The 57,671-nt window shown below is 38.6% G+C and carries 55 protein-coding genes and 1 riboswitch (1 of these 56 running past the window's edge); of the genes, 5 read left to right on the top strand and 50 right to left on the bottom strand.

What is annotated here, in order from left to right; genetic code table 11:
• The 8 genes from topA to CBG10_RS00240 form a co-directional block, all read right to left on the bottom strand.
• A protein-coding gene (gene topA, locus CBG10_RS00275; protein ID WP_094511285.1) for a type I DNA topoisomerase crosses the window boundary here: on the bottom strand, positions 1-850 show its 5' portion. The gene continues 1,271 nt to the left of window position 1, outside the view; the window shows 850 of its 2,121 coding nt (coding positions 1-850); the start codon lies at positions 848-850; its stop codon lies off the left edge, out of view.
• Positions 851-971: 121 nt separating this feature from the next.
• Entirely contained in the window at positions 972-1,847 is an 876-nt protein-coding gene (gene dprA, locus CBG10_RS00270) for a DNA-processing protein DprA (protein WP_094511284.1), read from the bottom strand.
• A 50-nt stretch (positions 1,848-1,897) separates the two neighbouring features.
• Positions 1,898-2,668, bottom strand: a complete 771-nt coding sequence (locus CBG10_RS00265) for a ribonuclease HII (protein ID WP_094511283.1) — start codon at positions 2,666-2,668, stop codon at positions 1,898-1,900.
• Positions 2,661-3,533 carry a ribosome biogenesis GTPase YlqF gene (gene ylqF, locus CBG10_RS00260; protein WP_066035314.1) on the bottom strand — a complete coding sequence of 291 codons (873 nt, stop codon included), beginning with the start codon at positions 3,531-3,533 and terminating at the stop codon, positions 2,661-2,663. Before ylqF ends, CBG10_RS00265 begins: the two co-directional genes overlap by 8 nt.
• 20 nt (positions 3,534-3,553) lie before the next feature.
• Positions 3,554-3,775, bottom strand: coding sequence for a YozE family protein (locus tag CBG10_RS00255; protein ID WP_094511282.1), 222 nt, complete (start codon positions 3,773-3,775; stop codon positions 3,554-3,556).
• A 17-nt stretch (positions 3,776-3,792) separates the two neighbouring features.
• Entirely contained in the window at positions 3,793-4,395 is a 603-nt protein-coding gene (locus CBG10_RS00250; protein ID WP_094511280.1) for a YpmS family protein, read from the bottom strand.
• 2 nt (positions 4,396-4,397) lie between these two features.
• Positions 4,398-5,324: an SGNH/GDSL hydrolase family protein gene (locus CBG10_RS00245; protein WP_094511279.1), complete on the bottom strand. Its 927-nt coding sequence runs from the start codon at positions 5,322-5,324 to the stop codon at positions 4,398-4,400.
• Between the two features lie 173 nt (positions 5,325-5,497).
• A complete protein-coding gene (locus tag CBG10_RS00240) occupies positions 5,498-6,340 on the bottom strand; it encodes a DegV family protein (protein ID WP_094509690.1) in 843 nt (280 codons plus the stop codon).
• 178 nt (positions 6,341-6,518) lie between these two features.
• On the opposite strand from CBG10_RS00240, the gene trhA reads away from it, so the two are divergent.
• A complete protein-coding gene (gene trhA, locus CBG10_RS00235; protein ID WP_094504655.1) occupies positions 6,519-7,163 on the top strand; it encodes a PAQR family membrane homeostasis protein TrhA in 645 nt (214 codons plus the stop codon).
• On the opposite strand, the gene CBG10_RS00230 is transcribed toward trhA, so the two are convergent.
• The 21 genes from CBG10_RS00230 to dnaE form a co-directional block, all read right to left on the bottom strand.
• On the bottom strand, positions 7,152-7,640 hold the full coding sequence (locus tag CBG10_RS00230; RefSeq protein ID WP_094511278.1) for a dihydrofolate reductase: 489 nt from the start codon (positions 7,638-7,640) through the stop codon (positions 7,152-7,154). The genes trhA and CBG10_RS00230 overlap by 12 nt on opposite strands.
• 15 nt (positions 7,641-7,655) lie before the next feature.
• Positions 7,656-8,618, bottom strand: coding sequence for a thymidylate synthase (locus tag CBG10_RS00225; RefSeq protein WP_094511276.1), 963 nt, complete (start codon positions 8,616-8,618; stop codon positions 7,656-7,658).
• Positions 8,619-8,636: 18 nt separating this feature from the next.
• Positions 8,637-10,547 (bottom strand): ABC-F family ATP-binding cassette domain-containing protein, encoded by a 1,911-nt coding sequence (locus CBG10_RS00220; protein WP_094511275.1) that lies wholly within the window; start codon positions 10,545-10,547, stop codon positions 8,637-8,639.
• Between the two features lies 1 nt (position 10,548).
• Positions 10,549-11,760 (bottom strand): CCA tRNA nucleotidyltransferase, encoded by a 1,212-nt coding sequence (locus tag CBG10_RS00215; RefSeq protein WP_086878957.1) that lies wholly within the window; start codon positions 11,758-11,760, stop codon positions 10,549-10,551.
• Between the two features lie 125 nt (positions 11,761-11,885).
• Positions 11,886-13,151 (bottom strand): tetratricopeptide repeat protein, encoded by a 1,266-nt coding sequence (locus tag CBG10_RS00210; RefSeq protein ID WP_094511274.1) that lies wholly within the window; start codon positions 13,149-13,151, stop codon positions 11,886-11,888.
• A gap of 135 nt (positions 13,152-13,286) precedes the next feature.
• Positions 13,287-13,562, bottom strand: a complete 276-nt coding sequence (locus tag CBG10_RS00205; protein WP_003666054.1) for an HU family DNA-binding protein — start codon at positions 13,560-13,562, stop codon at positions 13,287-13,289.
• A gap of 209 nt (positions 13,563-13,771) precedes the next feature.
• Positions 13,772-15,085 carry a ribosome biogenesis GTPase Der gene (der, locus tag CBG10_RS00200; RefSeq protein ID WP_003666051.1) on the bottom strand — a complete coding sequence of 438 codons (1,314 nt, stop codon included), beginning with the start codon at positions 15,083-15,085 and terminating at the stop codon, positions 13,772-13,774.
• A gap of 228 nt (positions 15,086-15,313) precedes the next feature.
• A complete protein-coding gene (rpsA, locus tag CBG10_RS00195; protein ID WP_003666049.1) occupies positions 15,314-16,564 on the bottom strand; it encodes a 30S ribosomal protein S1 in 1,251 nt (416 codons plus the stop codon).
• 72 nt (positions 16,565-16,636) lie between these two features.
• The gene (gene cmk, locus CBG10_RS00190; protein ID WP_094502264.1) at positions 16,637-17,323 is read right to left on the bottom strand and encodes a (d)CMP kinase; all 687 of its coding nucleotides are present in this window, start codon (positions 17,321-17,323) and stop codon (positions 16,637-16,639) included.
• Between the two features lie 73 nt (positions 17,324-17,396).
• Positions 17,397-17,969 (bottom strand): peptidoglycan-binding protein LysM, encoded by a 573-nt coding sequence (locus tag CBG10_RS00185; protein WP_094502349.1) that lies wholly within the window; start codon positions 17,967-17,969, stop codon positions 17,397-17,399.
• An 84-nt stretch (positions 17,970-18,053) separates the two neighbouring features.
• Entirely contained in the window at positions 18,054-19,493 is a 1,440-nt protein-coding gene (locus CBG10_RS00180) for a RecQ family ATP-dependent DNA helicase (protein WP_094502265.1), read from the bottom strand.
• Positions 19,483-20,508 carry a helix-turn-helix domain-containing protein gene (locus tag CBG10_RS00175; protein ID WP_094511273.1) on the bottom strand — a complete coding sequence of 342 codons (1,026 nt, stop codon included), beginning with the start codon at positions 20,506-20,508 and terminating at the stop codon, positions 19,483-19,485. Before CBG10_RS00175 ends, CBG10_RS00180 begins: the two co-directional genes overlap by 11 nt.
• A 100-nt stretch (positions 20,509-20,608) precedes the next feature.
• Positions 20,609-21,187 carry an ECF transporter S component gene (locus CBG10_RS00170; RefSeq protein ID WP_094502267.1) on the bottom strand — a complete coding sequence of 193 codons (579 nt, stop codon included), beginning with the start codon at positions 21,185-21,187 and terminating at the stop codon, positions 20,609-20,611.
• A gap of 117 nt (positions 21,188-21,304) precedes the next feature.
• Positions 21,305-21,424, bottom strand: a riboswitch (FMN riboswitch).
• A gap of 154 nt (positions 21,425-21,578) precedes the next feature.
• Positions 21,579-22,295, bottom strand: coding sequence for a pseudouridine synthase (locus tag CBG10_RS00165; RefSeq protein ID WP_003665881.1), 717 nt, complete (start codon positions 22,293-22,295; stop codon positions 21,579-21,581).
• Positions 22,295-22,900 carry an SMC-Scp complex subunit ScpB gene (gene scpB, locus CBG10_RS00160; RefSeq protein ID WP_019251623.1) on the bottom strand — a complete coding sequence of 202 codons (606 nt, stop codon included), beginning with the start codon at positions 22,898-22,900 and terminating at the stop codon, positions 22,295-22,297. The genes CBG10_RS00165 and scpB overlap by 1 nt, the downstream gene beginning before the upstream one ends.
• The gene (locus tag CBG10_RS00155) at positions 22,863-23,654 is read right to left on the bottom strand and encodes a segregation and condensation protein A (protein ID WP_094511271.1); all 792 of its coding nucleotides are present in this window, start codon (positions 23,652-23,654) and stop codon (positions 22,863-22,865) included. Before CBG10_RS00155 ends, scpB begins: the two co-directional genes overlap by 38 nt.
• Positions 23,647-24,003, bottom strand: a complete 357-nt coding sequence (locus CBG10_RS00150) for a hypothetical protein (RefSeq protein WP_019251625.1) — start codon at positions 24,001-24,003, stop codon at positions 23,647-23,649. The genes CBG10_RS00155 and CBG10_RS00150 overlap by 8 nt, the downstream gene beginning before the upstream one ends.
• 13 nt (positions 24,004-24,016) lie before the next feature.
• Complete coding sequence (locus CBG10_RS00145) at positions 24,017-24,910, bottom strand: tyrosine-type recombinase/integrase (RefSeq protein WP_094511270.1); 894 nt, start codon at positions 24,908-24,910, stop codon at positions 24,017-24,019.
• Positions 24,910-25,791, bottom strand: coding sequence for a CvfB family protein (locus CBG10_RS00140; protein WP_094511269.1), 882 nt, complete (start codon positions 25,789-25,791; stop codon positions 24,910-24,912). Before CBG10_RS00140 ends, CBG10_RS00145 begins: the two co-directional genes overlap by 1 nt.
• A 141-nt stretch (positions 25,792-25,932) precedes the next feature.
• Positions 25,933-27,354, bottom strand: a complete 1,422-nt coding sequence (pyk, locus tag CBG10_RS00135) for a pyruvate kinase (protein ID WP_003665875.1) — start codon at positions 27,352-27,354, stop codon at positions 25,933-25,935.
• A gap of 185 nt (positions 27,355-27,539) precedes the next feature.
• Positions 27,540-30,887, bottom strand: a complete 3,348-nt coding sequence (gene dnaE, locus CBG10_RS00130) for a DNA polymerase III subunit alpha (RefSeq protein WP_094511268.1) — start codon at positions 30,885-30,887, stop codon at positions 27,540-27,542.
• A gap of 82 nt (positions 30,888-30,969) precedes the next feature.
• On the opposite strand from dnaE, the gene CBG10_RS00125 reads away from it, so the two are divergent.
• Entirely contained in the window at positions 30,970-31,212 is a 243-nt protein-coding gene (locus tag CBG10_RS00125; RefSeq protein ID WP_003674260.1) for a YjzD family protein, read from the top strand.
• Between the two features lie 41 nt (positions 31,213-31,253).
• Here the strand turns inward: CBG10_RS00125 and pepT are convergent, their stop codons facing one another.
• The 20 genes from pepT to rpsU all read right to left on the bottom strand — a co-directional run bounded on the left by pepT (position 31,254) and on the right by rpsU (position 51,910).
• A complete protein-coding gene (gene pepT, locus CBG10_RS00120) occupies positions 31,254-32,504 on the bottom strand; it encodes a peptidase T (protein ID WP_094511266.1) in 1,251 nt (416 codons plus the stop codon).
• A gap of 24 nt (positions 32,505-32,528) precedes the next feature.
• Entirely contained in the window at positions 32,529-33,353 is an 825-nt protein-coding gene (locus tag CBG10_RS00115; protein ID WP_094511265.1) for a Nif3-like dinuclear metal center hexameric protein, read from the bottom strand.
• Positions 33,340-34,047: a tRNA (adenine(22)-N(1))-methyltransferase gene (locus tag CBG10_RS00110; protein ID WP_318529680.1), complete on the bottom strand. Its 708-nt coding sequence runs from the start codon at positions 34,045-34,047 to the stop codon at positions 33,340-33,342. Before CBG10_RS00110 ends, CBG10_RS00115 begins: the two co-directional genes overlap by 14 nt.
• Positions 34,048-34,144: 97 nt before the next feature.
• Complete coding sequence (locus tag CBG10_RS00105; protein WP_094511263.1) at positions 34,145-35,329, bottom strand: aminotransferase class I/II-fold pyridoxal phosphate-dependent enzyme; 1,185 nt, start codon at positions 35,327-35,329, stop codon at positions 34,145-34,147.
• A gap of 191 nt (positions 35,330-35,520) precedes the next feature.
• Complete coding sequence (rpoD, locus tag CBG10_RS00100; RefSeq protein ID WP_003665864.1) at positions 35,521-36,663, bottom strand: RNA polymerase sigma factor RpoD; 1,143 nt, start codon at positions 36,661-36,663, stop codon at positions 35,521-35,523.
• 1 nt (position 36,664) lies between these two features.
• Positions 36,665-38,530: a DNA primase gene (dnaG, locus tag CBG10_RS00095; RefSeq protein ID WP_094508903.1), complete on the bottom strand. Its 1,866-nt coding sequence runs from the start codon at positions 38,528-38,530 to the stop codon at positions 36,665-36,667.
• Between the two features lie 134 nt (positions 38,531-38,664).
• On the bottom strand, positions 38,665-40,740 hold the full coding sequence (gene glyS / locus CBG10_RS00090; protein ID WP_094511261.1) for a glycine--tRNA ligase subunit beta: 2,076 nt from the start codon (positions 40,738-40,740) through the stop codon (positions 38,665-38,667).
• A gap of 1 nt (position 40,741) precedes the next feature.
• Positions 40,742-41,728 carry a glycine--tRNA ligase subunit alpha gene (gene glyQ / locus CBG10_RS00085; protein WP_003665860.1) on the bottom strand — a complete coding sequence of 329 codons (987 nt, stop codon included), beginning with the start codon at positions 41,726-41,728 and terminating at the stop codon, positions 40,742-40,744.
• Between the two features lie 260 nt (positions 41,729-41,988).
• Positions 41,989-42,774: a DNA repair protein RecO gene (gene recO, locus CBG10_RS00080; RefSeq protein ID WP_094511260.1), complete on the bottom strand. Its 786-nt coding sequence runs from the start codon at positions 42,772-42,774 to the stop codon at positions 41,989-41,991.
• 15 nt (positions 42,775-42,789) lie between these two features.
• Positions 42,790-43,695, bottom strand: a complete 906-nt coding sequence (gene era, locus CBG10_RS00075; protein WP_094511259.1) for a GTPase Era — start codon at positions 43,693-43,695, stop codon at positions 42,790-42,792.
• A gap of 11 nt (positions 43,696-43,706) precedes the next feature.
• Entirely contained in the window at positions 43,707-44,102 is a 396-nt protein-coding gene (locus CBG10_RS00070) for a diacylglycerol kinase family protein (RefSeq protein ID WP_019251639.1), read from the bottom strand.
• Positions 44,086-44,565, bottom strand: a complete 480-nt coding sequence (gene ybeY / locus CBG10_RS00065) for an rRNA maturation RNase YbeY (RefSeq protein ID WP_094508897.1) — start codon at positions 44,563-44,565, stop codon at positions 44,086-44,088. The genes CBG10_RS00070 and ybeY overlap by 17 nt, the downstream gene beginning before the upstream one ends.
• Positions 44,565-45,572: a PhoH family protein gene (locus tag CBG10_RS00060; RefSeq protein ID WP_094502331.1), complete on the bottom strand. Its 1,008-nt coding sequence runs from the start codon at positions 45,570-45,572 to the stop codon at positions 44,565-44,567. The genes ybeY and CBG10_RS00060 overlap by 1 nt, the downstream gene beginning before the upstream one ends.
• Before the next feature lie 99 nt (positions 45,573-45,671).
• Positions 45,672-46,643: a biotin--[acetyl-CoA-carboxylase] ligase gene (locus tag CBG10_RS00055; protein ID WP_094511258.1), complete on the bottom strand. Its 972-nt coding sequence runs from the start codon at positions 46,641-46,643 to the stop codon at positions 45,672-45,674.
• 6 nt (positions 46,644-46,649) lie between these two features.
• A complete protein-coding gene (locus tag CBG10_RS00050) occupies positions 46,650-47,222 on the bottom strand; it encodes a biotin transporter BioY (protein WP_094511256.1) in 573 nt (190 codons plus the stop codon).
• Positions 47,223-47,348: 126 nt separating this feature from the next.
• Positions 47,349-48,734, bottom strand: coding sequence for an argininosuccinate lyase (argH, locus tag CBG10_RS00045; protein WP_094511255.1), 1,386 nt, complete (start codon positions 48,732-48,734; stop codon positions 47,349-47,351).
• Positions 48,724-49,956, bottom strand: coding sequence for an argininosuccinate synthase (locus CBG10_RS00040; protein ID WP_035152705.1), 1,233 nt, complete (start codon positions 49,954-49,956; stop codon positions 48,724-48,726). Before CBG10_RS00040 ends, argH begins: the two co-directional genes overlap by 11 nt.
• A gap of 159 nt (positions 49,957-50,115) precedes the next feature.
• Positions 50,116-51,093 (bottom strand): choloylglycine hydrolase, encoded by a 978-nt coding sequence (bsh, locus tag CBG10_RS00035; RefSeq protein WP_094502334.1) that lies wholly within the window; start codon positions 51,091-51,093, stop codon positions 50,116-50,118.
• A gap of 119 nt (positions 51,094-51,212) precedes the next feature.
• Positions 51,213-51,659: a GatB/YqeY domain-containing protein gene (locus CBG10_RS00030; protein ID WP_003665848.1), complete on the bottom strand. Its 447-nt coding sequence runs from the start codon at positions 51,657-51,659 to the stop codon at positions 51,213-51,215.
• Positions 51,660-51,718: 59 nt separating this feature from the next.
• Entirely contained in the window at positions 51,719-51,910 is a 192-nt protein-coding gene (gene rpsU, locus CBG10_RS00025) for a 30S ribosomal protein S21 (protein ID WP_003665847.1), read from the bottom strand.
• Between the two features lie 300 nt (positions 51,911-52,210).
• Here rpsU and CBG10_RS00020 point away from each other — a divergent pair, with 300 nt between their 5' ends.
• Both CBG10_RS00020 and CBG10_RS00015 read left to right on the top strand, forming a co-directional pair.
• Positions 52,211-53,722: an ABC transporter substrate-binding protein/permease gene (locus tag CBG10_RS00020; protein ID WP_094511254.1), complete on the top strand. Its 1,512-nt coding sequence runs from the start codon at positions 52,211-52,213 to the stop codon at positions 53,720-53,722.
• On the top strand, positions 53,712-54,452 hold the full coding sequence (locus CBG10_RS00015; RefSeq protein ID WP_094511253.1) for an amino acid ABC transporter ATP-binding protein: 741 nt from the start codon (positions 53,712-53,714) through the stop codon (positions 54,450-54,452). Before CBG10_RS00020 ends, CBG10_RS00015 begins: the two co-directional genes overlap by 11 nt.
• Before the next feature lie 60 nt (positions 54,453-54,512).
• Here CBG10_RS00015 and aspS read toward each other — a convergent pair whose 3' ends face one another.
• Positions 54,513-56,315 carry an aspartate--tRNA ligase gene (gene aspS, locus CBG10_RS00010; RefSeq protein WP_094511251.1) on the bottom strand — a complete coding sequence of 601 codons (1,803 nt, stop codon included), beginning with the start codon at positions 56,313-56,315 and terminating at the stop codon, positions 54,513-54,515.
• Positions 56,316-56,696: 381 nt separating this feature from the next.
• On the opposite strand from aspS, the gene CBG10_RS00005 reads away from it, so the two are divergent.
• Complete coding sequence (locus CBG10_RS00005) at positions 56,697-57,545, top strand: fructosamine kinase family protein (RefSeq protein ID WP_094508884.1); 849 nt, start codon at positions 56,697-56,699, stop codon at positions 57,543-57,545.
• Positions 57,546-57,671 lie beyond the last annotated feature (126 nt).

The following is a 57,671-nucleotide window of genomic DNA, read 5'->3' as shown; positions in this document are numbered from 1 at the left end:
TAGCATCCTGTTGCATGGTCGAGGTCGTATATGGTGGCTGTGGTTGCCGCCGACGTTCTTTTTTAGTCACCTTAGTAACATCGAAATCTTTCTTTTTATCGATTTTAGAAAGGATTGCCTGAACGTCATCATTATTCTTCAAGGAAACCTTCTTACCATTTTCGCCGTAAAAACTAGCCTTGAATTCTTCTTTACCCTTCTTGAAATCAGCATCAATTGTCCAGTATTCCTCTGGTTTAAAGTTTTTAATTTCATTTTCACGTTGAATAATCAGATAAAGGGCAACTGATTGAACACGACCAGCACTTAAGCCTTTTTTAACTTTCTTCCATAAAATTGGGCTAATTGAATATCCAACTAATCGATCCAATACCCGTCGTGCCTGTTGGGCATCTACGAGATCCATATTAATCTCTCGGGGTTCCTTAAAAGCTTCTTTAACAGCATCCTTAGTAATTTCGTTAAAGGTAACCCGGTTCTTTTGATCATCGTCAAGCTTTAAAATATTTGAAACGTGCCAGGCAATTGCTTCCCCTTCACGGTCCGGGTCAGATGCAAGATATACGGCTTTCGCATTTTTAGCGTCCTTCCGTAGTTCCTTAATTACATCACCCTTCCCCCGAATTGAAATGTAATCAGGGGTGTAGTCATTTTCAATATCTACCCCCATCCGGCTTTTTGGTAAGTCCCGAATATGGCCTAAACTAGCCACAACCTTATAGGACCGGCCCAAAAATTTACCGATTGTTTTTGCCTTTGATGGTGACTCCACGATCACCAGATTTTTTTTAGTTTTTGAACGGCGACGAGTTGTCTTTTTCGCCGTTGATTTGGTTGTTTTGGTTGCCATTCTGGTAGGCTCCTAACATTTTTAATATTTCATTCAATAATATTATTAATCCATTTGACTACCATCTGTCAAATATAATCTCTAACTGAACAAAATATTTTAATTAACTTCTCACCAGAAATCAAGCCCTTGAATCATATAGCCGAAACTCATCTAGTAGATCTTGGGCGCTGAGAATTAGTTTCGCGCCAGCTGCGATTAAACTGTTACATCCTACTGATAAGGGAGCATCAATCCTTCCAGGAATAGCACATACAGACCGATTTTCATCTAAGCCGATATTAGCTGTGATAAGACTGCCACTCCTTTTCTTTGCCTCGACAACCAAAACCACTTCGCTTAAACCTGCAATAATTCGGTTTCTTTCTGGGAAGTGATAAGCCACAGGTGGTTCACCCCGCCCATATTCAGAAATTACTAATCCTTGTCTGGCCACCTCATCTTGAAGGGTTTGGTGATTTCGGGGGTAAGCTTGATCTAAACCCGTCCCAATCACTCCGATAGTAAGGCCACCATGTTTTAGTGCCAGTTCATGGCTAAAACCATCTACTCCTTGAGCTAATCCGCTGATTACTACTATCTGCCGCTTAATTACTGGTGGCAGCAATCCTCGTAAAGCGCTCTGTCCATAATTAGTTATCTGCCTAGTGCCAACAACACCAATTGAAGGCTGATGGAGCAAGCTCAGATTACCACGATAAAACAATACCAAGGGCGGACAGTACGTTTCTTTTAGGGTCATCGGGTATAACGGATCCGCAATCGTAATAAATCGTTCCTGACTGTTTAAGGCCACTGCTTGATCAAGCTCTGGACTGGCCCAATTATTTTTTAATGACGATGCACTTCGTAAGCTAACATTTGCATGGACAATCAAATAGTCAATATTATTAAAGCAGCGTGCCTGTTGAGCACACTCCCATAGACGATACTTTGAAACTAAGCCAATTCCGCGACACAAACTTAACCGTAATAGAAAATCGTTTACTTGTAACATAAAAAAGCCTCCTTATATTTATATACGAAAGCTTTTTGAAAATGCATTTTTTAATTTAAATATTTTGGAACAGGATTAAAAGAACGCCGATGAATAGGAGTTGCCCCCATTTTTTCTAAGCCGGCTAAATGTTCTTTAGTTCCATAACCCATATTTTGTGCAAAACCATACCCTGGATAAACATAATCATAGTCCCGCATTAGGTGATCACGGTATTCTTTTGCGACAATACTAGCTGCAGCAACGCTAATACTCTTTTGATCCCCCTTGATCAAAGTTGTCTGGGGAATATCAATTGCTAACGGGACAGCATCAACAATCAAATGATCTGGCCGATGATGAAGGTGATTAACTGCCCGAATCATTGCATCCTGGGTGGCAGCATAAATATTCATTTGATCAATCACTGGCGCATCATTCACTGCGATGCTAACTTCAACCGCCTCTTCAACAATCCGTAAATATAAATTTTCCCGTTCATGCCTAGTTAATTGTTTAGAATCAGTTACCCCTATCAGGTCAAAATCTGCATTTAAAATTACTGCACAAGTAACCACTGGCCCAGCCAATGGTCCTCTTCCTACTTCATCCATCCCTGCAACATACTGACATCCATTTTCCCAATAGTACTTTTCATATTTGAACCGGTTATTGAACGCCTCTTCAGCTTCCTTCTGCCGTGCAAGCCGGCGCTCAAATTGCTGAATTGCCATTTGAACACCCTTGCGCGAATCATCACAAATAGTTTGCAAGTAAGGATCAGTCGCATCTGTAATAGTTTGTAAACGGGCCTTAATTTGACTAATGGTTTCCTTATTCATTTAGTCCATCCTCATTTAGGTCAGCAGGTACTTCTAAAGTGATTGGTCCTAATTTTCCTTTTCGCAAGTCAAAAATCAACCGTTCACTAGCCCGGTCATAATCATCACGAAAGCCCATTTTAGCAGTAATCGTTAATAGTAAATCCGGATTGGTAACCGATTCGTCCAGATCTGCATCAGTTAAGTGGTAACGTTGCTTTAACACTTCTGGCTGGTGTTGCCGCAAGTAATCAAGGGCAAACAATGCTACATCATCCTTTGCGTATAAGCTATCTTTAATTGCTCCTGTTAAAGCCAGCATTATCCCTTGCTTAGGAGTAGCAAATTTATGCCAAAGGACACCAGGAGTATCGAGTAATTCCAATTCTGCTGATGACCGTAACCATTGCTGTCCAGTAGTGACCCCTGGACGGTTTCCAGTAGCCGCGACGTTCTTTTTTACCAGGTGATTTAAAAGGGTTGATTTTCCTACATTAGGAACACCAACACACATTGCCCGAATTGGTCTCTTTTTCATTCCCTTGGCTTTTTCTTCTGCCAATTTATCTTTTAATATCTCTTTACTTTTAGCCGTTACAACTTTTGCCACGTTATTTTGGCGTGAATCGAGGGCAAGAACTGGTTGATTATGTTGCTCAAAGTATTTAATCCATTCATTTAATCGTTTCTGGTCTGCTAGGTCCGTTTTTGTCATAATTAAAAGTTTGGGTTTTTCTCCTGCAGCTAGTGCCACTTCTGGATTTTGTGACGAATAGGGGACACGAGCATCTACTAGCTCAAATAAAACATCTACTAGTGGCATTTGTTCACGAATTTGGCGTAATGCTTTTGCCATGTGTCCTGGGAACCATTGAATTGTTGCCATTTGACTTTCTCCCTTCTTTTCTAATTCATTGCATCAATATACCGTTGCCAAGCCTCATCAAAAATTGTCATTGATGGCAAATAGTCAGCATTTTCTTCTAAATAATGCGAAACTTCATCAAAATCCTCTGAATGCTTAGGAAAAGTAGTATCCAAAAATGCGTTGTTTGCAAACTGTTGAACTTCATCTGCACTATTCGGATTTCGTTGAGTCATTAAAAACTGATAAAAACTCATTCTCATTTTGATTTCCTCCAATATTAGTCATTACTTGTTGGGACTGTGATTAAAAACTTAAACCGTCCTTCTTGCATGTTAATTTCCTGAGCCGAGTACTTAAGAGAAGGGTGCTTGCTATAACGGTTAAGATCTAATAAAACTGTCTTCTTTTGTGGGTTAATTCTTACCCATTTAGGAATATTATAATTCTTTGCAATGTAACCCATCACAAATTTGATCGGGATATTTAACCGTCCAACTGAAAGTCCCTTAGCGCGTAATAAGACATTTCCGTTACTTAATCGTTCAGGAATAAAGTTAATGGCAAATCGCACCTTAGCCCCTAGAAACTTAGTATTTCCTGTCAAGGTAGCATACTGATCGCCAACAATAAAATCATAACGGATCTTTTGCCCTTTTAAAAACTGATTCAGGTAATTAGCAGCTAAAGCATTCACCTGTTTTTTATTCAATTCAACCGTTACTGATGAATCGCTTGGCTTTACTGCTTTACTAGTTGTAGTAGCAGGAGTCGGTGCAGTCGCCTTGTTTAACACAACCCCACAGCTAATTACAATCAAGGCTACTAAGCAAAAAAAGGCCCATTTCCACCAATTAATCTTTTTTTCTTCAGAATTTTTCATTTTTACCTCCGTGTGAATTCCCAGCTATCATTTTTTTGCATTACCTTAAATAATTGGTCAGCAATTTTGACGTATCCCGTATGATTAGGATGGAAATTATCTTCTGTTGAAATATATTTATTAAGGTTCTTATCCTTATGATTCATAATTTCAATTACCCGCTTTTGACTGACCTGCCCTTGGTTAGCCTTCTCTTCTTCCTTGATCAGCTGTTGTTGTTGACTCTTAGTCTGATACTGACCGTATGACATCAACTTATTAATGTTCACAAAATACATTGACTTATAATTATTCATTGTATCTTGCGTAGTTTGGTTCCATTGATTAATTGACTTGTTAATAATTGTTACATCTGGGAAATAGGTATAGAAAGGATTATAAATACTCATCACAAAAATAGGAGCCTTAGGATTTTCCTTTCGAACTGCATCAAATAGCTTAATTAATTTTTGTTGATAAGTCTTTTCGCCACTTTCAACACTACTGGTAACTTGCCGTTCAGAGCCCATTACGTTTTTTTCCAAGATTTGCATCAGATCATTTCCACCAACAGTCATCGTAATCACATCCGCGCTCCGTATGTCACTACGTAATTGAGATTGCTGATTTAACCGGTCAAGAATCTGGTCGGATCGGTCCCCTGTTACCCCGTAATTGACTGTTGTCACCTTGGTTTGGTGGTAACGGTGTTCAATTTTTTCCTTAATTACCCCAACGTACCCACCATTATTAGTTTCATCCCCTTGACCGTGAGTAAGGGAATCACCTAGTGCAACAAGCTTTACATTTTTCTTTTCAACATATTTTGGTTTAACAACTTTTGAACTATTACTGGTTAAATTTATAAAGTGGTTAACAGTATACCATCCCCCACCAATAATCATAATAGCCAAAAGCGATAATAATAGCCATTTAGTCCACTTTTTCATCTATTCTATAGTCCTTTATTTTAAAATTTTAAGAAGATAGAGGCTGGGAGAAAACTTTTTGCTTTCTCTCAGCCTCAACCGCTTTTATGAACAATAGTGAGATAACGTGGAACTAGCTTCGCGTTGCCACAAGGCTGTTATTTTCCACTCTCTCCACCTATTTTTATCAAAGATTATTCTGTATAGTATAGCAAACAACAAGCACCCATTCCAGTGTGGGTTGCAATAATCGGCACTGTCTCTCGAACAGTAACCTCGATTTCTGGATAAAGTTCTTTTAGTTTTGCTAATAAACGTTCTACTTCTTTGCCAGCATCGACATGAGAAATTCCAATTCGCTTAACTTTTGGTCCCCGTGCCATCTCATCTAAAATCTTATCCCATTCTTTATGCATTGATTTAATGCCCCGGCCTTTTGATTCAATGTGAATCTGACCATCATACACATGGAGCATAACTTTAATGTTTAACAGGTTAGAAATAGCACCAGCAAATTTACTGATTCGTCCACCAGCAACTAAATTATCAAGGTTATCAATTGCCAAGTAAAGTTCAGATTTACTAAGTACTTCTTTCATCTTAGCAATTGCATCTTCAACACTGCCACCGTCTTCAATCACTTGGGCGGCTTCAAGTATTTCAAAGCCCATTACTTGGTCGGTTGACTGGGAATCGTAGACTGTAACTTTTGTCTTCGTCATTCCAGCCGCTTGTTCAGCCGCGTGGACGGTCCCACTAATTGATTCCATCATTGTAACGCATAATATTTCACTACCATCTTCGCCTAGCTTATCAAACGCATCGACAAACTTTCCAATTGGTGGTTGGGAAGTCTTTGGTAGTGACTTAGCATTCTTCATCATTTCAGGGAACTGTTCGTTTGTAATTGTTTCACGCTCAACGTATACCGTCCCATCGATCATTACGCTTAATGGTATAATTGTAATGTCATATTTTTTAATTTCTTCATCAGTTAATCCTGCTGATGAGTCACAAACAATTTTTATCTTTGCCATGAAACTTACCACTCTTCCTGAACAATTTGTGCTATAATTATCTAGTATTGAGAACTAGATAATTTATTTCAAGTACTATTATACTCAATTTTATCTAATTTTGTAGGATCAATTACTATTTATTTAGTATAACAAAAATATTTTAAAAATTCATTGGTCTTTAGAAAGGGGTTTTTTGATGGATACACAAAAAAAGACAAGAGATCGGCGTACTTTGTTAATAGAAATAGGTAATGCGGTTACTCATGGGATCGGGGCAGGACTATCGATCGCTGGCTTGATCTTGTTAATTATTAGAGCTGTTCATACTGGTAGTCCCATGCGAATTGTTACCTTTACTATTTACGGAAGTGCTTTAATTCTTTTTTACCTTTCGTCAACCTTATTTCATGCCTTGATCTTTACACGAGCCAAACGGGTTTTTCAAATTCTCGACCATTCAATGATCTTTGTGCTTATTGCTGCAACCTATACTCCCTATTGTTTAGTTAGTATCCGTGGCTGGTTAGGCTGGTCAATTTTCGGCGTGATTTGGGGCCTATCTGTTATTGGAATCGTGTATAAATGTATTTGGTTAAAACATAAAAGTAAATATTCAACCATTATTTACATTCTAATGGGCTGGCTATGTCTAGTCGCCTTCATGCCTCTCTGGCATGCACTTGGTCCAGTTGGCTTCGGCTTGCTCCTACTAGGAGGACTCTCCTTTACACTTGGTGCCCTCTTCTATAGCCGGCCAACGGCATATACCCATTTGATTTGGCATATCTTTGTCCTCATTGGAACGATATTAATGTATTTCTCAATTCTTTTATACGTTTAGTTCCCATTCTTCAAAACGACAAATTAGCTGGTCATCTTTTTCATAATTATTGTAATTTACTAAGTGCCAACGGTCATAATCGATCGTTGGCATTTTTGTATCCCCAACAATTTGCTTATTTATTACCGTGCGTGTTAACTTTGTCACCATTGGGAGTAATTGTTGATAGATGGTTGCCCCTCCAATTACAAAATATTCGTTTGGATTTGCTTTAAGATATTCTTTAAGGGCAGCTAAAGAATGAACGACTTTCACTCCTTCAGCATCTATGTTCTGACTGGTAAGCACAATATTTTCCCGTTTAGGCAACGGTTTATTGCCAAGCGAGGCAAAAGTTTTTCGCCCCATTATAATTGGGTGACCAGTAGTTTTTTTCTTAAAATGCTTCATATCAGCAGAAACATGCCACGGAATTGTATTATCTTTGCCAATCCAACCATTTAAATCTTCCGCCCAGATTAAATTCAGTTCACTCATTTTGAATCACTCCTTTTAAACTGCTACGGGAGCCTTGATTGCAGGCTCATGAGTATAGCCTTCTAACTTAATATCAGTCATTTCATATTGATCGATTGGTTTTGGTTCAGCAGGTAAAATCAATTTAGGAGCTTCATGAGGCGTTCTTGTCAGTTGTTCTTTAACTTGATCAAGATGGTTTAGATAAATGTGAGCATCCCCTAATGTATGAACAAAATCGCCAGGTTCTAGACCACATTGATGAGCAATCATATGCGTCAATAAGGCATAACTAGCGATATTGAATGGCACACCTAAAAAGATGTCGGCACTTCGTTGATAGAGCTGACAACTAAGCTTTCCATCATTAACATAAAATTGGAACATGGTGTGACATGGAGGGAGAGCCATAGAAGGAACATCTTCTGGATTCCAAGCCGAAACAATCATCCGTCGTGAATCCGGAGTAGTTTTAATCTGCTGGATAACATTAGCAATTTGATCAATTGTGTCGCCTTGACTCGTCTTCCATTTTCGCCACTGACTTCCATAAACAAGTCCTAAGTCGCCATATTTTTGGGCAAAATCATCATCTTCAAGAATTCGCTGACAGAAAGACTTCTTTTCTTGGAGATAGACCTGCTTAAACTCTGGATCTTTAAGCCAGCGGTGACCAAAGTTCATCATATCTGGCCCTTGATATTCAGCACTTTCCACCCACTTCTTAAATGCCCATTCATCCCAAATATGATTCTTGTGTTGAAGCAAGAAGCGAATGTTGGTATCACCGCGTAAAAACCATAGTAATTCACTCTTAATCAAGCCAAATGGGACTTTCTTGGTCGTTAAAATAGGAAAACCTTTGCTTAGGTCAAATCGCATCTGATATCCGAAAACAGATTTAGTACCTGTTCCTGTCCGATCACCCTTTTGATGTCCATTCGCCAAAACATAACGGATTAAGTCTAAGTATTGCTCTTCATTTACATTTGTTGCCATCCTTATTTTTCCTTTCCTTTACTCGTCAACGTATGTGCTTAAATACTCCCAACGAGCTGTCTTTTCATCAATTTTTTCTTGTATTTCATTTAGCTGCTTCTGTAACTTAGCAATTTTCGTATAATCGCTTGCTGCTTCGGCCATTTCATTTTCTAATTGCTGATGCTGTTGATCAAGGGCATCTAATTCTTCATCAATATGATCCCACTCGAGTTGTTCAGCATAAGTAAGTTTTGTTTTTTCTTTCTTAGCTGGTTTTTGCTCACTTACTTGCTTTTTAGCAAGGGCTTTTTGATCATTTTTAAGTTCTTTGTCCTTATCTGCTTCTTCCTTTTTAGCAGTTAAATAATCTGTAAACCGTCCCGTATAACGCTCGATATCTCCATTTCCATTGAAAATTAGTAAATTGTCCGCCACTTTATCTAAGAAATAGCGGTCATGAGAAACCGTAATTACTGTTCCCACAAAATTATCTAGATAATCTTCAAGAACTGTTAACGTACCAATATCAAGGTCATTGGTTGGTTCATCAAGCAATAGGACATTGGGCTGCTGCATTAAAATCTTTAAGAGGTATAATCGTCGCTTTTCACCCCCGGAAAGCTTTCTGATCAAAGTACCATGCATAAAACGAGGGAATAAGAAACGTTCTAATAACTGGGTAACGCTAAGCTTGTTGCCATCCTTATCAGTAACATTATCTGCAATTTCAGATAAGAAACTAATCATCCGCTTGTCATTATCAATTCCTTCTGTTTGCTGGGTATAATATCCTAACTTAACGGTTTCACCAATCTTAAGGACACCACTATCTAGGGGGACACGTTGGGCAATCACGTTTAATAAACTCGTCTTACCCGCCCCGTTTTCACCAGTAATTCCAATTCGATCGCCTGCCTGAACAAGCCAATTGAAGTCATGGAGGATTTGGTGATTATCAAATTTTAAGTTGGCATCCTTAAATTGAATAACATCTTTCCCTAGACGTTGTGATCCGAGATTGATAGCAATATCTTCATCGGTTTTAAGATTACCGATTTTTCCTTCTAATTCGTGAAACCGATTGATTCGCCCTTTTTGTTTTGTGGAACGGGCTTTTGCACCTGTCCGCATCCAGGCTAATTCTTTTTTATATAGCTGTTGATTCTTTTTCTCAGTATCTTTAGCTAACTCTACTCGTTCCGCCTTTTTTGCTACAAAGTCCTGATAATTTCCCTCGTAGTGATAAAGTTTACCAAAAGATAGCTCCCAGATATGATTTGCAATTTGATCAAGGAAGTACCGATCATGGGTAACAACGAGGACAGCACCCTTATAACTGCGAAGGAAATCCTGGAGCCAAACTACCGAATCAAGGTCTAAGTGGTTAGTCGGTTCATCGAGCAATAAGAGGTCTGGCTGTTGAATTAAGACTTGCGCTAACCCAACCCGTTTCTTTTGTCCTCCAGAAAGTTGAGCAATCTTTTGACTTACATCTTTTATCTTTAACTGGGTCAGAATCGTCTTCACCCGACTATCTGCTTCCCATGCATCTTCTTGGTCCATCCGTGCCTGCATTTTTGTGTAACAGTCAATTGCTTGTGGATCTTCTGGGTGCTTTGTAAAGCGTTCAAGAGCCAGCTCATATTGACGAATTGTTTCAAAGACTGGTTGTTTACCTTCAAAAACAGCTTCCATGATTGTTTTGTTTTCATCAAGTTCAGGCTGCTGTTTTAAATAACCGATCGTGTAATCATTAGGCTTAGTGATCTGTCCGCCGCCTTCTGGATTTACTTCCCCACTAATTACGTTAAGAAGACTGGTTTTTCCACTTCCATTAACACCAATCAGTCCAATTCGATCATTTTCATTGATAATAAACGAAATATCATCAAATAAGGTCTTCTCACCGTATGTGCTGGTTAGACCCTCTGCACGCATTGTTTGCATATTATCCCTCTTTCGTTATCTCTTCTACTTTTTCTAATAAGACTATTGCATCGTTAGCTATCTCACCATTTACCACTGCCAGCGTTAATTGCTGAAGAATCTTTCCCATCAATGGTCCCGGTTTCACCCCTGCTTTAGTAATTAATACTCGACCATCAATCGCTAGTTCTTTAGCGTTTTTAATTGGTAATTTTTGATAAGCTTTTTGTAATTCCTCATCATTAATTGCCCATCCATATAACTTAGCTACTTGATTAGCATCATGGAGGGCTGTTTCACCAGTATTAAACATTAGCGCTGGTGTAAGCGCACGTTGACGAATTGCTTGGACTGCTGGAACTATTTTTTTTACTTGCGCAATTAAGTCATTTGCTGTCTTCCACTTCTTTAAGAATTTACCAATTTCTTTTTGATCAAGCTGGAGTTGTAAGCTTAGAACTGACCACAATTGAGCCTCATTCTCCAAATGCCATTGGTTAAGGATTAATAAAGCCGACAAAGCAGCTTGCGCATTTTCCAATCCTGGACAATATTGGTACAAACCAGTCGCAATAAAATCTTTTAAGCCCGCTACTGGATTTTGGCCCAATAATAGTTTTTCTAGCTCAACCCGGATTCGTTCAACTGCAATTTTTTCTAATAATGGTGCATTTTCTTTAATCCCTTTCAACGTTGCAGTATCAATGACAAAATCAAGCTTACTTGCAAAACGCACAGCCCGCATCATCCGTAAAGCATCTTCATGAAAACGTTCATTAGGGTTACCGACTGCTTTAATAAGATGCTTTTGCAGGTCCTCTAGTCCGTCAAATAGGTCAATAACTTCCCCATCTTCACGTAAGGCGAGGGCGTTAATTGTGAAGTCTCGACGTTGGAGATCTTCACTTAATGAACGAACAAAAGTCACTTTATCAGGACGGCGATAGTCTTGGTAACCTGATTCGGTTCTAAAAGTAGTTGTTTCATATCCCGTTCCATGGTCAAGAATCATAACTGTACCATGTTCAATTCCGGTATCAACAGTATGGTTAAAAATCGCCTTTATTTCACTAGGGTAAGCACTCGTTGCTATATCTATATCATGAATCTCGTCATGTAAGATAGTGTCACGGACACAACCGCCAACAAAATATGCTTCGTAGCCAGCCTCCTCTATTTTTTGTAAAACAGGGCGTGCTGGTTCAAATATAGCTGGTAATTGTTTTATTTTCATTTAATCATGTCCTCATTTTGATAATCAAAGTTGATTATAACAAATTAATTTACTACTAAAAAGAGACAGGAAACGTAAAGAACGGCTAAAATCGTTAACGTTTCCTATCTCATTTAAATTAAAAATTATTTATAATCTTCATATTGGTCATAGAGATCTTGCATTTCAGTGTCTGTTGGGACTAACCGAAGATAGTGTTCCAATTCATCCATTAGCTTATCAGTTTCACCAGTCTCGCGGTAGTAATTAATTAATTCTTTTAAGAATGTTGGATTTTCACTATACGCCGGTAAAGCAGCTTCATAATATTTTCCGGCTAATTCAAGTTGATCGGTTCGCTGATATGACCGCGCTAGATTCCAATATAATTGTGGATCAGTTTCATCTTCTTTTACCAACGGACTCAGAAGCTTAATATTTGCCTCATCATCATGTTGGTGAAGCAAGAAATTACTATATTGCAAAGTAATCGTCATATTCTCTGGAGCAAGTTCATGTGCCTTTACCAAGTATTTCTTCATTAACTTTTGATCGCCAAGATGACTGGTAATTTCAGCCGCTAGCGAATAAAGGTATTCATTGTATTGATCAACACTAAGCCCTTCTTGGACAACTCGTAATGCCTGCTGATACTTATTTTCCTTTTCATACGCCTTTGCTAGTTCAGGATAAGCAGACGCATATTGGTTATCATCGTTAATAAGATCCTCTAAAGTTTTTATTGCCTTTTCAGTATCTCCTAATTGAAGTTGGGTCAATCCCTTTTGGAAACGAATATCACTAGTCTGATATTCCGGTTTAACCTGATTGAAGTACCCTAAAGCCTTCTTAAACTGACCGCTCTGAGCGTAACAAATCCCTAGACGTCCCGCAATATCAACTTTCGCAAAGTCAGTATATCCATTTTTAATTAGTTGGAAGTAATATTGGATTGCTTCAGAATATTGGCCAACCATAAAGTAAAATTCACCGAGCGCAAATTCAACAGCTGGTTCATCGGAAGCCAACGCGTAAGCTTCTTTTAACTTTTCCTCCGTCACTTCAAATTCTTCTTCAGTCTGATATAAATCTGCGGCAACCAGTAATGATTGAACATAAGCTTGCGAGTCTGGTTTAATCTGGGCTAAGTATGATAAAGCTTCGTCATTATGTCCTTCATCAATTGCAATCGTTGCTAAATTAGTCTTTAATTCGTCTTCATCTGGATAACGATCTAATAATTTTAAGTAAATCGTTCGTGCCTGTTGAAGAAAGCCCAATGCATACAATTCCTCCGCAAGGCTAAATAACATATCATCATCATCATTAATTAGTGCGAGTTTAAATGAGTTTTGGGCTTCTTTTAATTTTCCTGCTTCTAATTGATCAAGCATTTGTTCTGAGTAGGTCATATTATGCCCTCCTTTTACTATCACTTTTAAATATATCACAATCGATGATTTTAAGCATTGAACAGGCCTTTAAAAAGAAAAGAGACTGGGAAGGGTAAATTCTTTCCTAGTCTCTTTTTAACATTTAACTGTTAATTACTTAACAGCGTCCTTTAAAGCTTTACCAGGCTTGAATGCTGGTACCTTGCTTGCAGGAATGTTGATTTCTTCTCCAGTTTGTGGGTTGCGGCCCTTACGTGCAGCACGTTGACGTACTTCGAAGTTACCGAAGCCGATCAATTGAACCTTTTCACCCTTAGCTAAAGATGCTTGAATTGAACTGAAAACAGCATCTACAGCTGCAGTAGCATCCTTCTTGGTTAAGCCAGTTGCAGTAGCAACATTGCTTACTAATTCTGCTTTGTTTGCCATGTTGTTTCACCTCCCACAAATAACGAGAGTGTTAAACTCACGTCTGTGAATGTTAATTTTGAGTGGTCCAAAATTAACGAAATAACTACGAGAAGTTCGTATCATTTCATTGTTAAGATTAGCATAGTGAAAGCCTGCTGACAAGCGGTTTTCTCAACTTCTAGCCGCATTTTTAATGTTTTTTCATTTTACAATGAATTCTTTAACTTTTACTGTCGTTGACGCTTGATTAAATGGATCGGTGTACCAGAAAAGTCAAAGGCCTTCCGAATTTGATTTTCCAAATAACGCTCATAGGAGAAGTGCATTAACTCTGGATCATTAACAAAGATAACAAATGTTGGTGGTTCGGTTGCAACCTGTGTCCCATAGTATACTCGCAAACGCCGACCATTTTGTGTTGGAGTCGGATTGGCAGCAATTGCATCCATTAAAACATCATTTAAGACAGCCGATTGGATCCGTTGACGGTGATGTTGATATACTTCTTCGATCAATCCCGGTAATTGATTTAACCGTTGCTTTGTCTTCGCCGAAACGAAAATAATTGGTGCATAACTGAGGTACTGGAATTCTTGCCGAATCAGATTAGTAAAATCTGTCATCGTTCGGTGGTCTTTTTCTTTTAATGTATCCCACTTATTAACGACGATAATAACCCCACATCCTGCTTCATGAGCATATCCAGCAATGTGCTTATCTAATTCACGAATACCTTCTTCTGCATTTAGGACAACAAGTACAACATCACTATCATCAATTGCCCGCATGGAACGCATCAATGAATAACGCTCAGTGTTCTCATAAATTTTTCCTTTTTTGCGAATTCCAGCAGTATCAACCATTGTGAATTTTTGTCCATCTGCTGTTTCAAATTGAGTATTAATGGCATCACGGGTAGTTCCGGCAACATTAGATACAATTACCCGGTTCTCACCTAAAATTGCGTTAACTAGTGATGATTTTCCGACATTAGGACGACCGATAAAGCTAAAGTGAATGGAGTCGTCTTCATCATTAGCGGCGTTATCAGGAAACTCTTTAATAACAGCATCCAAAAGGTCACCCATTCCGATCCCGTGAACACTTGAAACTGCATAAGGTTCACCTAAACCAAGGGAATAATAATCATAAATATCACTACGTCGTTCTGGATTATCAACTTTATTAACAGCTAGGACCACTGGTTTATTAGAGCGATATAAAATTCGTGCTACTTGCTCATCAGCATCAGTTACACCGTTTTCTACATCGGCAACGAAGATTATTACATCTGCTTCATCAATAGCAATTTCTGCTTGTTGACGGATCTGTGTTAATAATGGTTGATCTGATATTTCAATCCCACCAGTATCAATCATGCTAAAATGTTTTCCTAACCATTCAGCATGAGCATAAATACGATCTCGAGTAACACCAGGAGTATCTTCAACAATTGAAATCCGTTCTCCCGCAATACGATTGAATAATGTTGATTTTCCAACGTTCGGACGACCAACAACTGCTACGATTGGATTTGCCAATCTTTCCACCTTCTTTCATTTTATTTTAAATGATTAAAGAGGGAGTGGGAAAGAAGTCGCTTGCGACTTCGTCTTCCCACCCCTGCGAGGATGGCTAGGCGTTCCGGACGTTGATTTATCAACGTTCGGAATCCAGCCAGCTACCGCGCTACTGTATAAATACCTTTAAAAAGTAAAGAGACTGAGTTAATTCCCAGCCTCCCCTTAAAAGATAATTAATTTAAGAAACTAGTTCCGTAGGTCCTTAAGCTTGTCACCAATTAAGTCACCCATTGAGAAGCCACTTTCTTCTTCTGGAGCGTTGTTCATGAAGCTCCGGTTGTTATTGTTACGACGTGAACGACGACGACCACGGTAGTTTTCACCGTTGTTATTGTTGTTTTCGTCTTCCTTTGGACGTTCTTCAAGAGCCTTCATTGATAAGCCAAGACGTTGGTGTTCAGGATCAACATTGATTACCTTAACTTGTACTTCTTGACCTGGCTTAAGAACATCTGCAGGTGTAGCAATGTGCTTGTGTGAAATTTGTGAAATGTGAACTAAACCTTCAACACCAGGGAATACTTCAACGAAAGCACCAAAGCTAGTTAAGCGCTTAACAGTACCAGTTAATACGCTGTCTACTGGAGCCTTTTCTTCAATATCATCCCATGGTCCTGGTAAAGTTTGCTTAATGGATAATGAAATCCGTTCACGTTCAGGATCAACGCTTAATACCTTAACCTTAACATCTTGACCAGCTGTCAATACATCAGAAGGCTTGTCAACGTGATCATATGAAATTTCAGAAACGTGAACCAATCCATCCACGCCGCCAAGGTCAATAAATGCACCGAAGTTAGTCATCCGTGCAACTTTACCTTCAACAACATCGCCTGGTTGTAATTCAGCAAATACCTTTTCAGCAGCCTTTTCGTGTTGAGCTTGAATAATTTCCTTGTGTGAAAGAATCAAACGGTTTTCGCTTGGTTCGATTTCAACAATCTTAAATTCAAGTTCTTGACCCTTAAATTGATTAAGGTCTTCAACATAGTGATCAGTAATCATTGAAGCAGGGACGAAGCCACGAACTCCAGCATCAACGACTAATCCACCCTTAACAGCTTGAGTGACTTTGGCGGTAATGTGTTCACCTTCATCAAATTTCTTTTGAATGTCATCCCATACCTTACGGGCTTCAAGACGACGGTGAGAAAGAAGATAGCTACCATTTTCCTTATCGTTACCGATCTTAGAAATGACAACTAAGTCTAATTCGTCACCTACTTTTACAGCATCATTGATGTCTTCAACTGGCTTGGTTGATAATTCCTTAGCAGGGACGACACCTTCAACCCCTGCATCTTTAATACCAACGATAGCTTGACGATCGTCATCGATTGCCAAAACTTCACCCTTGACAACATCGCCCACCTTAACTTGTTCAATGCTATCAAGCGCTTCTAACATATCGTTTTTATTTTCGTTGTTTTCAGCCATTAAAAAAAATCCTCCTTGCAACAATCAACTCTAAAAGATATTTTACTAAAATTTGTTTCACATTTCCAGTATTTAGGCTAATTCATCTTGTGTTTTTTTAATTATTTTACTGATTTCACTCACAACTTCATCAATTGTCATATTTGTTGTATCCAATTTGATTGCATCAGGTGCTTGTGTAAGAGGTGAAACTTTTCGTGTTGAGTCTTTTTTATCCCTTAATTCAATTGCCTTTTGTAATTCTTCAAGCGACGTGGTATTAATTCCCTTTGCCTGATTTTCAACATATCGACGTCGCGCCCGTTCATAGGCACTCGCTACCATAAATATTTTTACTGGTGCTTGCGGTAAAACAGTCGTACCAATATCCCGTCCGTCCATCACGATTCCACCATTTTCAGCAATTTGTCGCTGTTGCTTCGTCATCTCTTCGCGAACGGCCGGAACTGCCGCCACAGCAGATACATTTGCGGCTACTTTCGGCAACCGGATATCATGAGTAACTTCTTTGCCATTTAAGAAAACTCGTTGTTCAGTTTCACCCGGTTCAAAATCTATTTTTATTTGCCGAGCAATTTCAGCAACCCTTTTATCATCTTTAGGATCAATGCCCTTATTTAACACTTCTAATGTAACTGCTCGGTACATTGCACCAGTATCACAATAGACATAATTAAACTTCTTTGCTACTAATTTGGCGACCGTACTCTTTCCTGCTGAGGCCGGACCATCAATTGCTACTTGCAATCCCTTATACATTATTAGTTATTCACTCCTCTATCTTCAATCCAATACACTACTTTATCAGAAAATTACTACTAATGCTCTATTTTTAACGATAACGGTTTGTATTTTCTGTATTATTATTGTAGCGATTATAGGTCTGGTTATTGTTATAACGTTGCTGATAACTACTATAACGATTAGGGGTAGTCCGGTTTTGATATCCATTACCGTAACGATAACTACTACTATATCGATAATAGCTACTACTGCTTTGCGGAGCACTATAACTTTGGCTGGTTTGCGTCGAACTTGATTCTTCAATACTTGAAGAAGAGGATTCGCTACTACTTACACTAGATTCTTTTTTTGAATGCTCACTAGAGGTACTCGAACTGTAAGATTCTTTTTTTTTACTATTTTCAGAACTAGCGGCTACTTGTTCGGTTCTCGCCGGATGATTAAAGGACTGTTTATTATTAATCCAATAAATAAGTGGTGTAGCGGCGAGAACGATAATTAACACGATTAAGATCGTAGTAATCATTGAATTATGCGATCGTTGCTTACGGTGTTCCGTTCGTGATAAATGGCCGTCACTATCAAGGTCTTCGTTATCTGTAAACTTTTTATCCCATAATTCATCATTAGCTCGTCGGCTCTCTTTCCGTTCCTCACTCAAAGTAATCATGCCTCCTTATTTTGAGAATTAACATTCTGATTGTATCGCAAACTTTTGATGATTGTCTAGCAACAACGCTAAACTTTAATTTTCGGTAATATTTAATAGGGCTTTTAAGCGGTTTTCCCATCCCATTTTGTTGTTTTTAGGAATCGGCTGACTAATCGGCAAAACAAGTTTAGTTGACCAATCTGAAAGCTCATTATCACAACAGAACTCATTTGAACCATCAAATTTCTCACCAAAGTATGTTAAAAGATATTCTCGTTTGCAACCGTCCACTTTGATATAAGCAACCATTTCTTGTAATTCTTTTTCTGTTTGAATTTTACGTCGCTCAAACATCGCAATTATTTGCTGAGGTGTAAAAGAATGTTCAAGATAAAATTCAAATAAAGATGCTTGCTCTCCCAAGATATTTGCTGACAACTTACCATTCTTAATCTGCTCTAGGATTGTAACGGGTGGAACATCAACGCTTGTTAATTGTCGTTGAATCATTTCATCGCCATTTGCATATAGAAGCACTGCCAAACTCTGCTTACCATCACGACCAGCCCGACCAATTTCCTGTAAATAATTTTCTAAATTACTCGGCAAATGATAATGAATGACGTAACGAATATCATTTTTATCAATCCCCATCCCAAAGGCACTTGTTGCACAAATTACCTGTAATTCATTATTCATAAATTGATTTTGAATCCGAAATCGTTCAATCGGTGCAACGCCAGCATGGTAAGCTGCTACATTTAAGTCAGTTTGATTTTCAAGCCATTCTGCCATCTGAGAAGCCAGCTTGCGACTTGCAAAGTAAATAATCCCAGGACCAGTAAATTTTTGAATCAGTTTCAGTAGTTCACCATCTTTTTCCTTTTGCGTAGCTACAGACTGACCAGCTAAAAAAATATTAGGACGGTCAACGGATTTAATTACCTGATAAGCGGTCGCCATCCCCATTTTTTTCAAAATATCCTGCCGAATACGGGGAGTAGCAGTTGCTGTCAACAGCAATGTTGTCGGCGATCCTAATTGTTGCCGTACTTCCTTTAGCAATAAATATTCAGGACGAAAATCAGGGCCCCACTGTGAGATACAATGAGCCTCGTCAATAACCATTAACGCAACCTTATTTTTCTTAAGTGCGGTTAAAACTTGATGGTTATCAAGCATTTCCGGAGAAGTAAATACAAATTTAAATGATTTCAAATTGCGGAGGACACTTGCACGTTCTTTTCCAACAAGCTGGCCACTTAACATAATAACTCGTTTTTCACCCTGCCGATGAAGACGGTCAACCTGATCCTGCATTAGTGAAATCAGCGGCGAAACAATGAGAATCGTTCCTGATAATAAATAAGCTGGCAATTGATACAAAAGCGATTTTCCGGCACCAGTAGGAAGAATCGATAAAGTATCTTTTCCTTCCAGTAAGGCATTAATTGTTTCTTCTTGGCCTGGACGAAAATCATCAAAGCCAAAATGACTTTGTAAAACATTTAGAATTTCTTGCTTATTTTTCATTTGTTATTCCTTGAAATATTTGATATAGGCGATATTCATAAAAACTAGCAATTTGCTCGTCAAATTTCCACGCTGTCGGTTCGCCCTTATAGAATTGACTAAGTTCATCACGCTTACTTCCTGGCAAAAGGATATCCCAATCTAGCTTATCAGGAATAAGGATTGCTGCTTCTAACAGATGTTCCTTAATCGTATTTTCTTTTAAACGCCGCTCTTGAGCAATCAATTTAATTGGTTTTCCTTGGATATACAAGTCAAATGTTACTTGGGCACTCCGGTTTAGTGGACTCTCATTGATCAATGGAAGAAGCAATTGTTGCAGTGGACCAGGGAAATTACGAGCATAAGCGCTAATTGCTAACATCTCATCATGACGTAAGTACTGGATATTATTGATTTTTATTTGTAATTCTTGGGCTGCTTGATTAATTGTCCATCCTGATCGCTGATAACCAATCATGACATTAAAAAGGTCAGTTGTCATTCGTGGGTCCTCACTTTCTAACGCGCTACCAAACCGATGGAGGTCATTGTAGAGACTTTTAACCAGATCGTGATGATAATTTTGTCGAAACCACTGCTTCACAGCAATCATTTCACCATATGGAATTGCCAATGGAACATATTTTCTTTGATGATAAGAGAATTCTGATACAACTTGAATAGCCAAAAAAAGCCGTTGAATTACTCGTTGGGTATTAGCTAACCAGTACCAGTCATAAAAAGATGGGATGTAAAAACTCTCTTCTTCGTTTTTTAAGACTTTCGCGCCTTCTTCTGTAAGACTTGCTTGGGATTGATCATCAATCACTAATAATTTATCATCAACAAGTTGATTAATAAGCTGATCATATTCTTGACGATTCAATGCTCGATCCGCCCCTAACCACTCTAAGATTCCATATTGTCGAGCCCAAAAGAGGGTTGCGACTGTCCGTCGGCTTCGAAGAGTGTTTTCGATTACACGAATTCGCCGTGGCTGGTGATAACTAAAAAAGCGCAATAATTTATTCACCGATTTCACCTCCCTATATATTTATATACGTAATTTATTTAAAAATTCTACCACAAAAAATAAAAGGCCAAGAAAAATCTCAGCCTCTTAATTTATCTTTTTAGATCATTCTATGCTGATCTAGCCATGAACGTAACCGACCCGCGATAATTATATATACAATTGTAACAACCAAACCCTTAATAATGTTAAAAGGCAACACACCAATTGCCACTAGCTGGGATACTGGTAATGTCGACTTCCAGTTCCAAACCGCCATATATAAAGGCGTAAGGATCCACAGGTTCAACAGGGACATTAAGACAGTCAATGTTACCGTTCCCAAAATAATTCCAGTAATCGCTTGTCTTTTCTTACTCCAGTTATGATGACGCCATACCCAGCAGAACGGAAGCAGAAGAGCGAGGGATGAAATGAAATCACTAGTAACTCCAATTAATTCAGCTGGAGAAAAGCCGTGGATCATTCCATGAATTAAGCATTTAATTGCTGCGATAACAATTCCGCCAAATGGCCCATAGATATAACCCCCTAGCAAAACAGGGACATCAGAAAAGTCCAGTTTAAGGTAGGGCGCCATCGGCAAAACCGGAAACTCAAAAAACATTAAAATAAATGCTAGCGCACCCAAACATGCTATACCTACCAATCGTTGAATACGTTGATGCGTTACTGTCATTAATAACAACCTCCATTTGAGATTGTCTCCATTTGGCATCCTGTATTAAAAAAGCGTTGCTGACTTACCATTTGTTTGTCAGCAACGCAAATAAACTATTTAAAGATTATTTAATACAGAAATCTTCTTTATACCAGACTATACTGTCGGCTCTGGAATTACACCAGATCAACCATTAACAATGGGTTGCGGGCTGTCACCGCCGGTCGGGAATTTCACCGCGCCTTGAAGACAAACGTTTTATATTTTTACAAGTCTTATTTTAATAGTCTTTTACTGTCATGTCAACGTTTATAGCTTGGCTCTTTTTCCGTGTTATTCCGTGTTCTTTTGTAAAATTGGATACTTCTTGTCCCCTCAGTGCCTCTCGGGTTATTTTACAAATTCAATTTTACTTTTTCTTTAATATTTGCACTTCTTCAGGCTTTAATGCACGAAATTCCCCTGGTTGAAGGCCATATAAATTTAATGGTCCATATGTTTCACGATGAAGTTTAGTCACTGGATGTCCCACTGCTTTAAACATATTCTTAACTTGGTGGTTTCGTCCCTCATGAATTGTTAATTGAACAAGACTTGTCTTCTTGGCACGGTCAACATTCAAGAGTTTCGATTTAGCCGGCTTTGTCTTTCGACCATCAATAACTACCCCTAAACGCAATTGTTTCAATTCATCATTTTTGACGATTCCTTCAACCTTAGCAACATAAGTTTTTTCAACTTCATATTTAGGATGCATCAGTTTATTTGCCAAAGCACCATCATTTGTTAGGAGAAGAATCCCGGTTGTGTCATAGTCTAATCGACCAACTGGATAAATGCGTTCATCAATATCAGCATCATGAATAATATCAACGACTGTTCGCCGCCCCTTATCATCATGAGCACTTGAGATAACACCCCGCGGTTTATTTAGCAAGTAGTAAACGTGTTGTTCATGATGGATTGGAACCCCATTTACTACAATCTCATCATGAACGCCAACTTTAGTGCCAAGTTCAGTCACAATCTTGCCATTAACTGCAACTTTCCCTTGAAGGATAAGTTTTTCTGACGCCCGACGAGAAGCTACTCCTGCTTCTGCCATCGCCTTTTGTAATCGTTCCATTAATTATCGTCCTTTCGTTCTTCTCGCGCTTGCAATGCTTCGAGGAAAATATCTCCATTAATATTGCTCATTTCTAATTCATCTTGATCAGGTAACGGTGGAAGTTCATCTAAATCGCTTAACCCAAAATAATTTAAAAAAGCCGGGGTTGTTGAATATAAAAATGGACGGCCAGGTGCATCCAAGCGTCCATGAGTGTCAACTAACCCACGAACCATTAATTTTTGTAATGATCCTGAACTTTGCACTCCCCGAATATCGTCAATTTCTAGTCGCGTAATTGGTTGTCGATAAGCAACAATGGCCAATACTTCTAATAATGCTTTAGTTAATGGCACCGTTAATGGAACTTCAAAGTAATGTTTAATGACCTCTGCTAACTGGGGCTTGGTTGCTAAACGATAGGTCTGATCACTTTCAAGTAAGATAAAAGCAGACGTGCGATCATCTTCATACTTCTTTTTTAGCTCTTGTAATATTGCTAGAACAGCCGGTTTCATAAAACCAGAAATTTTTGCTAAATCGCCTAGGGTAATTCCTTCATCCCCACTAATAAAAAGTAACCCTTCAATCTGCGCTTGGTTGGTTAGTTTCGTATTCGTCACTCTTAGGTCCCTCCGCTAAAATTATTGGTTCAAACAAGCCACCTTGGTTAATAGTAATTGCTTGATGTTTTGCCAGTTCAAGAATTGCTAAAAAAGTTGTAACTAAGCCATCGCGAGTATGTAAATCTTCAAACAAGTCTTCAAACCTAACCGGTCCATCATGAATAATTTCAATCACGTGCTTCATTTGTTGGCCAACGCTTACTTTTTCAGCTGCAACGGTTTCAACCAATGGAGTAGCTAATTGGTGGCGGCGAAGAACTGCTGCAAAGGCTTCTTGCAAATCCGTTAACTCGATGCCTAGCTCCACATGAGATTTCACCATTTCACGCGGAACTTGCATTGCTGGCCGCGTATACTCCTGTTGTCGTAGATTTTCTTTATCTTTTAACCGGTCTGCCGCTTTTTTATAACGCTGGTATTCCAAAAGCTGTTCCACTAATTCTTGTCGGGGATCAATCTCTTCTACTTCTAACTCATCATCCAATACTGGCGGCGAAGGTAATAGCATTTGGCTTTTAATGTCCATCAGAGTGGCAGCCATCACAAAATATTCACCCGCCACTTCTAACTGGTGACTTTGCATCTGGTGAAGGTAATCTAGGTATTGGCTAGTTATTTGTGAAATCTGAATATCATAAATGTCCATTTCAGATTGCTTTATTAAATGAAGTAATAAATCTAGTGGCCCTTCAAAGTCATGAACCTTTATAACTGGCTGAAATGGATTTTGTGGTTGCGCTTGCTTATTCATTATTTCTCTCCCACATGCTAATTATTGGTTGGGTTGCTAAGGTTCCCATAAGGCGTTTATGGGGATATTGGTCGTGAACGCCATCTAATAAAGAAAAAATATTATGTCCAGATCGTTCGCTTGGCGTAAATGATAAGCGGCGAACCAGTACGTAACAATCTCCTGTTTCTAGAATCACAATTCCAATAAAGTGGCTATCATCCATGTCTTTCCACAAAAAGATTGGCCAATCATTAGCAAGTGCCCAGTCCATCTCCTCCATAAAGCGATTATCTTTTCGAAGGTTTTTTACTAAGGACAATAAACCTAGGGCGATTTTTTGGTAATCTTTTCGATAACGAACTAACATCGTATTTTCCTTTCTATGCACGCGGATGATATTTCATATAGTTAGCAGATAACTGTTGCGGCGAAACCTGTAAATATGGTTGGAGAGCCTTCATCGCGTTATAACCAAGGATTTCTTGGATTAATTGGACGTCGGCGCCATTTTCTATTAAATGAACAGCAAAAGAATAGCGCATGGTTTGAGGAGTAACTTCTTTTTTGATTTTAGCCTCACTAACCCATTCCTTCATTTTTTTCCAAATTCCTTGCCGCGTCAAAGGATAACCATGGGCATTTAAGAATACCCGCGTTTCGTGCTCATCTCTGAGTAAACGTGGCCGACCGCGGTCTAGGTAGTCGGTAAGCCACTTAACTGCTGGTTGACTTAAGGGAATCATTCGTTCACGTTCATTCTTTCCCGTTAGTTGTAGAAGCTTAACGTCGAGATGAAGTGCTGTCAGATCCAAAGCAATTACTTCACTAACCCTCATTCCCGTTGCATCCATAATCTCTAACAACGCTCGATCACGAAGACCAATTGGGGTTGAAACATCCGGAACTACCAGCAATTGTTCAATTTCTTTTTCAGTTAAAATTACCGGTGCAGGTGGTTGGTTAAAGGTATACTGGTGATCAATCATTTCCATTGGATTAATGGTTAGGTTATGGTGACGGATCATGTATTTATAAAATTGCCGTAAACTTGAAATCACACGGTTAATTGTTGAATTAGCTTTCCCCTGCTGACGAAGACTATTAAGAAGGTCAATTAGCAAATAGTGGTCCACCTGTTGCCAATCGACAATCCCTCGATCTTCTAAATAAGTCACCGTTTGTTCTAAGTCGCGTTGATAACTCATCAAGGTATTATCGCTTAATTGTCGTTCATCTTTTAAAAAAGCTAAAAACGCAGCCACTTCGTTATTCATTAATCTTGATTCTCTTTTACTAGGATTAATTGGCCATTTTCTTGTTTTACTAATTTTTCTTTAAGTAAATGTCCAATAGCACGTTTAAACTGCCCCTTGCTTATGCCAAAGACATCGCGAATGATCGATGGGTCCGTCTTATCAGTGTATGGCAAGCGGTGATTTATATCATGTTCTAACATTGTCAAAATCATTTGTGCATCTTCACCAATAGCTTGGTAGGCACGAGGCTTAAGGGAGAGATTGAGACTACCATGTGACGAAATTCCAATAACCCGCGCTTTAACCCGTTGACCTAATCGTGGTTCTTGGTCTCGTTCACTTGGATGGATGAATCCTAAACGATAATCATCAGTAATAACAAACGTTCCACTCATCTTAAGACGGTAAACTGTGGCATAAGTATCATGGTTGAGCAGGCGTTTATCTGGAGCTGCTGAAATAGTTTGATAGATTTGATCATCTGCTAATTTACCCCATAGACGGTCCTTATCATCAACCTGAAGGGCCATCAATAAACGATCACCTGGTTGTGGCCATAAGTGTTTCAAACTTGGCAAGTCATCTAAAGAGACAACAATATCCTTATTGGGGAGACCAATATCAACAAAAACTCCTAGATCACGACGAACATTAACTACTGTACCATAATCGTAATGGTCAACCTGAATCGTCGGAATGTGCTTACAGGTCATCTGTAGTTGGTGGTCCTCATTTTCATAAACAAAGCCGCGTACCTGTCCACCAATGTGTAATTCTTGAGGACTTTCGCTTTTCGGTAATCGATACGTTTGCCCATTACGATCTGGTTGAACAAAATAATCGGTATCATTTTCATCAATCATTACCGCTGTAACAACTTTTCCTAATGCTGAATTCATTTTTATCACTTATCCTTTTTTATTCTATATCGATTTTACACGGTAAAAGCTTATTTTGCTAGTAAGATCAATGATTATCATTGGTATAAAAAAAGACCGGTTACCAATGACCGATCTTTTCGCAGACAATATTATAAAATATTAGTCGATAGTCTTAACACGCATCATGTTAGTTGCACCTGGTACACCTAAAGGAACACCAGCAACGATGATGATCTTGTCGCCTTTCTTAGCAAAGCCAAGTTCAACAGCCTTCTTAGCAGCTAAGTCGAACATTGTATCAGTGTTTTTCATTTCATCAACAACGTATGGTTGAACACCCCAGTTGATCATAAGTCCACGTTCTACACGTTCGTTTGGAGTTAATGCAACAATATCAGCATTAGGACGGTACTTAGAAATCATCTTAGCAGTGTAGCCTGAAGCAGTGTAAGCAACAATTGTGTGGATGTCTAAGTCTTTAGCTGCGTTAGCAACAGCAGAACCGATAGTTTCAGTTACGTCAGACTTATCCCAATCGAACTTTTCAGTACCGAATTCCCAAAGGTGGTTTTCAGCCTTGATATCAATGTCGTTCATCATTGCAACAGATTCAACTGGGTAGTCACCGTTAGCACTTTCACCAGAAAGCATAGTAGCATCAGTACCATCAAATACGGCGTTAGCAACGTCTGATACTTCGGCACGGGTTGGACGTGGGTTTTCTTGCATTGAGTCAAGCATTTGGGTAGCAGTAATAACTGGCTTACCTAATTCGTTACAACGCTTAATCATGTGCTTTTGAACAATTGGCACATTTTGGGCAGGAATTTCAACACCCATGTCACCACGAGGTACCATTAAACCGTCAGAAACAGCAATGATTTCTTCAAAGTTGTCGATACCTTCTTGAGATTCAATCTTAGGGAAAATTTGAACATCTTCCATGTTCTTTTCCTTAAGTAATTCACGAATGTCAAGAACATCTTGAGCCTTACGAACGAAGGATGCAGCAATGTAGTTGATCTTGTTTTCCAAACCAAAACGAATATCGCTACTGTCCTTTTCAGTAATACCTGGTAAGTTGATTGATACACCAGGGGCGTTAACACCCTTCCGAGAACCAAGAACACCATGGTTTAAGACGTGACATACAAGTTCCTTGTTTGCATCGTCTTTTTCATCAATAACCATGTCAATTAAACCATCATCAAAAAGAACATGGCCACCAACATGAGTATCATCGTATAAGCCTGGGTAGGTAACAGCAATCTTGTCATGAGTACCTTCAATTGAAGGATCCATTGAAATGCGAACCTTGTCGCCAATTTCAAAGTTGATCTTACCTTCTTTTTGAACAGTAGTCCGAATTTCGGCACCCTTAGTATCAAGCATAAGACCAACGTGCTTGCCAGTAATTTCTTCAGCCTTGTGTACGTTTTCGATCCGACCCAAGTGTTCTGGGTGGTCACCGTGTGAGAAGTTGAAACGGAAAATGTTAGCTCCCGCATTAATCAACTTAACGATCGTATCAACATCAGTACTTGCAGGACCAAGTGTACTTACAATCTTGGTTTTCTTCATAAATGAATCTCTCCTTTTGCATCTATAGCATCAATCACGATCTGTAATTGTATGCCTCATTTGCACACTGTTATGATAGCACTTTTCAAATAACGTGTCTTTATTTTTTATGCAAAAGGTTTTAAAAAAGCGCTATCATTCTAAAATTAGTTATTTTTTCTAACTGTTATTTAATTTTAGAGCTTTCAGTGATTACTATTAAGTTGTTGTAAGACAACGTTTTCTTGGCCAAGAACGGCAGCAAGCGCCTTTTTTGCTTTCTGAGAATTTTTTAACCATCGTTTTTGGTCAAGCAAGATCTTCTTATCGTTTGCTGGATAAAACAACAAGACAGGAATTGAACCATGGTATTCATTAAAAATATTATTTAACTCTCGATGCACCATCTCAGTGTCCAATGACGGTAAGATTCGTAAAACCCATCGTTGACTAGGACGCTCCTGTTGAACTTTTTTAACATCCTGCAATTGATTAGCAACTAATTGTAGGCCTCTTCCCTCCCGATATTCTACTCGGCCTCTGACAATTAAGATCTTATTTGTTTCTAGTTGCTCTTTGAACTGTTGATATTGTTTAGGAAAGACAGTAATATCAACTGCTCCGGTCTCATCTGTTCCATTAACAAAGGCCATTTCCCGATGTTCACGTTTAGTATAAATAGTCTTAACGTAATTTGTAAGAACAATTATTGTCGCTTCTGAATTCGGGTATAAATCAGCAATTTTAGTTGCATGGAGCTGCTGTCCTAATTGGTAATATTGAGTAACCGGGTGGCCAGAAAGATATACTCCTAAGTATTCATTCTCCTTCGTTAAACGGGTCAACAGAGGGAATTCGTTTCGTTGGTCGATTGCCGTTTGGAGCGTAGGATCGTCAAAATTAGCAAAACCGGCAAACAACTCAATCCCGGAAATTAATTTAGGAAGGGCGTCAATCATCTCGGCCCGGTTGTATCCCATATTATCAAAGGCCCCACTATAAATTAATGGTTCGATTAATTCTTGCTTTTGCCAACGTTCTGGAATGCGGGTAATAAAATTGCGAAGATCTGTAAACTTGCCATTTTCCTGTCGTTCTTCAAGAATTGCGGCGACAAAATCACGACGTACTCCTTTAATAGCAGAAAACCCAAAGTAAACTATCCCATCATGTAATAGAAAGCTACTTTCACTTATATTAATTCGCGGCCCGCTAACCTTGACGCCAAATTGCTTTGCATCCCCCACGTGACGTTTCAATTTCTCAATATTAGTTTCTGCATTCATTAGGGCAGTAAAAAAAGCTGCAGGATAATGAACTTTCAAATATGCCATCTCAAACGCCATCATAGAATAAGCAACCGCATGCGATCGATTGAAACCATAGTTAGCAAAGCGATCAATATATTCAAATACCTGGTGAGCAACTTGTGCTGAATAGCCGTGTTCTGTTGCGCCAGCAATAAATTTTGTCCGCATATCCTCCATTGTGGCCTTTTTCTTCTTACTCATTGCTCGGCGTAAAAGATCCGCCTCTCCTAAGGTAAAACCAGCCATTACCGAGGCCAGTTGCATTACCTGCTCTTGATAGACCAAGATACCGTAAGTTGGTCCCAGAATCTTTTCAAGTGAAGGAGCAGGATAAGCAATTTTCTCTTTTCCAGCTTTGCGGGCGGTAAAATGGGGAATATTTTCCATTGGGCCCGGACGGTAAAGTGCATTCACTGCCACAATATCTTCAAAATTCGTTGGATGAAGGTTAACCAAGACATTTCTAATCCCACTTGATTCAAACTGAAAAATCCCTTCAGTTTTACCCCGCTGGAATAGTTGGAGAGTCAACGGATCATTAAAGTTAATTCTTTGTAAATCAAAATTAGGGTCTTCTTGCCGAATCATTTGAAGGGTATTATCCATGATTGAAAGGTTTTTCAATCCCAAGAAATCCATTTTTAATAACCCCAGGGCTTCTACTGTGTCTTTGGCAAACTGCGTCATTAACAAGCCATCACTACCGTCCTGCAACGGTACAACTTCATGTAGTGGCTGCTCAGAAAGAACAATTCCTGCCGCGTGAATTGAATAATGCCGCGGCAATCCCTCTAATTGCTGTGCGACTTGAATCAGCAAACGAAACTTTGGATTATCGTCAAGAAGATTTTTTAATTGTTGTGACTCATTTAATGCATCTTTGAGTGTCACGTGAAGGCCATGCGGCAAAGCATCGATTAACCTTTGCATATCGTAACGAGGCAAGTTAAAGACTCGACTCACATCGCGAACGACCTGTTTAGCAGCCAACGTCCCAAAAGTAATAATTTGGGCTACTCGTTGGTGACCATATTTTTGATGTACATATTGCAAAACTTCATCACGTCGATTATCAGGAATATCTAAGTCAATATCTGGCATTTGAGCTCGTTCAGGGTTCAGAAAACGTTCAAATAGTAAGTCGTATTGTAAGGGATCGACTTCTGTAATTGCTAAAGCATAGGCAACTAATGATCCTGCAGCTGATCCCCGTCCAGGGTCGGTCGTAATCTTTTGCTGGTGAGCAAAATTCATTACATCCCATACAATTAAGAAATAATCATCAAAGCCCATTTCATGGATTACTTTTAATTCCATTGCTAAACGTTCTTGGTACTGTTGAATAGTTTTTCCTGGTGCAACTCGCCTTTTTTTCAATCCTTGAATACATAGAGAACGTAAATATTGTTGCGTTGATATCCCTGCTTGATTTTTAAAATGAGGAAGGACCGGAGCCCTAAATTGAAGCTCAACGTTGCACAGTGTTGCCACTTCAACTGTCTTTTGCGCGGCTGCACTAAGCCCCTTTGCCTTGTAATCTTGGACAACCTGTTCTTTCGAATGGAGATAATGTTGTCCTCTTCGCCCTGCTTCTATTGTCGGATCTTTTAACTCAACGCCGGCATCAATTGCTTGTAAAACACGACTAGCAAAAAGATCATTAGCGTTTAAATAATCAACAGGGGACGTTCCTACTAATGGTAAAGATAATTGTTTTGATAATTGCTGTAAGGTATCTATTTGAACGTCATCTAACCGCGAATTGACCCCTAACAGGACGCTATCATCATTCCCCAGATTAGCAAGCTCAGTTAAAATTGATGTTGGCTGAGCAAGCACACTAAAGACCGTACTTTGAGGAGGAATAATTATAAATAAATCATCCAATAAAGGACTAATTTGCGCAACCGTTAAAGGTACTTTTTTATCTTTTCGTGTTTGCTGAAGCGTCGATAAGTCCATCAGATGCTGGTACCCTCGTTGATTCTTAGCTAGGAATACCAAATCTAGCTTGGTACCATCCGTCTCATTTAATGCAACTACCAGCCGTAAGCCGAAAATTGGTTTAATCCCTGCTTTTTTGGCTGCATTATAAAATTCGACAGCCCCATATAAAACATTTTCGTCTGTTAACGCTAATGCCTTATACCCTCGTTCCTTAGCTGTTGTAACTAAGTCAGAAATCCGGGTGGGACTTTTTAGCAAACTGTAACTACTCTTAACATCTAAGGGCGTAAAATCCACTTCATTTCACCTCTCAATAAAATTATATCAAATCAGACTAAATAGAGAAATTAACCCAGCCCTTTCAAAAATATTAATAAATATGCTAGAATATGGTATGACTTCAAAGGGGATGACCAACATGAACTTTTTATCAAAGAATATTGTGGCTGGTATTTGGGCACTTATTCTGGGTGAGGTCCTAGCTTACATCACAAGTCAACTAGAATCGATGACACCAGACTATACCCTTGTCGGCTGGTGTTCTGTAATTATGGGATTAATTGTTATCAATTGTGTGGATAAAATTACCGCAGATGCAAATCCTAGTAAAAAAGAAGATTAATTAAAAAGGATTGAGTCCAAAATGGCTCGATCCTTTTTAATTTATTTATCTTCTTCCGCAGTCAACCGCACAATCTCAAGCAGGGTGTCCAATGCGCGTTCCATCGTTTGCAGTGATACATATTCGTATCGGGAATGCATATTCTCTCCACCAGCAAAAAGATTAGGCGTTGGTAAGCCCTTGTAAGAAATTGTTGAACCATCCGTTCCACCACGAACTGGATAGATATCAGGTTTAATGTCCAGATTTTCCATAGCTTTCTTCGCAATTTCAACAACTTCCATGTGGTCTTTAAGCGCATCTTTTAAGTTGTAATATTGGTCATAAAGATTCATCGTTACGAGGTCTGCACCAAGTTCATCATTTAGGCCAGCAACAACCCGTTCAAGTAAATGCTTCCGTTCAATAAACGTTTGCTTATCATGATCACGAATTAAATAAGTCATTGAAGCATGATCAACAGTTCCATCAAATTTGTATAAGTGATAGAATCCTTGCCGTCCATCTGTTCGTTCAGCGCGATCATGTGCTGGTAAACTATTTTGCAAGTCAATTGCAACCTGAATAGCATTGATCATTGTTCCCTTAGCAACTCCAGTGTGAACATCTTTTCCTTGAATCTCAATTTCAGCCTGAGCTGCATTAAATGTTTCATATTCCAATTCACCAAGTGGGCCACCATCAACTGTATAGGCAAAGTCAGCCCCAAAGTCTTTAACATCAAAATGATCAGCTCCTGTACCGATTTCCTCATCAGGTCCTAAGCCAATCTTAATTGTTCCGTGCTTGATTTCAGGATGAGCCATCAGGTAAGCAGCCATTGTAATAATCTCCGCTACTCCTGACTTATCATCAGCCCCAAGCAAAGTAGACCCGTCAGTAGTAATTAAAGTATTGCCCTGATATTTTTTCAATGATGGAAATTCAGTAGTAGTTAAAACATATTGGCCATCTTTATCAAGCTTAATATCTGACTTGCCATCGTAATCTTCAACAATCTGTGGATTAACATTATGAGCATTAAAATCTGCAGTGTCGATATGGGCAATGAAACCAACCGTTGGCACATCCTTGTCAATATTACTTGGAATTGTGGCGACCAAATATGAACTTTGTGGATTAATATGAACATCACTCAATCCTAAAGATATCAATTCAGCTTTTAATTCATTTAAAAATGCAGTTTCTTTAGGATCAGAAGGAATTGTTTTCGAATCCGGATTTGACCTTGTTTCAGTTTTAACATACTTCAAAAAACGTGGTAATAACCCCTCATACTTTTCCTCACTCATGATTAGCATCTCCTTATCTAAAACCTATTTAGTAATAAAAATAAACGGCTCTGTATTAACTCTACTCTCTAGCACCTCAAACTGCCAATTATTTTCATTCTTCCACTGGGTGATTAAGTTAGCAAGCTGGTGGGCAGCTACCACTTCAATATGATGTCCAGGATCAATAACAACAAGGTGATTAGCAATCATATCGTGCGCAAAGTGGTAACTTACATCCCCAGTGACATAAGCATCTGCTCCAGCTTCAAGAGCTTGTTGATAAAAGTCTTGACCGGCACCACCAAGTACTGCAACACGTTTAATCTCTCTTTCTTGGTCAAGCGGGTTGACAATTAACCGTAATCCGCGGATGCCAAAAACATCCATACAATATTTTGCAAATTTTTGCGGTGTTAATGGTTCAGCCAGCTCACCAACACGCCCCATTCCAACCGGTTCACCGCTTATTGGATCATTTCCTGCGGGCACTAAAGGCACAGTTTTAGTTAGGTGAAGTTGATCTGCTAACCAGTCATTCATTCCGCCATTAGCAGTATCCAAATTAGTATGAGCTGCATAAACAGTAATATTATTCGCCAAAAGTTTAGCGTACATTGCATTTTGCGGATCCCGCGTATCTAGATCTTTTGCTGGATGAAACATAATGGGATGATGAGCAAAAATAAAGTCAACATTTTGCTCAATTGCTTCATCAACCACTTCTGGGCGAACATCAAGAGTTGTCATTAGGCGAGTGATTGGGAGATCTGGATTGCCAATTTGCAGACCAACATGGTCCCATTTTTCTGCTAGTTGCGGATTAGCAAATTTTTCAAAACGCGCAATTAATTGGTTACCGGTTGTCATCGGCGATCGCTTCCTTTACTTGTGATAAAAACTGGTTTATCTCATTAATCTTTTTTACTGGTGGCTGTTGAGCCTTTTGCATTTGATCAATAACGTGGGCTTCACGTTGAAGATATTCTTGCCATTTTTTCTTAAAAACAGGCCCTTTGTTTTCCAATAAAAATGGCCCAAAATCAAGTTCATACTTACTGTATCTAAACGGGACAACTGATGGCTCCGCAACGATAATCTCATAAATATGATTGTCTTCTTCAATTATTTTTTCGGTCATTATTTGGTAATGATTATTCATTAACCATTCACGCAATTGACTTTCCCCTACATTCGGTTGAAGGACAAGTCGCTTAATTTCCGTTAACTTATTCTTGCCCTTCTCTAAAATAGAAGCAATCAAACTCCCGCCCATTCCGGCAATCGTAATTGTATCAACTTTATCTGCTGGTTCAATCGCTGCTAAGCCGTCTGCCAACCGTGGGATAACCTGGCCTTCTAATTGGTGGTCTTTTATTTCATGAACAGCATTTTCATAAGGACCCTTTACTACTTCTCCAGCAATTGCAAAATTAATTTTACCATCTAACACTAATGCGGCTGGTAAATATGCATGGTCAGAACCAATATCAGCCACCCGCGCACCTGCTGGAACAAGGGAAGCAACACATGCTAGACGTGCTGATAAGTGCTTTTCATCCACAAAAATCATTCCTTTATCTATTTAATAAATTAATTATAACAAAAAGAGGAAGTAAGGTAGCACCCACTTAGGAGTCCTATTCCTACTTCCTTCTAATTTACGCAAGATGGTCTAAAAATTCACCAATTCGTTTAATAGCTTCTGTTAGGTTTTTATCAGAGGAAGCATACGACAAACGAACATAGCCGTCGCCACCCTTACCAAATGCGCTACCTGGTGTTACTCCAACCTTTGCTTCTTTAGCAAGCTGCTTTGCAAAGGCAACATCGTCAGTTCCAAATTGGGCTGGAATCTTAGCAAACAGGTAAAAGGCCCCTTCAGGAGTTAACATTTCAAAACCTAATTTCTTAAGACCGGCAACGAGTAAATCACGGCGATGCTGGTAAATCTTTCGAAATTCTAATGGATCATCCAAACCATTTGTCAGTGCTTCAGCTGCGGCAACTTGAACGTTATTAGTTACTGTTGTGACTAAGAAAGCATGCATCTTTGAAATATTAGCCATGATCTCAGCTGGAGCAGCAACATATCCTAAACGGTAACCAGTCATTGCGTGAGATTTTGAAAGTCCAGAGATGAAAATCGTCCGCTCTGGAATCATGGTAGCAATTGAATAGTGCTCTACCCCATAGACAAGTTCGCTATAGATTTCATCAGCAATCGCATATAAATGATGCTTCTTAATTACTTCCGCTAATCCTGCTAGAACTTCTTGAGGATATTCACGACCAGTTGGGTTGCTTGGGTAGTTAAGAATAACGGCTTTGACGCCTTTCCCCTCTTCTTCAAGGACTTCTTCAAGTTTTTCTGGAGTCAAAACAAAATTATCTGCTGAAGTATCAACCTGAACAACCGTTGCTCCTGTCATTTTAATCAATGGGAAATATAGGGAGAAAATCGGGGTAGGAACCACAACTTTATCTCCAGTATTAAGAATTGCAAATAAGGTTGCATCGAGGGCTTCGGTTGCTCCCACAGTCGCAATTATTTCTGTTTGTGGGTCATAGTGCACATCACGAGTATTCTGAATATAATCACTGATTGCTTCAAGTAATTCCGGCTTTCCCATTTGTGGAGCATAGTGAGAATCATCTTCCTCAATACTTCTAATGGCTGCTTGCTTAACGTGTTCAGGAGTTGCCATGTCTGGTTCTCCTAATGTTAATTTAATAATTCCCGGAATCTTTGAAACTTCTTTGTTGAATTCCCGGATACCTGATGGCTGTAACGCATCTAACTTATGACTAACAGTTCCATATAAATCAGCAGATAGTTCTGGCATTGTTCGATCTCTCCTTAATTTTCATTTATAATAGATTCAAAAAACGCTTTATAAAAATTTTACCCGAACAATTGAATGTTTTCAATATAAAAATAAGATTTTTCTCATTTATTTTAAATAAAATTAAAAAGCAACTTAAGATAATTAACTCAAGTTGCTTTTTGTGTAAATTCATTTTTTACATATATATTTTATTCTAAGAAATCTTTTAATTGCTTAGAACGTGATGGGTGGCGTAATTTTCGGAGTGCCTTAGCTTCAATCTGACGAATCCGTTCCCGCGTTACCCCGAAGACTTTTCCGACTTCTTCAAGGGTCCGTGTTCGACCATCATCTAAACCAAAACGAAGCCGAAGAACGTTCTCTTCACGATCGGTTAATGTATCCAGAACATTTTCAAGCTGCTTTTTCATCATTTCATAAGCAGCATGGTCAGCTGGACTCGTTGCATCTTGGTCTTCAATAAAGTCCCCTAAATGAGAATCATCCTCTTCACCAATAGGCGTTTCAAGTGAAACTGGTTCTTGGGCAATTTTAAGAATATTCCGCACTTTTTCAGTTGGCATATCCATTTCTGCACCAATTTCTTCTGGTAACGGTTCACGACCTAAATCTTGAAGTAATTGCCGTTGAATCCGGATTAATTTGTTAATAGTTTCAACCATATGAACCGGAATCCGAATTGTCCGTGCTTGATCAGCAATCGCCCGTGTAATAGCCTGACGAATCCACCAGGTAGCATAAGTAGAGAACTTAAATCCTCGCCGATAATCGAATTTTTCAACGGCTTTCATAAGTCCCATGTTACCTTCCTGGATTAAATCAAGAAACTGCATCCCACGGCCAACATAACGCTTTGCAATTGAAACAACTAACCGTAAGTTTGCCTCAGCTAGTTCTTGTTTAGCTACTTCATCACCTTTTTCAATCCGTAAAGCAAGCTGGACTTCTTCATCAGCCGTCAAAAGGTTTACACGACCAATTTCTTTCAAATACATCCGCACAGGATCATTAATTTTAACCCCAGTTGGTGCTGATGTATCTTTCATGGCAGATTGTGATAATTTTTCAGTAGCTTTTAAAGCACGAGGATCTGGATCCCCATTTTCATCGACAACACTAATTCCGGCATCTTCAATATTTTGAAGTAAATTATCAATTCCATCAGCGTTCAATTCAAATGGTTTAGCAATTTTAGTAGTTAATTCATCGTATTCAATCTGCTTTTGCTTCTTGTAATTACGAATTAACTTACCAACTGCGGTGTCATATTCTTGTTGGTCGAAATCGGCGCTGTTAGAAATAACAATGTCTTTTTTCTTGCTCTTTGCCATATTAATTAGTCTCCTCCGTTTTTAAGCGTTGCTGCTGCTTTAATAATTTTACCAGTTCAATCGTTAATTGCGTAGCTAATTCTGTATTATGCAATGAATTAGCTTCTTTTAACTGGGCTTGCTTATCTGCAATTTGCGCAGCTAACGGTGTTTGTTCTGCGATCATATGGATACAATCATCAATTGCCCGCATATCAACTTCTTGGTCAACATTTAAATTTTCAATTTGTCCAAGAGTACCTTGTAAACTACTTTCATCTAAATAATCAAGAAAGTCAGCAGTTGAATACGATCCGTTTTCAGAAAAATAACTTGCTGCTAATAAATACAAGGTTTGATATTTTTCATGTGCAAAATGAAAATTGTGGTCTGATGTTACATGCATCCACACTTCACGATCATATAGCATATACCTTAGTAAGATCTGTTCCGCTAATTCAGTCCTACTAAGTTTAATTTTTCGATGTTCTTCTTCACTAGTTTGTTGAAACTGTTGGCGACGAGCTAGTGAAGGCTGTTGCTTAATCCCTGGCTGATGATGAATTCCTAGTTGTTGTCGCAATTGATCTAACTGTGTTTTTAAAGTTTGTCGATCTAAATCGAACTCACCCGCCAACCGTTGCAAGTACATATCTTCTTCTAAGGGAGCTTGAACTTGCGCAATTACTTTCAGTGCTTGGTTAAGGTATTGCATTAGTTCATTCTGATTATCTAAATTCTTCCCATTTCTTAAAAAGCGCAGGTAAAATTCTGTTGTTGTTTCTTCCTTATTGGTAAGATAGGCGTTAAATTGTTGTGGACCATACTTTTGAACATATTCATCTGGATCAATCCCAGCTGGCAGTTGGACAACCTTTACCTGCAACTGATTAGGTCGATGATCATTAACGAGGCTAATTGCACGATCAATTGCATTTTGTCCCGGTTGGTCTCCATCGTAGCAAATATCTAATTGCTTAGTGGCACGCCCAATAATCGCTACTTGCTCTTCGGTAAAACTGGTTCCCATTGAAGCAATTCCATTTTCGATCCCTGCAGCAAAGGCCGAGATTACATCCATAAATCCTTCAAATAAGTATAATCGACCATCTTTACGGGCAGCTTTTCGTGCAACGTCAAAATTAAATAATGTTCGCCGTTTATTGAAAATCGGTGTCTCAGGACTATTTAAATATTTCGGTAAATTTGTTTTACTAGTATCGATTAATCGCCCGGAAAAAGCGATCACCTGACCTTGACCATTTTTTATTGGATACATTATCCGCTCAATAAACCGGTCTCGCAACTCTCCCTGCTGGTCTTCACTAAAAAGCCCACTTTTTCTTAATAATTGATAATCAACTTTTTGTTGCTGGAAGAACGGCTTCAAGATTCGCTGATCAGGAGCATAGCCTAAGCCAAATTGCTCAATCAGTTCTTCACTCATTCCCCGTTTTTTTAAATAATTAAGTGCAACTTGCCCAGCCGGTGTATTTACCAATATATGGTGATAAAGTTTAGCTGCTTTATCATGAAGATCAAACAGCTGTCGATTCTCATTATTTAATGGTTTAGCCGGAACGCTAACATATTGTTCTGGAATTTTGATATTGCTATCGTTAGCGATCTCCTTAACCGCATCAACAAAATCGATATGCTTTAATTCCATTAAAAATTGAAATACGTTTCCGCTCCGGTGGCAACCAAAGCAATAGAAAAATTGTTTTTCTTCATTCACCGAAAAAGATGGTGTCTTTTCATCGTGAAAGGGACATAATCCAACTAGATTTTTTCCAGCCTGATGTAATTGAACATAGCGCCCAATTACATCACCAATATCAACTGAATTTCGTATTTCATCAATTACATTACGCGGTATCTTTGCCATTGATCCACCTCACTTAGTAAGCGAACAGCAACGAAATGAAAGGTCGCAACCTAACGGAATGCGACCTCCACCTATTTTTGCATTTAACTAGTATCTATAATACCACAAGTTAGCAGCAATACAATTAAAACGTCTTATTTTACAATCAAGTTATCCAAGTTACCAATTAATGATGCTTGATTAGCCAAAATACTTAATTGAGCCAAACGATTATTACGAATATCTTCATTCTTATCCATAATCATATTTTCATCAAAGTATTCACTAATTATTGGTGTTAAAGTCCGTAAGGCTGCAAAGTGTTCACTTACTGTTTGTTGATCTTCTTTAATCAATTCCGAAACAGCAGTATGCATCTTAGCCTCAGATGGATTTTCAAATAAATTAGGATCTACTGAAAGCTCACTAACTGGACGATTATCCTTCTTTGCAATCCGTAATACCCGGGTAAGGGCTTCGATATCTTCCTTAAAGTTAGCATCGTCCTTATGCTCATCAATAGTTTGAATGGCTGCAAGAACATTGGCAATATCATTTTGACGAGTATCGGTAGCTGCATCAATAATATCGTGACGAACCTTTTGGCCATGGAATAACTGCTTAATCCGATCTAAGAAGAATGAACGGACTTCATCACTATTCTTATTCAAATCAAAAGAAACATTGACTTCAGCGTTTTCAAAGGCTGTGATAATTTCTGATTGAATATTTAACAATGGAAGGTTCCAACCACGATCGGCGATGATCCGGACAATTCCAAATGCCTGCCGACGTAAAGCATAAGGGTCATTCGAACCGCTTGGAATCATATCAACCGCAAAGAAGCTCATGATACTGTCAAGTTTATCGGCAATTGCTAAGATCGCGCCAATCTTAGTTTGTGGTAATTCTCCTTCTGCCGAGATTGGCATGTAGTGTTCGCGGATGGCTGTGGCAACATCATCTTTTTCACCGAATAACTTAGCATAGATTTCGCCCATGATTCCTTGTAATTCAGCGAATTCACCGACCATTTGCGTAGTAAGGTCAAATTTATAAATATGTGCTGCTCGATCAAGGTCTGCCAGTTCTTCAGCTGAAAGGTTTAGTTGCTTACCAAGAACATTTGCAATCACTGCGACCCGCTGCATTTTATCATACATTGAACTAATCTTATCATGGAAGCTAACTTTCTTAAGTCGTTCCACATACTCACCAATTGTCAACTTCTGGTCTTCTTGATAGAAGAATTGAGCATCTTCAAGACGAGGAACAAGAACCCGTTCATTTCCTTTAATGACATTGTCAAGGTAGTCGGTATTACCGTTACGAACGGAAATAAAGTGCGATAAGAGGTTACCATCTTTATCCCGTACACAGAAGAAACGCTGGTTATCCTTCATGGAGGTAATTAAGACTGGATCAGGTAATGCTAAGTACTTCTCATCAAAAGATCCAGCAAAGGCAGTTGGCCATTCAACTAAGTTATTAACTTCATCTAGTAAGTCCTCATCCCAATCAACTTGCCAGTCGTTCTTATTAATAATCGTAGTAATTTGATCCTTAATTAAATTCTTTCGCTTTGTTTGATCAGCAATAACGAAATCATTATTTAGGCTTTCTTCATAATCATCAGCCTTAGCAATTTCAACTGGATGGCCTAAGAACCGGTGACCTTGTGTTTCTCGACCAGCTTCAACGTCCAAAATATTAAATGGAACGACTTCATCATTTAATAATGAAACTAGCCACCGAATCGGACGAATAAATTGTAAGTTATTGTAGCCCCATTTCATCAAGGTTGGGAATGTCATCGAAGTAATAACTGCTGGCAATCCTTGAAGAACTTCAGCAACGGTCTTTCCGGCAATATGCTTTTCAACAAAAACATATTCAACGCCCTTTACTTCCTTGAATTCAATATCTTCCACAGAGGCACTCTGACCCCGGGTAAAGCCAATCGCAGCCTTTGTCCAATTACCATCGGCATCTTGCGCAATCTTCTTCGCAGGACCCTTAACTGATTCATCAATATCAGGTTGCTTATCACTTAGGCCATGGATTAACAATGCCATCCGTCGTGGAGTAGCGAATTCTTGAATATCATCAAAAGTGATCCGTTGTTCTTTAAGGTACTTTTCTACTCGTGCGTGTAACTGCTTAATACTTGGTGTTACAACGTGAGCAGGCATTTCTTCAACACCGACTTCTAATAAGTATGTATTTGCCATCTTACTTTTCCCCCTTTTGTGCTTTCTTAGCCGCTTGCTTTGCAGCCCGTTCCTTTGCCTTTTCCGCTTTTTTTGTATATTCTTCAACTGTCTTTTGGCGAACTGCTTCATCATGAATCAATGGGAAGCCACGTTTACGTCGCTCTTCAACAAAGGCCTTGGCAATTGATTTTGCCATAATTCGAATACGGTGAAGGTAACCAGCACGTTCGGTAACCGAAACAGCACCACGCGCATCTAGCAAGTTAAAGGTATGACTACACTTTAAAACATAATCATAAGCTGGGTGAACTAATCCAAGCTTAATTAAACGTTTAGCTTCTTTTTCGTAATCATTAAAGTCTTGAAGAAGCATGTCTTGGTTACTTTCTTCAAACGCATACTTAGAATGTTCATATTCAGGTTCTTGGAAGATATCACCATACAGAACACCATCCGCCCACTCTAAGTCATAAACTGAATCAACGTTTTGAATATATTCAGCCAACCGTTCAAGTCCATAAGTAACTTCAGCGGCCACAGGACTCATAGGTAATTCCCCAACGACTTGGAAGTAAGTAAATTGAGTAACTTCCATTCCGTCAAGCCAAACTTCCCAACCAACACCGGCACAGCCCATTGAAGGGTTTTCCCAGTTATCTTCAACAAACCGGATATCGTGTTCTAAAGGATCTATTCCTAACTTTTTCAAACTACCTAAGTATAATTCTTGGATATTATCAGGAGAAGGCTTCATTAATACCTGGAATTGGTGGTGTTGGTAAAGCCGGTTTGGGTTTTCACCATAACGACCATCAGCAGGCCGCCGTGAAGGTTCAACATAAGCCACATTCCATGGTTCAGGACCAATTGCCCGCAAGAAAGTGTAAGGACTCATTGTCCCTGCACCTTTTTCGTTATCATAAGCCTGCATTAACATACAACCTTGATCAGCCCAATATTGTTCTAATGTAAAGATAATATCTTGCACGGTTAGTTTTTTCGTCATACTTTACTTCTCCTTTCAATGAAAAAGTCCCTACAGTATCAAATAATTGATACTGTAGGGACGAAGTTAATCGCGGTTCCACCCTACTTTTTTACATCTCTGTAAAACAGCTTAGTTTAAGCGGCTGTTAGAGTGCCAAGGATAAATAAACTACAAGGCTTGCACTATCCCCTGATCGCTGATTTGGTTTATCCATAATCTCTGTCATTGCCAATATTCAGTTAAACACGCTCTTATAATAGAAAAATATTTTACAAATGTCAATCGTTCATTGATAACTTTCCAATATTTTGTTCCCACTTATTCATTTGTCTAATGAACCGTTTTGCCTTCAAGTTTAGTCCAATCTCGTTATCATAAAGAGTATCCAAGACTTGTTGGAGGCGTCGTTTAGTAGCTGGATTAATCCGAATAGAATTCAATTTCTGCAAGTTAATTGTGGCAAACTGTTGAAGGTAATAAATAGTTTTACGGTCAAGGTGAAGACGGTGTTCATCAAGTGACCAGTGATTCTGGCAAAGCATCCCCCCATATTGTTCAGAGAAGTCTAAAGCCAGATCATTGCGACCACAAACAACACACCGATCCCAAACTGGTGCTACCCCAAAAGCAACTAACAGCTGTGTTTCAATAACATTTGTAATTATTTGGTCATCTAATCCTTTTTCGATTAAGTCTAACGCTGCAGCAACTTGATTAAACCACCCACCAATGCTTCGACCATCATTAAACGCACTGTCAACCAATGCCAAAATATACGTAACGTATGCATTTTTGCTAATATCACTTGCAATATTCTTGTATTGGCTAGTATCGCTAGCGGTATTAATAAAACTTAAGCCATTTTCATCAAGGGAGCCAATGTATGTACCATGGGTGAATGGGAGGATATCAGCAATCATTCGAAAGCCACGTTTCTTAGCATTTTTCACAAAAAACATTGCTGGCCCAATCTTATCAGTGAGCATTTTTATTAATAGATCACGTTCACGATAATCCTGTCGGTACATAATGATCCCAGTAAATTGTGTGGTTACGCGCGCCATGTAACCATCATCCTTTTAATAGTCTTTATTCCGATAACCATAGTCTTTTAGCATTGCAGACTTATCACGCCAATCTGGAACAACCTTTACCCATAGTTGAAGAAAGACTTTGTCACCAAGTAATCTTTCAATATCTTGTCGTGCCATTGTCCCAATCTTTTTCAGCATTTTTCCGCCCTTACCAATAATAATTCCTTTTTGGCCCGGACGTTCAACAATAATATTAGCCGAGATATGAATATGATTTTCATCCTCACGCTTTATCGATGTCACATCAACAGCTACTGAATGTGGCACTTCTTGTCTCGTTAGCAAAAAGACCTTTTCACGGATCATTTCTGCAATCACAAAGCGTTCAGGGTGGTCACTCACTTGATCGGCAGGGTAGTATCGTGGGCCATTGGGAAGAATCTTAATAAGATCATTGATTAAGTTATTCACATTATTTCCCTGCAAAGCTGAAATTGGCACAATATCCTTAAATGGAAGGGTATCTTTATATTGGTCAACAATTTTAGGCAGATCATTAGGATTAATTTGATCGATCTTATTAACAACTAAAAAGATTGGCTGCTTAACTTTCTTTAAGCGTTCAATAATAAAGTCATCACCAGGGCCGCGCTTCTCAGTTGCACTCACAACAAATAAGACAGCATCCACTTCATCTAATGCTGACATTGCTGATTTTTCCATAAAATCACCTAACTTAGTAGATGGTTTATGAATTCCTGGCGTATCAATAAAAATAATCTGTGCTTCTGGGCTTGTATAAATTCCTTGAATCTTATTACGCGTTGTCTGGGCAACATTACTCATAATTGCTACCTTTTGACCGACAACATAATTCAATAAAGTTGATTTTCCGACATTTGGGCGCCCAATAATTGCCACAAAGCCAGACTTATAATTTGGATTATCCATATTAAAACTTCCTATCTAATAATTGATAATATACGGGGAATAAAAATAATTAGACCCACCAAGACCGAAAATATCGCTGAAATCAGTACACCACCAGCCGCAACATCTTTAGCTTTTTTTACATTTAATTCATAATGATGGTCAACAATCAAATCTGTAACAGCTTCGGTAACTGTGTTAAGAAATTCAGATGTAAAAACAACAAAGATTGCCAATAAAATCCATAACCATTCCATTGCTGAAATATGCAATAAGATCGACATAATAATGGCTAAGCAGGCAGCTAAAAGATGGTACCGCATATTACGTTCTTCACGTAATACCTGGATAATGCCATCAATTGCATGACGCATTGCTTGAATTAAGTGATGATTTTTCTCAGTTTGATGTTTATCGCGTGAGTCCATAGCCGTCTAGTATCTCCCGTTGTAATTTAAACATTTTTTCTTCATCTGCCGGCTCTTCATGATCGTACCCGTTTAAGTGAAGAAAGCCATGAACAGCTAAAAATCCTAACTCTCGATCAACTGAATGACCCAAGAACTTTGCTTGCTCAGCTACTTTATCGATAGAAATAAAAAGATCACCCAGGTTATCAGGAATTTCGGCAGCCATTTGGGGATCCATAATAATTGGTGTTTCTTCTCCTGCTTCTTCTGCAGCAAAACTTAAAACATCAGTTGCTCGGTCAACATTCCGATACTGGGCATTTAATTTTTTTATCTCCGGATTATTTACAAATGTTAAAGACATTTCAGTATTATCTGATAAGGAAAGTTTTTTAGCAGCATACTGTAATAAGTCCCTTACCATCTTCACTTGCTCATTGGGAAGCTGTGCTGTTGTTTGATCGAAAATTTCCAGGTCCATCATTTTTCCTCTTTTTTCTCTTTATCTTTTTCTGCTAATCGCTTTGATGTTTGGTCTTCATAAGCAGTAATAATCCGTGCTACAACCGGGTGACGAACAACATCTTCCGCACTAAATTTAACAAACTTAATTGATTTAATATTATTCAAAATTCGTTGCGCGTTGACAAGACCACTGCGAGTCCCATGAGGAAGATCAATTTGGGAAACATCCCCATTAATCACCATTTTTGATCCAAATCCCAAACGGGTAAGGAACATCTTCATCTGAGCATTAGTTGTATTTTGAGCTTCATCTAAAATTACAAATGCTCCATCAAGAGTTCGCCCTCGCATATAAGCAAGTGGCGCAATTTCGATAATTCCTCGATCAATTAGCCGTTGAGTATGATCAGCACCAAAAATATCATTTAATGCATCATAAATTGGTCGTAAATAAGGATCTACTTTTTCACGAAGGTCACCTGGTAAGAACCCTAAACTTTCACCCGCTTCAACTGCCGGCCGCGTCAAAATAATTCGTTCCACTTCGCCACGCTTTAAAGACGCCACTGCCATCGCTACTGCTAGGTAAGTTTTTCCTGTTCCGGCAGGTCCAATCCCAAACGTAATATCATTATGTTTCATTGCGTTAACATACTGCCGTTGACCAAAATTTTTTACTCGGATAGCTCTACCACGACGATCCTTAATAATCGTTTCGCTATATAAGTCAGCAAAATATTCCAAGGTCCCTCGATGTGCCATCTTCATCGCACTAACAATATCTGTACTGTGGATGCGGATCCCTTGATTTAACAATGAGATAAGGGCCCGAAATACATCGATCGTAAGTTTAACGTCTTCTTCTTGTCCCCTTACTTTAAGATTTTCACCAAATGGTCGAATTTCGACGTCCATTCCCTGTTCAATCAAGCTCACATACTTATCCTGAGTTCCTAGTAAGCCAACTTCTATTTCTGGACTTTCAATTTGAAAAGTTTGTTCAATCGTTTTTTGTTCTCCCACCTATACAATCTCCTTTAATTTAGCAGACTTTATTTAATGATAATTATATCATAGATCACCTTTAACCTCATCACTGCAAGCTTTCGTAAGAGATCGAAGTTATTTTTCAAAATTAACTTTAACTACTTCGCCACTATTAAAAGTTTTCGTTTTTCCGTCTGCCAGGCTAATTGTTAAAGCCCCATCATTTTCTATCTTCTTAGCAGTTCCAGCAATAACCTCACCATTTACTAACACTTCCACTTTTTGTCCTAAAATCATTGAGGCTTGGCGATATTGCTCAAGATACTGTGGATTATCATAGTCCGAATAATTATTAGCAATCGCCTCAATAAGCCGACTGACTAAAAGATTACGATCTGTTGGTGCTATTCCCGTCGCTTTCTCTTTAAGGGCCAGGGGAAATTTCTTTGTAGTAATGTTCAAACCAATTCCTACCACTAAGGAAGCCGTTGTCCTTGATTCAAGGTCTATTACTGCCTCGGTCAAAATTCCGCCGACTTTTTTATAGTCTAAATAAACATCGTTGACCCATTTATATTGGAAATCTTGAGCAGGGAAAAATTGTTTAAGAACTTCCACAATTAAAACTGCAAAAGTTGTTGTCATTAACCCAGCTTGTAGTGGCCTGTCCGTTGGGCTAGGCAGAATCATACTAAAATACAATCCAGTTGCTGCCGGAGAGTAAAAGGACCGTCCCCGTCTTCCATAACCAGCAGTTTGATGATCAGCAATAAATACCGTTGGCACAGTAACTAGGTGGTGACTCAAAAAAGCTTTTGCAATGCTTTGGGTTGAGCTAACTTGGTCTTCAACGTAAAGACGATTAGTAAAGTGATTATGAGTATAAAAATCAATAATATCAGCATTCAACCGTGAATTTCCGGTAAAACGGTATCCAAGGTTTCTGCGACTCTCAATATTATTTCCGTTTTTTCGTAAACTGTTGATGGCCTTCCAAACGGATTCACGACTAATATTGAACCGCTGTGCTAAGTCATTTCCAGAAACCCATGAACCCGGCACTGAAAGTAATTGCCATAAAATTTTCTGTGCAGTTGAATGAACCATTTCTAATCATCTCCTGAACGAAACAACCTTAATGTGACGTAAACGACGAGTAATTGAGACAGCAATAAGCGCTTTGATTGTATCGCCAAAAACAAATAAAATATTTGACGCCAAAGCAGAAATAAAGGTGGTATACAATTGATTTGCTAACCATATTGCTCCCACTCCTTCCACAAAGATTACTCCCCATAGCCAAACAATCAGGAATTCAGTTATTTCTTGCGTCATCCCATAAAAACAACTGAATTTTAGACTAAGACCAATCAATAACGGGACAAATAACCAGGCGAAAATATATCCGCCAGTTGGGCCTAAGACGGTCATAATTCCGCCACGTCCACCAGAAAGCAACGGCAAACCCAGTACAACTAAAAACACGAAGAGCCATACAGTAATTGTCCCTAATCTTGGTCCAAGGAGTTCCCCAGCAATTATTATTCCCATATTTTGCAAAACAATTGGCACCGGAATAAACTCCAACGGAATTCCTGGGACTGCTCCTAAAATAGCAATAATTGCAACCATCATGGCAACGACAGTCATTTCATGAATTGACAAACTTATCTTTTCCCTAATCATCATCATAAATCCTTTATTTTTGCATTAATTATATTTAATTGTAACCTTTAATTCAATATATGGGTTACTACGAAGCAAAAAATTGAGGGTGAGAAAAAATTGGCTTTCTCACTCTCAATTTCTGAATTAATTATCTTTCAAAATTTTCTTAGCATCTCTAATTTGTTGACGAACTTGATCAAACCCAGTTCCACCATAAGAATTCCGCCGTTCAACCGCTACTTTAGGTTGTAAGCAGTTATAAACATCTTCTTCAATTTTTGGCGAAATCTTTTTATATTCGTCCAATGGAATATCAACAAGATTTGTCCCTGTTTTAAGGCCTTTTAATACTAACTCACCGACAATTTCATGCGCTTCTCTAAACGGAATACCTTTAGCAGCAAGATAATCTGCTAATTCAGTGGCGTTGGAAAAGTCATGATGAGTTGCATGTTCCATGGCCTCTTTCTTTACCTGAAGGGTGTTAATCATCCCAGTCATGATCTTGATGCTGGGGAGAATCGTCTTTACTGCGTCGAATAAGCCTTCCTTATCTTCTTGCATATCTTTGTTATAAGCAAGCGGGAGCCCCTTCATTGTCGTTAATAAGCCAAAAAGATCACCATAAACTCGCCCAGCTTTACCACGAATCAATTCTGCCATATCAGGGTTCTTCTTTTGGGGCATGATCGAACTACCGGTAGAATAGGAATCTGCCAATTCTAAATAGCCAAATTCATAACTACACCAATAAATCAGTTCTTCACATAGCCGTGACAGGTGCATCATCAAAATACTTGCATTGCTTAAAAATTCAAGGGCAAAATCCCGATCAGAAACAGCGTCCAGGGAATTATGATATGGTTCAGCAAAACCTAAATACTTTGCACTTAATTGTCGATCAATTGGAAAAGTGGTCCCAGCTAAAGCAGCCGCTCCTAGGGGGGATAAATCCGTGTGCTGCTGGTTAAATTCAAACCGTTCAACATCTCGCTGAAACATTTGGAAATAAGCCATGAGATAGTGCCCATACGAAATTGGCTGAGCATGTTGCATATGAGTATACCCTGGCATAATCGTTTCAACATTTTCTGCTGCTTTATCTACTAATTCTGCCTGTAATTTTTTCAATTCATTAATGATAATAGGCAACCGCTTCTTTACATATAGGTGAAGGTCAGTTGCGACTTGGTCATTTCTGCTCCGTCCAGTATGAAGTTTACCAGCAACGGGACCAATTTCTTCTGTCAGCAATGCCTCAATATTCATATGAATGTCTTCATTGTCAATCGAAAATGGGAGTCCTTCACTAGTTAATCGCTCACGTAATTTCTTGAGTCCAGCAATAATCTTATCAGCATCATCTGCTGACAAAATTTGTGTTTCTTTCAGCATTTTTACATGGGCTAATGAGCCTTCAATGTCTTCTTGAGCCATTTCTTGATCAAAACTGATCGACGCATTAAATTGGTTAACTAGTTGGTCGCCAGCTTCTTCAAACCGGCCACCCCACATTCTCTTAATAGGCATCGCTTGTATTCTCCTTTACTTTCTTTTTATTTTTGTTTTGTACTTGAGCATAGACCTTATCTGGTAATTCCCAAAGTTTAATAAAGCCAGTAGCAGCTTCTTGGTCAAATTCATCAGCGGAGGTGTAAGTTGCCAAGTTCTTATCATAAAGCGAATTTGGTGATTTCCGACCTTCACAGATTACATTTCCTTTAAATAACTTTACCCTTACTACACCATTAACAACAGCTTGTGATTCATCAATAAAAGCAACTAAGGATTTCATTAATGGTGAATACCAAAGCCCATTATAAATAATTTCACTCATTTTTTGTTCAATTAATGGTTTAAAGTGCGCTACTTCCCGTTCTTGCGTCAGGTCTTCCAAGTCTTTATGGGCTGCCAATAAAACGGTGGCTGCTGGGCACTCATAAATTTCCCGTGACTTAATACCAACAAGCCGGTTTTCAACGTGATCAATCCGGCCAATCCCATGACTACCAGCTAATTTGTCAAGTTTCATAATTAACTGGTCAAGCGGCATTTCTTCGCCATCAATTGCGGTCGGAACTCCTTCATTAAAGGTGATTTCAATTGTGGTTGGGGTGTCAGGGGCTTCTTCAATTGAAACTGTCCGATCATATGCATCAGCAGGTGCCGCAGCCCACGGATCTTCAAGAATTCCACATTCATTTGCCCGGCCCCATAAGTTTTCATCAATGGAATAGGGACTAGCCTTTGTGATTGGAACGGGAATGCCATTATCCTTAGCGTATTGAATTTCTTCTTCCCGTGACCAGTGCCAATCCCGAATTGGATCTTCAATTTTCATATCAGGAGCCAAAGCATGAATTCCTGCTTCAAATCGTACTTGGTCATTTCCTTTACCAGTACACCCATGGGCAATAGCAGTCGCACCATATTGATTAGCAACTGCTACAAGTTTTTGAACAATTAATGGACGAGAAAGTGCTGAAACTAATGGGTACTTTTGCTCATACATTGCATGGGCTTGAAGAGCTGGTAATACAAATTGTTCAGCAAAGTCGCGTTTAGCATCAATTACTACTGATTTCCACGCTCCAACTTGGAGGCCCTTTTCTTTAATCGCTTCAAGGTCTTTTCCTTCACCCACATCAATACAACATGCAATTACGTCATACCCCTTATTTTTGAGCCACGCAATTGCAACCGAAGTATCTAAACCACCAGAATAAGCTAAAACAATTTTTTCTTTTGACATAATCTCGTCCTCCATCTCATTTGAAACTTGTTGTTTATAAATATACGAGTATTATAAATAAAAATCAATAGTTTTAGCATATTTTTTCAAAAAAACTCTTTTTATGCATTAAATATAAGTTGTTCATGCATAAAAAGAGTTTAAAAATAGAATAATTATTTAATTTTGTTGGTTAATAATTTGTTTATTTTGAACTGGATAGGTAATTAATTCTGATGCTTCAAGGTCTTCCTTATGCATATCAACTGCATTAATTTGATTATTTTCGTAAGTCTTGTAGTAAAAAATGCCTTTCTTTAAGTTCGAACCATCAGAGTAGATCGTATATTCAAAAGTATCCGGTGCTACTTCATCCAATCCCTTTTGTTGTTCGACAGATTGAAGAATGTGGAAGTAGTTGGTAATATTCTCAACTTCAGAATTGCCAACTGGGGCATGCATCTTAGTAAAAGCAGCCTTAACAAAACGACTTTCAGAATCCATTCCCCCTGGAAGAAAATGGGTTCCTAAGCCTCGGCTATAAACTGGTAGATCGACATCAGGCGCAAATACGTTAGCCGGATTAGCAGGTACAACACTACGATAGTTACTAAGATTTAATAATTGACGGGGAAACTCCGGATTATTTGTCAAGACACCAACTGGGTTATCATAAACATTTAATCCTTTTGCGGTGGATTCAACAGTCACAGAAGCACCTGTTTTATCAGCAATAATCCAGTGCAACGGTGCAGCTTGGAGTTTATCAGAAAAATTGATGTTAGCAATGTTTGCATTTGAAAGTAACTTCTTCGCTTCAGCAACTGAGGAAGCAGTCGCAAGAATATAAGGAACTAATTCAAATGATGCAATATTATCTTTTCCTTCTTGAACTGGGAAATAATGAGCCGGACCATCAAAATTAAGGCCTGCCATCCCAACACCCTTTTCATTTACCCCATCAAAGTATAATGGATAATCATCACGAACAATTGACATTCCAATAATTGCATAATGGTGTTCAAGATTGGGCATTTCCCGGAATTCTAAAGTCTTATTACGTGGGGTAATCACTACTTCTTGACCAAGATTTACTTCCAAATCAAGATTACGACCAAAGTAATAATCACCTGCTGTATAAATTACTGATGTGCACATATAAAGGCCCCCTTTTCTTTTGAATATACCTTAATTCTAGTTTAAAAAGGAAAAATGTACAGTAAAAAAAGAAAGTATGAAGAAACTTTCTCTTTATACTCTCTTTTTTACAGCTAATATTACTTACTCAATTGTTCTTTTACAACCTGGTTAACTAATTTTCCATCTGCTTGTCCTTGAACTTTGGGCATAACCGACCCCATTACTTGTCCAAAGTTCTTCATACTAGAAGCATTAAGTTCGTCAATTACTTCCTTAACAATCTTAGTAACTTCATCTTTTGATAGCTGTTTTGGCATATACTTTTCAACAATTGCCAATTCATTTTTAGCTTGGTTGATCAGATCTTCTCGTCCAGCTTTTTCAAATTCTTCAAGCGATTCCTTACGTTGCTTATATTCACGTGCCATTACCGCAATTTCTTCATTAGCGCTCAAATCGTGGCCAAGTTCAATTTGTTCATTTTGAACCGCTGCTTTAAGCATCCGGACAACGTTTAATGTTTCCTTATCACGATTCTTCATTGCTGATACCATATCTGACGTTAATTGTTGTAGTAAGCTCATTATTTATCCTTCTTTCATATAAAAAAGCTCTCACCAGGCAACAGGTGAGAGCACACATTTTAGTAACGACGACCGCGCTTGTTCTTACGCTTCCGTGCCGCTTCAGATTTCAACTTGCGTTTTACACTTGGCTTTTCGTAAAATTCACGTTTACGATATTCTTGCAATGTTCCGTTACGTGAAACTGAACGTTTAAAGCGTCGAAGAGCGTCGTCTAAAGATTCATTCTTACGAACGACTGTTTTTGACATGTTGATCCCTCCCTCCGAGCTTAAAGTTACGTATCGAGGTAGCAGGCATACTGCTTCCTTTTCACTACAAAAGTTATTTTACCCAACATGGCCTACCCTGTCAACATTACTTTTAAATAAAAATTTAAATTTCTTATCCACCTATTCTTTGACTACTCCATAAACTAAGTAACCGCTTTTAATCGTTATGCAAATATATGAATATTTATTCTTTTTATAGATTTTATATTGCATAAATACACATTTAAGCGTATATTTAGTAACAATTTAATCTTACTATTCTCAAAGGAGTTATTAACTATGAAAGGTTTTAAACATTTATTACTGCTAATGATAATTGCGTTTCCGATATTATGTACACCTATTACTGCATTAGCTGCTAACGAGAGCAGTTCAACTAGCTCTTCATCAGCCAATAATTCATCGCAAGTCGCTAGCAATGATTCAGTGCAAAAGATTAAACAAAAAGGAACATTGGTTGTGGGAATGAGTGCTGATTATCCACCCTACGAATTCACAACCAAAGAAAATGGAAAAACTAAATATGTCGGTTTTGAAGTTTCCCTTGCTAAACAATTTGCTAAAGACTTGGGAGTAAAACTAGTTATTAAAAACATGGACTTTGACTCACTTCTAGTTGCACTAGAAACAGGTAAAATTGATGCTATTATTTCGGGAATGAACGTTACGGCTGAACGAAAAAAAAGCGTTGACTTCTCAAATACATATTATTCCGGTGATAGTTACTTTTTAATTAATAAAGGAGATAAAGATAAGCTAGTTAATGTCAAAAGCTTTAATGGGAAAAATGTGGGAGCACAAAACGGTACGCTCCAATCAACCCTAATTTCAAAGGAAATGCCTAAAGCAAACGGCAAAGGGCTTGCTAAACTTTCTTCCTTAGTCATTGGGCTTCAATCTCATAAATATGATGGGATTTTAATGGATGCTGCTACTGCTAAAGCCTACGCTGCCAACAATTCAAATCTTTATGCCTTTAATTCGAAATTGCCAAATACTGCTGGCGGAATTGCCATGGCCTTTCCTAAAGGTGATACCTCGTTAGTCAATGCCGCCAACCAGACAATTAAAAAAGTTAATAAAAAACAACTAATTAATAAAAAATGGATTCCACAAGCATCTCAATATATGAAGAGCTATAAAAAACAAAATACTGTTCTTAGCTATTGGCGTTACTTTGCTAAGGGGATTAAATATACATTAATCATTACAGTTGTCTCTGTTATTTTTGGTTTCCTATTAGGAACACTCTTTGCATTAATGCGACTTTCAAAGAACAAATTCTTACATTCAATTGCTGTTTGCTACATTGAATTTCTTCGGGGTACGCCAATGATGGTTCAAATCATGTTTGTTTACTTTGGGATTGGGGCAATTATTCAATCACTTCCGGCCCTCCTCGCTGGGATTATTGCCGTTTCACTAAATTCTGGTGCTTATGTTGCTGAAATTATTCGTTCTGGGATTCAATCCATTCCACTTGGACAAACGGAAGCTGCTCGAAGCTTGGGGATGAGTAAAAATGAAACATTCAGATATGTGATTATGCCCCAAGCACTTAAAAATATTTGGCCAGCATTAGGAAATGAGCTTATTACCTTATTAAAAGATAGTTCATTAGTTTCTGTAATTGGTGTTTCCGAATTAATGTATCAAACGCAATTAGTTCAATCAGCAACTTATAAAGGAGTATTACCTTTATTCATCACAATGATTATCTACTTTATCCTCACATTTACGTTATCCAGGATTTTGCTTTACTTTGAAGGGAGAATGAAACATGCCCACTAAAATGATTGAAATTAAAAACTTACAGAAAAAATTCAAAAATAATATTGTCTTAAAAGATATTTCAGAACATGTTAATAAGGGTCAAGTAATTTGTGTGATCGGCCCTTCAGGAGCAGGTAAAAGTACTTTTCTCCGTTGCTTAAATGCACTTGAACAACCAACAAGCGGACAAGTTCTTTTTGAAGGACAGAATCTGATTGGTTTAAGTGATAAAAAACTCGATCAGTTGCGAGAAAAGATGGGAATGGTTTTTCAAAGTTTCAATCTTTTTCCTAATATGACAGTCCTTAAAAATATCACAATTGCACCAGTTAAAGTAAAAAACATCAATGAAAAAGAAGCAACTAAAACTGCGATGGAACTACTAGAAAAAGTTGGTTTAAGCGATAAGGCTCAACAATATCCAGATCAACTGTCAGGAGGGCAAAAACAACGGGTTGCAATTGCCCGGGCCCTTGCGATGAGTCCGGAAGTAATGCTCTTTGACGAACCAACTAGTGCCCTTGATCCCGAAATGGTTGATGAGGTACTAAAAGTAATGCGCGATTTAGCTGAATCGGGAATGACAATGGTGGTTGTTACCCATGAGATGGGGTTTGCTCGTGAAGTAGCAGACCAAATCTGGTTTATGGCAGATGGATATATTCAGGAAACTGGAGATCCAGAAGAATTTTTTGCCCACCCTACTAGCCCACGGGCACAAGACTTTTTGAAAAAGATTTTGAAATAAAATAATCCTCGTGAACAGTACACTTCAAGTACCTTTTCACGAGGATTATTTTTGTTCTATTTATTGTTCGTCTGGATCCTGATCGAGCTTATAATCAATCTTTTCATCAAATTCAATTTTAAGATCATCAAGTTGTTGTTCACTAACTTTGCCTGGAGCTGCCGTTAATGGTTCAACTGCCTTCGAGTTCTTAGGGAATGGAATAACATCCCGAATACTATCAGCTTGAGCTAATAACATAACCCATCGGTCCAAACCAAAGGCAAGTCCTCCCTCAGGTGGCATTCCCATTGTTAAGGCCTTAAGTAAGAATCCGAAGCGAGCTTCTGCACGTTCCTTTGTATAGCCAAGAGCTTTGAGAACTTTTTCTTGAATCTTTGGATCGTGGATACGAATTGATCCCCCACCGATCTCGTTACCATTCAAGATAATGTCGTAACTCTGAGCATGAGCTTTATGAGGATCTTCCCCATCTTCAAGATAATGTAAGTCTTCTTCATTTAACATTGTGAATGGGTGGTGAGCGGCAATCCACTTTCCAAAGCCTTCATCATATTCAAACATCGGCCAATTAACAACCCATAAGTAGTTCCATTGGTCAGGCTTAATCATATCTAGCTCTTCAGCGACTGCCCGACGAAGGTAGCCAAGTGAATCTGCTACAACGTGGAAACTACCAGCAACAAAGAGGATTAAGTCCCCTTCTTTGGCATCCATTTCTTCATTGATTTGGGCAACTTGATCATTTAAGAACTTAGCAACTGGACCATTGTAACCATCAGCAGTTACCTTAACCCATGCAAGGCCCTTTGCACCAAAACGCTTAATGTATTCTTCATACTTAGAAATATCTTTCCGAGAATACTTATCTGCTCCACCAGGAACGCGAATTGCACGAACATAGTTACCATCAGCAACAGTATTAGCAAAAACCTTAAATGAACTGTCCTTTACAATATCAGAAAGATCGTGAATCAACATCCCAAAACGAGTATCAGGCTTATCGGAACCGTACTTGTCCATGGCTTCTTGCCATTCCATCCGTGGGAATGGAGTCTTAACATCTACCCCCACGATTTCCTTCATTACCCGCTTAATTAAGCCTTCTGTAACTGTTTGGATGTCTTCAGGAGTTGCAAAACTCATTTCAGTATCGATTTGCGTAAATTCTGGTTGACGGTCACCCCGAAGGTCTTCATCCCGGAAACAACGTGCTAATTGATAGTACTTATCAACTCCGGCTGCCATTAACAATTGCTTAAATAATTGTGGTGATTGTGGTAAAGCATAGAAATGACCGGGGTAAACACGTGATGGAACAATATAGTCACGTGCTCCTTCTGGTGTTGACCGGGTTAAATCAGGGGTTTCAACATCCATAAAACCTTCATTATCATAGTAATTGTGCACGATCGAAGCAACCTTACTCCGCAACTTCAAATTACGCATCATTTCTGGTCGTCGTAAATCAAGGTAACGGTACTTCATCCGTAAGTCTTCAGAAGCATCAACACCATCAGTAATATCAAATGGCGTTGTTTCTGATTTTGCTAATACCTTAACCTTCTCAACAGCTACTTCAACTTTTCCAGTCTTCATATCTGGATTAATTTCTTTTTCTGCCCGTAATTGAACTTTTCCTTGAACCTCAAGAACATATTGGTTACGAACCGCATTTGCAATTTCAAATGCTTCTGGATTTTCTTTTTCGTTGAATACTAGTTGAACAATTCCTTCCCGATCCCATAAATCAATAAAGATAAGTCCACCTAGGTTACGACGCTTAGCTACCCAACCTTTTAAGACAACTTCTTGTCCAACTTGCTGTTCATTTGTATCCCCAGCATAATTTGTTCTCTTCATTCTCCGCTTACCTCTTTCAATTTTTAATAGCAGTTTAAATAAAAAGCACCCTTGAAATTACAAGGGTGCAAATGCACGGTACCACCTTGGTATCACTCAAAAATAACGTCTAAACAACGGAGCGTATTGCTCAGCTTCAAAAGTGTCAATCGAGACTGAAATATTTGGAGCTCTCACCTTTCTCCAATCGCTGATAATTTCAAGTACCCGAGCATTCTTTATCAACAGCTATTAATATCTTTAATTTACATTTTTACCTTACTCGATCCCCTCATAAATGTCAATACTAACGTTAATTAGTGCCTTATAAATCAACTTTATTTAACAATACTTACCTAAAAATGGTATAAATAAAGTAATTTAATAAAGGAGGAACATCAATTGGAAAGTCCAAATACAGCATGGTTTAAGCACCTTCCTTTAAAAAATATTACTTCTGTTAAACCAGTTAGTGGTGGTGATATTAATTTAGCATATCAAGCCACAACTACTGATGGAAATAGGTACTTTATAAAGGTTCAACCTAACCATTCACAAGATTATTTCAATCATGAAATTAATGGTCTCAAAGCTATCGGTAAGGTCATTAATACCCCGACCCCACTTTATCATGGTGAAATCGATGGGAACGCCTATTTAATTTTAAACTGGCTTGATGAAACTTGGGGTAATCAAGCCAACCTGGGATTAGCAGTTGCCAAAATGCACCAACAGCATAATGATGAATTCGGCTTTATAGACAATCATCAAACCAAGGCCCTTGTAAAAGATAATTCTTGGAATTCAAACTGGCTTGATTTTTATATTAATCAGCGACTAGAGCCTGAAGTTCAAGTGGCAAGCCAGCACGGTCGATGGAATAAATGGCGGCAAGAACATTACCAACAAATGGTTAATAAATTCACTGATTACTACCAACACCATGAAGTCATCCCTAGTCTTCTTCATGGTGATTTATGGGCCGGCAACTTCTTATTTGCTGGCGATCATAAACCATACTTAATCGATCCAGATGCATTATTTGGGGATCGTGAATTTGATTTAGCCATGACAACTGTTTTTGGCGGTTTCGATAATAGTTTTTATCAGGCATATAGCAGCGTCTTTCCATTTGACGACCAACTAGATGAACGCCTTTCATGGTACCGCTTCTATTATCTATGCATGCATTTAATCTTATTCGGTGAGAGCTATGGTGGCGCAGTCGATCAAATTTTAAGTCAATACTAAAATCGAGTAGGAGATAATTGATTATTTCAATTATCGACCTCTCACACCACCGTACGTACGGTTCCGTATACGGCGGTTCGACAACTTAATCACATTGAATTGACTGGAGCGTCTTGGACATATTCA

This window comes from Limosilactobacillus reuteri (assembly GCF_002254085.1).
Taxonomy (GTDB): Bacteria; Bacillota; Bacilli; order Lactobacillales; family Lactobacillaceae; genus Limosilactobacillus; species Limosilactobacillus reuteri_K.
The sequence above is the reverse complement of the archived record's forward strand: the minus strand, read 5'-3'. Positions and strand labels throughout refer to the sequence as shown.

Excerpts from the sequence above, each read along its gene's own strand:
- dprA (WP_094511284.1), bottom strand. The coding sequence starts at position 1,847 with ATGTTACAAGTAAACGATTTTCTATTACGGTTAAGTTTGTGTCGCGGA.
- CBG10_RS00265 (WP_094511283.1), bottom strand. The coding sequence starts at position 2,668 with ATGAATAAGGAAACCATTAGTCAAATTAAGGCCCGTTTACAAACTATT.
- ylqF (WP_066035314.1), bottom strand. The coding sequence starts at position 3,533 with ATGGCAACAATTCAATGGTTCCCAGGACACATGGCAAAAGCATTACGC.
- CBG10_RS00255 (WP_094511282.1), bottom strand. The coding sequence starts at position 3,775 with ATGAGAATGAGTTTTTATCAGTTTTTAATGACTCAACGAAATCCGAAT.
- CBG10_RS00250 (WP_094511280.1), bottom strand. The coding sequence starts at position 4,395 with ATGAAAAATTCTGAAGAAAAAAAGATTAATTGGTGGAAATGGGCCTTT.
- CBG10_RS00245 (WP_094511279.1), bottom strand. The coding sequence starts at position 5,324 with ATGAAAAAGTGGACTAAATGGCTATTATTATCGCTTTTGGCTATTATG.
- CBG10_RS00240 (WP_094509690.1), bottom strand. The coding sequence starts at position 6,340 with ATGGCAAAGATAAAAATTGTTTGTGACTCATCAGCAGGATTAACTGAT.
- trhA (WP_094504655.1), top strand. The coding sequence starts at position 6,519 with ATGGATACACAAAAAAAGACAAGAGATCGGCGTACTTTGTTAATAGAA.
- CBG10_RS00230 (WP_094511278.1), bottom strand. The coding sequence starts at position 7,640 with ATGAGTGAACTGAATTTAATCTGGGCGGAAGATTTAAATGGTTGGATT.
- CBG10_RS00225 (WP_094511276.1), bottom strand. The coding sequence starts at position 8,618 with ATGGCAACAAATGTAAATGAAGAGCAATACTTAGACTTAATCCGTTAT.
- CBG10_RS00220 (WP_094511275.1), bottom strand. The coding sequence starts at position 10,547 with ATGCAAACAATGCGTGCAGAGGGTCTAACCAGCACATACGGTGAGAAG.
- CBG10_RS00215 (WP_086878957.1), bottom strand. The coding sequence starts at position 11,760 with ATGAAAATAAAACAATTACCAGCTATATTTGAACCAGCACGCCCTGTT.
- CBG10_RS00210 (WP_094511274.1), bottom strand. The coding sequence starts at position 13,151 with ATGACCTACTCAGAACAAATGCTTGATCAATTAGAAGCAGGAAAATTA.
- CBG10_RS00205 (WP_003666054.1), bottom strand. The coding sequence starts at position 13,562 with ATGGCAAACAAAGCAGAATTAGTAAGCAATGTTGCTACTGCAACTGGC.
- rpsA (WP_003666049.1), bottom strand. The coding sequence starts at position 16,564 with ATGGCTGAAAACAACGAAAATAAAAACGATATGTTAGAAGCGCTTGAT.
- cmk (WP_094502264.1), bottom strand. The coding sequence starts at position 17,323 with ATGTATAAGGGATTGCAAGTAGCAATTGATGGTCCGGCCTCAGCAGGA.
- CBG10_RS00180 (WP_094502265.1), bottom strand. The coding sequence starts at position 19,493 with ATGAAAAATAAGCAAGAAATTCTAAATGTTTTACAAAGTCATTTTGGC.
- CBG10_RS00170 (WP_094502267.1), bottom strand. The coding sequence starts at position 21,187 with ATGACAGTAACGCATCAACGTATTCAACGATTGGTAGGTATAGCATGT.
- CBG10_RS00165 (WP_003665881.1), bottom strand. The coding sequence starts at position 22,295 with ATGGAACGATTACAAAAGGCGATGGCAGAAGCAGGAGTAGCTTCTCGT.
- CBG10_RS00155 (WP_094511271.1), bottom strand. The coding sequence starts at position 23,654 with ATGAATAAGCAAGCGCAACCACAAAATCCATTTCAGCCAGTTATAAAG.
- CBG10_RS00150 (WP_019251625.1), bottom strand. The coding sequence starts at position 24,003 with ATGTTAGTTCGTTATCGAAAAGATTACCAAAAAATCGCCCTAGGTTTA.
- CBG10_RS00145 (WP_094511270.1), bottom strand. The coding sequence starts at position 24,910 with ATGAATAACGAAGTGGCTGCGTTTTTAGCTTTTTTAAAAGATGAACGA.
- CBG10_RS00140 (WP_094511269.1), bottom strand. The coding sequence starts at position 25,791 with ATGAATTCAGCATTAGGAAAAGTTGTTACAGCGGTAATGATTGATGAA.
- pyk (WP_003665875.1), bottom strand. The coding sequence starts at position 27,354 with ATGAAGAAAACCAAGATTGTAAGTACACTTGGTCCTGCAAGTACTGAT.
- CBG10_RS00125 (WP_003674260.1), top strand. The coding sequence starts at position 30,970 with ATGCTAGAATATGGTATGACTTCAAAGGGGATGACCAACATGAACTTT.
- pepT (WP_094511266.1), bottom strand. The coding sequence starts at position 32,504 with ATGAGTGAGGAAAAGTATGAGGGGTTATTACCACGTTTTTTGAAGTAT.
- CBG10_RS00115 (WP_094511265.1), bottom strand. The coding sequence starts at position 33,353 with ATGACAACCGGTAACCAATTAATTGCGCGTTTTGAAAAATTTGCTAAT.
- CBG10_RS00105 (WP_094511263.1), bottom strand. The coding sequence starts at position 35,329 with ATGCCAGAACTATCTGCTGATTTATATGGAACTGTTAGTCATAAGTTA.
- rpoD (WP_003665864.1), bottom strand. The coding sequence starts at position 36,663 with ATGGCAAAGAGCAAGAAAAAAGACATTGTTATTTCTAACAGCGCCGAT.
- dnaG (WP_094508903.1), bottom strand. The coding sequence starts at position 38,530 with ATGGCAAAGATACCGCGTAATGTAATTGATGAAATACGAAATTCAGTT.
- glyS (WP_094511261.1), bottom strand. The coding sequence starts at position 40,740 with ATGGCAAATACATACTTATTAGAAGTCGGTGTTGAAGAAATGCCTGCT.
- glyQ (WP_003665860.1), bottom strand. The coding sequence starts at position 41,728 with ATGACGAAAAAACTAACCGTGCAAGATATTATCTTTACATTAGAACAA.
- recO (WP_094511260.1), bottom strand. The coding sequence starts at position 42,774 with ATGGCGCGCGTAACCACACAATTTACTGGGATCATTATGTACCGACAG.
- era (WP_094511259.1), bottom strand. The coding sequence starts at position 43,695 with ATGGATAATCCAAATTATAAGTCTGGCTTTGTGGCAATTATTGGGCGC.
- CBG10_RS00070 (WP_019251639.1), bottom strand. The coding sequence starts at position 44,102 with ATGGACTCACGCGATAAACATCAAACTGAGAAAAATCATCACTTAATT.
- ybeY (WP_094508897.1), bottom strand. The coding sequence starts at position 44,565 with ATGGACCTGGAAATTTTCGATCAAACAACAGCACAGCTTCCCAATGAG.
- CBG10_RS00055 (WP_094511258.1), bottom strand. The coding sequence starts at position 46,643 with ATGGTTCATTCAACTGCACAGAAAATTTTATGGCAATTACTTTCAGTG.
- CBG10_RS00050 (WP_094511256.1), bottom strand. The coding sequence starts at position 47,222 with ATGATTAGGGAAAAGATAAGTTTGTCAATTCATGAAATGACTGTCGTT.
- argH (WP_094511255.1), bottom strand. The coding sequence starts at position 48,734 with ATGCCTATTAAGAGAATGTGGGGTGGCCGGTTTGAAGAAGCTGGCGAC.
- CBG10_RS00040 (WP_035152705.1), bottom strand. The coding sequence starts at position 49,956 with ATGTCAAAAGAAAAAATTGTTTTAGCTTATTCTGGTGGTTTAGATACT.
- bsh (WP_094502334.1), bottom strand. The coding sequence starts at position 51,093 with ATGTGCACATCAGTAATTTATACAGCAGGTGATTATTACTTTGGTCGT.
- CBG10_RS00030 (WP_003665848.1), bottom strand. The coding sequence starts at position 51,659 with ATGAGCTTACTACAACAATTAACGTCAGATATGGTATCAGCAATGAAG.
- rpsU (WP_003665847.1), bottom strand. The coding sequence starts at position 51,910 with ATGTCAAAAACAGTCGTTCGTAAGAATGAATCTTTAGACGACGCTCTT.
- CBG10_RS00020 (WP_094511254.1), top strand. The coding sequence starts at position 52,211 with ATGAAAGGTTTTAAACATTTATTACTGCTAATGATAATTGCGTTTCCG.
- CBG10_RS00015 (WP_094511253.1), top strand. The coding sequence starts at position 53,712 with ATGCCCACTAAAATGATTGAAATTAAAAACTTACAGAAAAAATTCAAA.
- aspS (WP_094511251.1), bottom strand. The coding sequence starts at position 56,315 with ATGAAGAGAACAAATTATGCTGGGGATACAAATGAACAGCAAGTTGGA.